This window comes from Streptomyces sp. NPDC059534, assembly GCF_042743475.1.
GTDB lineage: Bacteria > Actinomycetota > Actinomycetes > Streptomycetales > Streptomycetaceae > Streptomyces.
Genome location: NZ_JBHWAQ010000012.1, coordinates 1 through 49525, shown reverse-complemented (window position 1 = coordinate 49525; position 49525 = coordinate 1). Strand labels below are relative to the sequence as shown.

40 protein-coding genes, 1 tRNA gene and 1 pseudogene are annotated in these 49525 nt (G+C 71.5%); 17 read left to right on the top strand and 25 right to left on the bottom strand.

Features of this window, described 5'->3' with window-relative positions:
- Positions 1 to 148: 148 nt before the first annotated feature.
- From ACFVZH_RS16630 to ACFVZH_RS16620, 3 genes are all read right to left on the bottom strand, one after another.
- On the bottom strand, positions 149 to 1468 hold the full coding sequence (locus tag ACFVZH_RS16630) for a UDP-glucose dehydrogenase family protein (protein ID WP_384897833.1): 1320 nt from the start codon (positions 1466 to 1468) through the stop codon (positions 149 to 151).
- Between the two features lie 73 nt (positions 1469 to 1541).
- A complete protein-coding gene (locus ACFVZH_RS16625) occupies positions 1542 to 1979 on the bottom strand; it encodes an NUDIX domain-containing protein (protein WP_384897831.1) in 438 nt (145 codons plus the stop codon).
- 28 nt (positions 1980 to 2007) lie between these two features.
- Positions 2008 to 3774: an asparagine synthetase B family protein gene (locus ACFVZH_RS16620; protein ID WP_384897829.1), complete on the bottom strand. Its 1767-nt coding sequence runs from the start codon at positions 3772 to 3774 to the stop codon at positions 2008 to 2010.
- A gap of 331 nt (positions 3775 to 4105) precedes the next feature.
- Here ACFVZH_RS16620 and ACFVZH_RS16615 point away from each other — a divergent pair, with 331 nt between their 5' ends.
- Positions 4106 to 5500: a sporulation protein gene (locus tag ACFVZH_RS16615; RefSeq protein WP_384897827.1), complete on the top strand. Its 1395-nt coding sequence runs from the start codon at positions 4106 to 4108 to the stop codon at positions 5498 to 5500.
- Positions 5501 to 5604: 104 nt separating this feature from the next.
- Here ACFVZH_RS16615 and ACFVZH_RS16610 read toward each other — a convergent pair whose 3' ends face one another.
- From ACFVZH_RS16610 to ssd, 6 genes and pseudogenes are all read right to left on the bottom strand, one after another.
- Positions 5605 to 6033: a hypothetical protein gene (locus tag ACFVZH_RS16610; RefSeq protein WP_384897826.1), complete on the bottom strand. Its 429-nt coding sequence runs from the start codon at positions 6031 to 6033 to the stop codon at positions 5605 to 5607.
- On the bottom strand, positions 6033 to 8390 hold the full coding sequence (locus tag ACFVZH_RS16605) for a hypothetical protein (RefSeq protein WP_384897824.1): 2358 nt from the start codon (positions 8388 to 8390) through the stop codon (positions 6033 to 6035). Before ACFVZH_RS16605 ends, ACFVZH_RS16610 begins: the two co-directional genes overlap by 1 nt.
- Positions 8387 to 10345 (bottom strand): hypothetical protein, encoded by a 1959-nt coding sequence (locus tag ACFVZH_RS16600; protein ID WP_384897822.1) that lies wholly within the window; start codon positions 10343 to 10345, stop codon positions 8387 to 8389. The genes ACFVZH_RS16605 and ACFVZH_RS16600 overlap by 4 nt, the downstream gene beginning before the upstream one ends.
- Positions 10345 to 11802, bottom strand: coding sequence for a tyrosine-type recombinase/integrase (locus ACFVZH_RS16595; RefSeq protein ID WP_384897820.1), 1458 nt, complete (start codon positions 11800 to 11802; stop codon positions 10345 to 10347). The genes ACFVZH_RS16600 and ACFVZH_RS16595 overlap by 1 nt, the downstream gene beginning before the upstream one ends.
- Before the next feature lie 108 nt (positions 11803 to 11910).
- Positions 11911 to 12669: pseudogene (locus ACFVZH_RS16590) on the bottom strand (CpaF family protein); the annotation flags it as partial.
- Positions 12666 to 13787, bottom strand: a complete 1122-nt coding sequence (gene ssd / locus ACFVZH_RS16585; RefSeq protein ID WP_384897818.1) for a septum site-determining protein Ssd — start codon at positions 13785 to 13787, stop codon at positions 12666 to 12668. The pseudogene ACFVZH_RS16590 and the gene ssd, both read right to left, overlap by 4 nt.
- A 449-nt stretch (positions 13788 to 14236) precedes the next feature.
- On the opposite strand from ssd, the gene ACFVZH_RS16580 reads away from it, so the two are divergent.
- Positions 14237 to 15103, top strand: a complete 867-nt coding sequence (locus tag ACFVZH_RS16580) for an HAD family hydrolase (RefSeq protein WP_384897816.1) — start codon at positions 14237 to 14239, stop codon at positions 15101 to 15103.
- Between the two features lie 436 nt (positions 15104 to 15539).
- Here the strand turns inward: ACFVZH_RS16580 and ACFVZH_RS16575 are convergent, their stop codons facing one another.
- Entirely contained in the window at positions 15540 to 16358 is an 819-nt protein-coding gene (locus tag ACFVZH_RS16575) for an oxidoreductase (protein WP_384897814.1), read from the bottom strand.
- A 102-nt stretch (positions 16359 to 16460) separates the two neighbouring features.
- Here ACFVZH_RS16575 and ACFVZH_RS16570 point away from each other — a divergent pair, with 102 nt between their 5' ends.
- Positions 16461 to 17447 (top strand): ATP-binding protein, encoded by a 987-nt coding sequence (locus tag ACFVZH_RS16570; protein ID WP_384897812.1) that lies wholly within the window; start codon positions 16461 to 16463, stop codon positions 17445 to 17447.
- On the opposite strand, the gene ACFVZH_RS16565 is transcribed toward ACFVZH_RS16570, so the two are convergent.
- Positions 17425 to 18756 carry a hypothetical protein gene (locus ACFVZH_RS16565; RefSeq protein ID WP_384897810.1) on the bottom strand — a complete coding sequence of 444 codons (1332 nt, stop codon included), beginning with the start codon at positions 18754 to 18756 and terminating at the stop codon, positions 17425 to 17427. The two genes, ACFVZH_RS16570 and ACFVZH_RS16565, sit on opposite strands and share 23 nt — an antisense overlap.
- A gap of 304 nt (positions 18757 to 19060) precedes the next feature.
- Here ACFVZH_RS16565 and ACFVZH_RS16560 point away from each other — a divergent pair, with 304 nt between their 5' ends.
- The 6 genes from ACFVZH_RS16560 (at position 19061) to ACFVZH_RS16535 (ending at position 27067) form a co-directional block, all read left to right on the top strand.
- The gene (locus tag ACFVZH_RS16560) at positions 19061 to 21415 is read left to right on the top strand and encodes a SulP family inorganic anion transporter (RefSeq protein ID WP_384897808.1); all 2355 of its coding nucleotides are present in this window, start codon (positions 19061 to 19063) and stop codon (positions 21413 to 21415) included.
- A gap of 263 nt (positions 21416 to 21678) precedes the next feature.
- The gene (gene acs, locus ACFVZH_RS16555) at positions 21679 to 23634 is read left to right on the top strand and encodes an acetate--CoA ligase (protein WP_384897806.1); all 1956 of its coding nucleotides are present in this window, start codon (positions 21679 to 21681) and stop codon (positions 23632 to 23634) included.
- Between the two features lie 237 nt (positions 23635 to 23871).
- The gene (nhaA, locus tag ACFVZH_RS16550) at positions 23872 to 25269 is read left to right on the top strand and encodes a Na+/H+ antiporter NhaA (protein ID WP_384897804.1); all 1398 of its coding nucleotides are present in this window, start codon (positions 23872 to 23874) and stop codon (positions 25267 to 25269) included.
- Between the two features lie 57 nt (positions 25270 to 25326).
- The gene (locus ACFVZH_RS16545) at positions 25327 to 25824 is read left to right on the top strand and encodes a phage holin family protein (protein WP_384897802.1); all 498 of its coding nucleotides are present in this window, start codon (positions 25327 to 25329) and stop codon (positions 25822 to 25824) included.
- Complete coding sequence (locus tag ACFVZH_RS16540) at positions 25821 to 26756, top strand: alpha/beta fold hydrolase (protein ID WP_384897800.1); 936 nt, start codon at positions 25821 to 25823, stop codon at positions 26754 to 26756. Before ACFVZH_RS16545 ends, ACFVZH_RS16540 begins: the two co-directional genes overlap by 4 nt.
- A 122-nt stretch (positions 26757 to 26878) precedes the next feature.
- Positions 26879 to 27067, top strand: coding sequence for a hypothetical protein (locus ACFVZH_RS16535; protein ID WP_384897798.1), 189 nt, complete (start codon positions 26879 to 26881; stop codon positions 27065 to 27067).
- A 12-nt stretch (positions 27068 to 27079) separates the two neighbouring features.
- On the opposite strand, the gene ACFVZH_RS16530 is transcribed toward ACFVZH_RS16535, so the two are convergent.
- From ACFVZH_RS16530 to nth, 3 genes are all read right to left on the bottom strand, one after another.
- Positions 27080 to 28279, bottom strand: coding sequence for a MarP family serine protease (locus tag ACFVZH_RS16530; RefSeq protein WP_384897796.1), 1200 nt, complete (start codon positions 28277 to 28279; stop codon positions 27080 to 27082).
- An 80-nt stretch (positions 28280 to 28359) separates the two neighbouring features.
- On the bottom strand, positions 28360 to 29064 hold the full coding sequence (locus ACFVZH_RS16525; RefSeq protein ID WP_384897794.1) for an NUDIX hydrolase: 705 nt from the start codon (positions 29062 to 29064) through the stop codon (positions 28360 to 28362).
- Positions 29065 to 29214: 150 nt separating this feature from the next.
- Complete coding sequence (gene nth, locus ACFVZH_RS16520) at positions 29215 to 30039, bottom strand: endonuclease III (RefSeq protein ID WP_384897792.1); 825 nt, start codon at positions 30037 to 30039, stop codon at positions 29215 to 29217.
- Positions 30040 to 30293: 254 nt separating this feature from the next.
- Here nth and ACFVZH_RS16515 point away from each other — a divergent pair, with 254 nt between their 5' ends.
- Positions 30294 to 30968, top strand: coding sequence for a Crp/Fnr family transcriptional regulator (locus ACFVZH_RS16515; protein ID WP_015034542.1), 675 nt, complete (start codon positions 30294 to 30296; stop codon positions 30966 to 30968).
- A 28-nt stretch (positions 30969 to 30996) separates the two neighbouring features.
- Here ACFVZH_RS16515 and ACFVZH_RS16510 read toward each other — a convergent pair whose 3' ends face one another.
- From ACFVZH_RS16510 to ACFVZH_RS16490, 5 genes are all read right to left on the bottom strand, one after another.
- On the bottom strand, positions 30997 to 31881 hold the full coding sequence (locus ACFVZH_RS16510; protein ID WP_384897790.1) for a prohibitin family protein: 885 nt from the start codon (positions 31879 to 31881) through the stop codon (positions 30997 to 30999).
- Between the two features lie 234 nt (positions 31882 to 32115).
- Positions 32116 to 32946, bottom strand: coding sequence for an MBL fold metallo-hydrolase (locus ACFVZH_RS16505; RefSeq protein WP_384897788.1), 831 nt, complete (start codon positions 32944 to 32946; stop codon positions 32116 to 32118).
- A complete protein-coding gene (locus ACFVZH_RS16500) occupies positions 32943 to 33830 on the bottom strand; it encodes an NUDIX hydrolase (RefSeq protein ID WP_384897786.1) in 888 nt (295 codons plus the stop codon). The genes ACFVZH_RS16505 and ACFVZH_RS16500 overlap by 4 nt, the downstream gene beginning before the upstream one ends.
- An 85-nt stretch (positions 33831 to 33915) precedes the next feature.
- The gene (locus ACFVZH_RS16495) at positions 33916 to 34386 is read right to left on the bottom strand and encodes a RidA family protein (protein WP_384897784.1); all 471 of its coding nucleotides are present in this window, start codon (positions 34384 to 34386) and stop codon (positions 33916 to 33918) included.
- Positions 34383 to 34541, bottom strand: a complete 159-nt coding sequence (locus ACFVZH_RS16490; RefSeq protein ID WP_384897782.1) for a DUF4177 domain-containing protein — start codon at positions 34539 to 34541, stop codon at positions 34383 to 34385. The genes ACFVZH_RS16495 and ACFVZH_RS16490 overlap by 4 nt, the downstream gene beginning before the upstream one ends.
- Before the next feature lie 123 nt (positions 34542 to 34664).
- Here ACFVZH_RS16490 and ACFVZH_RS16485 point away from each other — a divergent pair, with 123 nt between their 5' ends.
- A complete protein-coding gene (locus tag ACFVZH_RS16485) occupies positions 34665 to 35627 on the top strand; it encodes an ArsA family ATPase (RefSeq protein ID WP_384897780.1) in 963 nt (320 codons plus the stop codon).
- Between the two features lie 86 nt (positions 35628 to 35713).
- Complete coding sequence (locus tag ACFVZH_RS16480) at positions 35714 to 37069, top strand: ArsA family ATPase (RefSeq protein ID WP_384898071.1); 1356 nt, start codon at positions 35714 to 35716, stop codon at positions 37067 to 37069.
- 44 nt (positions 37070 to 37113) lie between these two features.
- Here the strand turns inward: ACFVZH_RS16480 and ACFVZH_RS16475 are convergent, their stop codons facing one another.
- Positions 37114 to 37458, bottom strand: coding sequence for a WhiB family transcriptional regulator (locus ACFVZH_RS16475; RefSeq protein WP_026058363.1), 345 nt, complete (start codon positions 37456 to 37458; stop codon positions 37114 to 37116).
- 561 nt (positions 37459 to 38019) lie between these two features.
- Here ACFVZH_RS16475 and ACFVZH_RS16470 point away from each other — a divergent pair.
- Positions 38020 to 40257 carry a transglycosylase domain-containing protein gene (locus ACFVZH_RS16470; protein ID WP_384897778.1) on the top strand — a complete coding sequence of 746 codons (2238 nt, stop codon included), beginning with the start codon at positions 38020 to 38022 and terminating at the stop codon, positions 40255 to 40257.
- A 119-nt stretch (positions 40258 to 40376) separates the two neighbouring features.
- On the opposite strand, the gene ACFVZH_RS16465 is transcribed toward ACFVZH_RS16470, so the two are convergent.
- On the bottom strand, positions 40377 to 40841 hold the full coding sequence (locus tag ACFVZH_RS16465) for a GatB/YqeY domain-containing protein (RefSeq protein WP_384897776.1): 465 nt from the start codon (positions 40839 to 40841) through the stop codon (positions 40377 to 40379).
- 74 nt (positions 40842 to 40915) lie between these two features.
- On the opposite strand from ACFVZH_RS16465, the gene ACFVZH_RS16460 reads away from it, so the two are divergent.
- Both ACFVZH_RS16460 and ACFVZH_RS16455 read left to right on the top strand, forming a co-directional pair.
- The gene (locus tag ACFVZH_RS16460; protein ID WP_384897774.1) at positions 40916 to 41854 is read left to right on the top strand and encodes a metallophosphoesterase; all 939 of its coding nucleotides are present in this window, start codon (positions 40916 to 40918) and stop codon (positions 41852 to 41854) included.
- A 181-nt stretch (positions 41855 to 42035) separates the two neighbouring features.
- Positions 42036 to 42109: transfer RNA gene (locus tag ACFVZH_RS16455), tRNA-Pro, on the top strand.
- Positions 42110 to 42211: 102 nt separating this feature from the next.
- Here ACFVZH_RS16455 and ACFVZH_RS16450 read toward each other — a convergent pair.
- Complete coding sequence (locus ACFVZH_RS16450; protein ID WP_384897772.1) at positions 42212 to 43090, bottom strand: glycosyltransferase family 2 protein; 879 nt, start codon at positions 43088 to 43090, stop codon at positions 42212 to 42214.
- Positions 43091 to 43357: 267 nt separating this feature from the next.
- On the opposite strand from ACFVZH_RS16450, the gene ACFVZH_RS16445 reads away from it, so the two are divergent.
- Positions 43358 to 44542: a protein kinase gene (locus ACFVZH_RS16445; RefSeq protein ID WP_384897769.1), complete on the top strand. Its 1185-nt coding sequence runs from the start codon at positions 43358 to 43360 to the stop codon at positions 44540 to 44542.
- Positions 44543 to 44597: 55 nt separating this feature from the next.
- Here ACFVZH_RS16445 and ACFVZH_RS16440 read toward each other — a convergent pair whose 3' ends face one another.
- A complete protein-coding gene (locus ACFVZH_RS16440; RefSeq protein WP_384897767.1) occupies positions 44598 to 44879 on the bottom strand; it encodes a hypothetical protein in 282 nt (93 codons plus the stop codon).
- 150 nt (positions 44880 to 45029) lie between these two features.
- On the opposite strand from ACFVZH_RS16440, the gene ACFVZH_RS16435 reads away from it, so the two are divergent.
- Positions 45030 to 46868, top strand: coding sequence for an alkyl/aryl-sulfatase (locus ACFVZH_RS16435; protein ID WP_384897765.1), 1839 nt, complete (start codon positions 45030 to 45032; stop codon positions 46866 to 46868).
- Between the two features lie 30 nt (positions 46869 to 46898).
- On the opposite strand, the gene ACFVZH_RS16430 is transcribed toward ACFVZH_RS16435, so the two are convergent.
- Together ACFVZH_RS16430 and ACFVZH_RS16425 are read right to left on the bottom strand one after the other, a co-directional pair.
- Complete coding sequence (locus ACFVZH_RS16430; RefSeq protein ID WP_384897763.1) at positions 46899 to 47906, bottom strand: YdcF family protein; 1008 nt, start codon at positions 47904 to 47906, stop codon at positions 46899 to 46901.
- Between the two features lie 88 nt (positions 47907 to 47994).
- Positions 47995 to 49386, bottom strand: a complete 1392-nt coding sequence (locus tag ACFVZH_RS16425; RefSeq protein WP_384897761.1) for a tetratricopeptide repeat protein — start codon at positions 49384 to 49386, stop codon at positions 47995 to 47997.
- Positions 49387 to 49525: the final 139 nt, after the last annotated feature.

The following is a 49525-nucleotide window of genomic DNA, read 5'->3' as shown; positions in this document are numbered from 1 at the left end:
CCCAAACACCCCCCCGCGCCCCCGGGGGGGCGGCGGCGGGGGGGGTGGGGTCGCGGGGGGGGCTCCCCCGCGGTTGCTTGCGGCCCCGCCGGGGGGGCCCCCCCCCGCCGGGGGGGGCGCCCCACCCGCATTTCCAGGGACTTCCTGGTCAGTCGCGTCCGAGAGCCCGGACGATCCAGCCGGCTTCGCGCCACTGGTCGGTGTTGAGGGTGCCGCGGGCGTCGATGACCTTGGGGCTGGTGGTGCGGGTCGCGAGCCGCTTGGGGTCGATGGTGGAGAACTGGTGCCACTCGGTGAGGTGCAGCAGCAGGTCCGCGTCATCGACGGCGGCGATCGAGTCTTCGACGTAGTCGAGTTCGGGGTGGAGCTTGCGGGCGTTGTCGAGGGCCTTGGGGTCGGTGACGGTGACGGTGGCGCCGAGGTCGTGGAGGGCCTGGGCGACGGCCAGGGCGGGCGAGTCGCGAATGTCGTCGGTCTCGGGCTTGAAGGCGGCGCCCCAGACGGTGATCCGCTTGCCCCGCAGGTCGGGGCCGAGTTCCTCGCGGGCGAGGTCGATGACGCGCTGGCGGCGGCGGGCGTTGACGGCGGCGGCTTCGCGGAGCATGCCGACGGCCTCGCCGGCTTCGAGTTCGTCGGCGCGGGTGATGAAGCCGCCGAGGTCCTTGGGCAGGCAGCCGCCGCCGAACCCGAGGCCGGGCCGCATGCCGTGGCGGCCGATGCGGTGGTCGTGGCCGAGGATGTCGGCGAGCTCGGCGACGTTCGCGCCGGACTTCTCGCAGACCTCCGCCATCGCGTTGACGAAGGAGATCTTGGTGGCAAGGTAGGAGTTCGCGGCGCCCTTGGCGAGCTCGGCGGTGGCCCAGTCGGTGACGATCGTCGGCGTCCCCGATTCGATGATCTTGGCGAACGCCTGCCGCAGCAGGGCCTCGCCCCAGGAGTGGCCGGTGTTGAAGCCGAGGACGAGCCGGTCGGGCCGGAGGGTGTCATCGACCGCGAAGGACTCGCGGAGGAACTCGGGGTTCCAGGCCACCTCGATGAGGTCCCCGGCCGGTGCCATGCCGCGGAGGAGTTCGGCGATGCGGGGTGCGGTGCCGACCGGGACGGTCGACTTGACCGCGACGACGGCCGGGGTGGTGAGGCCGGGGGCCAGGCGGGTGACGGCGTCGAAGAGGTGGGTGAGGTCGTAGGCGTCGGTGCCGGGCTGAGGCGGGGTGCCGACCCCGATGAAGTGCAGGTCGGCGAACTCGGTGGCCTCGCCGTAGGAGGCGGTGAAGCGGAGCCGGCCGGAGGCCGTGTGCTTCGCGAGGAGGTCGTCGAGGTCGCGTTCGAAGAACGGGGCCTTGCCGCTGTTGAGGGTGTGGACCTTGTCGATGTCGGAGTCCATGCCCAGGACCTCGTGGCCGAGCTCGGCCATGCAGGCAGCGTGGGTAGCGCCGAGGTAGCCGCATCCGATGACGGTCATCTTCATGCTCGGGGTCGTCCCTTCGGGTGGGGCCGCCGTGGGCGGCCCCACCCTTGCCCCGCCCGGAAGGGCGGGGTGATCAGGAGGGCCTGGCGGCCAGATAGCGGTTGATCCCGTCCCGGATGAACGGCGGGATCGTGAGGATGTCGAGGTGCTCGGGCGCGAAGAACTGGAGCTTGACGCCCTCGGAGAGCGGGAGGCGGGTCTCGTCGCCGTCCCAGCGGGCGGCGAAGAAGGTGATGATCTGCCCGGATCCGTGCTCGTCGCGGATCTCGCCCAGCTCGGTCAGCGAGGCGGCTGTGAGACCGGCCTCTTCATCGAGTTCGCGGACGATCGCGGTGGCCGGGTCCTCGCCGGGGTCGCAGCCGCCTCCCAAGAGGCTCCAGTGGGCGGGCCAGGCGATGGCGGGGAGGTCGTCGCGGAGGTGGAGGAGGAGTTCGCCGCGGCGGTTGGTAATGATCGCGACGGCTCCGCGGGCGGCGGCCGGCTCCTCGGTGGCGGTGGTATCGGAGTGCATCCCCTCACCGTAGTAACGGAGTTGGGGATCATGCGGCAGCCCTCACCGTCTGGTCCGAAAACCAGGCGGCTGCCATGAGGGCCTGCATGCGGGTCCGGTCGAACCGTCCGCCGGGCTTCAAACCCCCCTCGAGGAGGGGACGGAACGGAGACGGGGCATCGGTGAGGGCCATGCGGATCTGGGTGTCGGCCCAGTCCGCGAGGTCGCCGTTGAGCCAGGACGGGACCGGGGAGGCGAACCCGAGCTTGTCCCGGCTGGCCCAGACCTCCTTCGGCAGGCCGAGGGCCCTGGCCGCGTCCCGCAGGATCCGCTTGCCCTGGGCCGGGTCGGTGATCTTGTGCTCGACCGGCAGCCGGTAGGAGAACTCGACCAGGTCACGTGCGAGGTAGGGGGACCGGCGTTCGAGCGCGTAGGCGGAGGCGAGCTTGTCGCTGGTCATCACCAGCGGCCTCCAGGCCGTCGCCAGGTCCGCCAGGGTCAGGCCGCGGGCGAGATCCCCGCCCGCGCGGGCCATCGCGTCCGCGACGAGCTCGCGGAGACGGCCGTCCGGGTCCGGTCCCCGAAGGATCAGCCGGGTGACCGCCTCAGCCGGGTCCAGGGGCTCACCGGCGGCGTGCAGGAGCTTGGCGGCCAGCGGCCGGTATGCCTCCAGGCCGGCGTTCAGAACGGCGTCGGGGCCGAAGAGGACCAGGGCCTGGCGGACGTAGCCCATCAGGAACTCGTCCGGCCCGAGCCCGCCGATCACGACCCGCAGGCCGAGGTCGGAGATCTTCCGGTAGGCCATGTGCTCGGAGAACGTGGACGCGTTCCCCATCGGGTAGTCCAGGGCCCGCATCATGTGCGGCAGAGCGGTGGTGAAGTCGACGTGGTCGGGCTCGACCACCACCAGCTCGGCCTTGATGTCCCGGGCGATGACCGCCGCCGTGGAGGACTCGTCCAGGCGGTCCTGGCCGGGGTAGCGGACGGTGACGCAGACCGGCGGCCGCATCAGGTAAGCCAGCACCGCCGAGTCCAGCCCGCCGGAGAGGAGGAGGGCGAAGTCGCAGGCCGGGGACCTGAGCGGGATCTGGTCGGCCAGGATCGTGGAGAACTTCGCCAGGGCTTCGTCGTAGGTGCCGGTGAACGGGGCCCGGTCCTCCAGGTGCCACCAGGTCATCTGGTCGATCGAGCCGGTGGTGACGTCGAAGGACAGCAACGTGGCCGGCGCCAGCAGCTGGATCCCCTGGAACGGCGTGTCGACCCCCACGGGGGTTTCGATCGCGGTGACCTCCGGCCGTAAGACCAGCGGGGCCGGTCCGTAGCCGGTCAGGGAGGTCACCTCGGAGGCGAACGCGAGCCGGCCGCCGTCCAGCCGCCAGTAGAGCGGCTTCTCCCCGAGCCGGTCGCGGGCCAGGAACAGCTTCGCGACCCGCGGGTCATAGACGGCGAGGGCGAACATGCCGTCCAGTCCGTCCAGGCAGGACGGGCCGATCTTGACCCAAGCCCGCAGCAGGAAGTGGGCGTCCGACTCCCGCTCGCCGATCTCGATGCCCCAGGCGGCGGCCTGCTGACGCCAGTTGTAGATCTCTCCGTTGAAGGCCAGCAGCACCCCCGTGGTCCGGTCGAGGTAGGGGCCGGGCATGGCCTGCGGGTCGACGATCAGCAGCGTGTTCATGGCCAGCACCGCCCGGCGGTCGCTGCTGGCGGCGTGCATGGTGCCGTCCGGGCCGCGGTAGTGCTGTGAGGCACCCATCGCGGCGACGGTCTTCTCGTGCCGGACGGCGTCGCCTCCGGCCAGTCCTGCAATTCCGCACATCTGGTTCACCCCCGAGCGTGAAGTCGTGGTGCCTTGGCGGCGGCCACCACCGGGAGCCCTTCCTGGCGTCCCGGCGGTGGCCTGCGTCCTCATCACACCCGCCCGCGGCCCATGCCAGGGAGGGCTCGCAGGGGGGCTCACAACTCGCAAAGCAGGTTCACCCAGGGTCCGCAGGGCAATACCCTCAGTGCCTCAAGACGCGGGAAGAGCGTGCGGCTTCCCGTGCCCAGCCGGAATGCGTACGACTGAAAATGCCATGTCGACGCAGGCCGGCCCCGTGGCGTTTCCTCGTCAGCACCATGTTGCTGACCTGGTGGAAAAGGGGATTCGGGTGGCGTCGACCAGCCGCCGGAAGCGTCCGCCCAACGCGGACCTGGACCGGCTCATCGAGACCTGCGGTGCGAGCCACAAGGCTCTGGCCCTGCGGGTCAACCAGCTCGCCCAGCAGGCCGGCCTGGAGACTGACTACTCGCATACCTCCATCGCGAACTGGTGCCAGCGGGGCATGATCCCCAAGTGGCCGGTGCCCACGTTCCTCGCTCAGGCGATCGCCGAACGGCTGGGCCGTCCGGTGTCACTTGGCGAAATCGGTATGGGCGAGGCCGAGACACCGGACGCGGATGTGGGGTTGGATTTCCCGCGGGACCGTGCTGACGCGGTCCGAGTGGCCACGTCGTTCTGGAGTTTCGTGAACCGCCGCGACTTCTTAACCGGATCCGGCTTCGCCGTGTCCGCGTTCACCACCCCCGTGACCCGCTGGCTGGTCACCCCCGCCGACGAGGCCGCCGACCTCGCCGGCGGCAAGAAGCAGGTCGGCCGGGCCGACCTGGAAGAACTCCGGGACGCGGCCGACGAGGCCCGCCGCTGGGACTCCAAATACGGCGGCGGGAACTGGAAGGCCAACTCCGTCACCGTCTGTCTCCAGGAGCGGGCCGCCCCACTGCTGCGGGGCTCCTTCACCGACGAAGTGGGCCGTGACCTGTTCTCCGTCACCTCGGAGCTGTCGAGGCTGGCCGGCTGGACCGCCTTCGACGTCGGCCAGCACGATGTCGCCCAGCGGCACTTCATCCAGGCCCTCCGCCTGGCCCGCGCGGGCGGAGACGTCCAGCTCGGCTGCTATGTCCTGACCACGATGGCGATGCAGTCGCTGCTGCGGGGCTTCGGCTCCGAGGCCGTCGATATGGCCCAGGGCGCCTTCGAACGCGCGAAGGGCCAGGCCGCCCCGCGTGTCCTGGCATTCACCAAGCTGATCGAGGCCCGTGCCCATGCCCGCGAGAGGGACGCCAGGGCCGCCTCACGGGCCCTCGCGGCCTCCGAGGACCTCCTGGTCCAGGCAGACGCTGCCAGCGGCTCAGAGCCCGCCTGGATCGACTTCTATCACCATGCCCGGCTCTCCGCGGACGCCGCCGAGGTCTTCCGCGACCTGAAGAACCCCAAAGCGGCCCTCGCCTGGAACCAGCGGGCCGCCGCGATGCCGTCCGGGGTCTTCACCCGATCGGTCGGGATGCGGCTGGCCATCGTCGGAACCGCCCACCTTCAGGCCCGCAACCTCGACCAGGGCCTGGACCTCGGCAACCGGTCCGTCGACATCCTCGCCCGCGTCCAGTCCTCCCGGGCCAAGGACTACGTCCGCGAGTTCAACACCGCCCTCGGCCCCTGGCGGCGCGAGCCGGCCGTCCGCGAGTTCATCCACCGCACCCGCACCGAACTCGGCATCGCCGCCTAAGCACGTTCGCCCGTATTTCCTCACCTCCTCGAGGGGGAAGTACGGGCGAACGTCACAGACAGCGTACGGCTTCCTCGTGCACCATCGCGTACGGACTTGCGTGCTCAGCCGTCGGTTCGAACGGTGTCAAAGTCCGTGGCGGGGACCGGGACAGATGCCAGGCGCCGGCTGTTGCCGAGCTTCTTCTTCAGCGCGATGTTCTCGTGGTAGAGGTTCGCGGTCACCGCCGCGAGGGCATCGAGCTTGCCCTGGACCGCGGTGGTCTGGGCCTTCGCCTCCCGCAGCTGCCTGCGGAGCTCGGCGATCGTCTCGTCCCGCTGGACTTCGCCCGGGGTGCGGAGAACCGGGCGGGCGACCTTGGCATCCCACTCGGCCAGGACCGCCTCGGCCCGGTGGACGGTCGCGTGGCTGACCTTCGCCTCCCGGGCGAGGTTCTCCTTGGTCAGGGCGCCGTCGGTGTGCTGGGGCTCGCCGGCCAGCAGCCGGGCCATGGCCTCCCGCAGCTTCGTCTCAGTGGCAGCAGACACCGGCATCAGATGCTGACCTCCTGGTCCTTGAAGCGGTTCGTGACCGACTGGACTTCGGCGAGCCTGGCGCGGATCAGCTCACGCCGGGGCGGCGAGAGCTTCTCCCGCTTGAGGGTCTCCATCAAGTCGCCTTCCTCTGCGATCCAATAGGGAGCGTGCTTGCGGGTCAGCACCGAGTTGCGGCACTTGGCGGGCTGGCAGGCCCCGATCAACGGCGCCTGCCCTCGTTGCTCGGGCGGGAGTTGGTTCTGGCACTCGGCCGTGGACGCCTTCCACAGACAGTGGTTGATGGTGCCGAGGTGGAGATCAGCGAACGCGTCCCGCAGGAGGCTGACCTCCAGACGCTCGTCAGCGACCTGGCCCTGGAACTGCGGGGCGTCCAGGTCCGTAATGACCTTGTCCAGCCCTGCATGGAACCGGGAAGCCCCGGGGCCGATGGCCACCTGTTCGCCTCGGCGCCGGGCCTTGAGGACGTCCACCAGCTGCTTGGCGGCGGCCAGCTCCAGCTGGTTGTCGAACTCCTTGGCCCATTGCGCATCGATCGCCCCGTAGGCGGCAGTGACGCGGTTGGCCAGGGCCCGCCGGGCGGCGTGCTTGAGCTGGATACCGATCGCGATCTCCCCGTCGGGCTGCTGGCTGGCGATGATCGCCATGGTCCTGCGGAACATGTGCGGGCGGACGACCTGGGCCGGGATCTCCTCAAGCCCCGTCACGTGCCGTCGCCGGTTGACGTTCTCGATGAAGAAGTCGATGTCCCTGGCGGCGTCGATGCCGGGCCCGCCCCGGCTGTCCGCGGAGGACAGCGAGGCGAAGACGTGGGTGTCATGCCACGACAGCCGCTCGGCGACGGCGATGGCCTTCGCCACCGGCTCGGTGATCCACCAGCGGAACTCGGACTGGGACGCGTTCCGCTTGATCTTGCGCGACGTCACGGCCGGGCTGCCGTAGTGCTGAGCGAGGCCGCCCCGTTCGATCTCCTGGATCTCACTGTCGCGCATCATCGTCAGGGCCGCGGTGAAGATGTAGCAGGCCGCGCGGACCATCCTCAGCTGTCGCCCGAGCTCGCCGTGGTCCTCCTCCTGGAAGCGACCGGCGGCCACCGCCTCCCTGGCCCATTCCCGTCGTCGCAGGCAGGCCCGCGTGTGACCGTTGAAGACGCTGACGACGGCGTCGGGGCCGAAGACGGACCGGGCCAGGGAGGTCCAGGCCGGCTCACCGGGACCGTCCGCGGGGGCCTTCGGCGAACGGACGGGGACGAGGTGGGAGGGGTCGTCGAACCAGGCGCGGAGCACGGCGTCGATTTCCTCCTGCGAGCGCGGGGTGTAGCGGCGCGGTGCCGCCTTGACCCCGAGGGCGCTGGCCCCGCGACTGCCGAGGACGGCAACGGTCCGTCCGCTCTCCACCACGCGAAACACCATCTCCCGGCGGATCGCTGACCTTGAACGATTCCCGGCGCTGGTCGCGTTGAACAGGTGGGCCGTGCGGCCGTCTGTCACGGCAAGGCTCAGCGTCGCCCAGATCGGGGTGCCCGCCGCCTGTCCCCGGTAGGACGCCTGGTGGACGGGGACCAGGTTCCTGGAGTCGGCCAGCCACTCCTCCAGCAAGGCGTCATTGCCCTGGCCGGTGGGCCTTTCCGACCGGGTTGCGCGTGCTTCGCTCTCCGCCCATTCATCCCGGCGGTCCAGAATCTGCGGAGCGAACTGGTCGATGTAGGCCCAGGCGGCCCGGAGCAGGGGCCACCAGGTCGCCGGTGCGACGGCCGGTGTTTTCACGATCTCCGAGGGCGACCACTCGGCAACCTCGCTGTCGCTCTTGCCCGGCCAGGGGTCTTCCGCCAGCCCGCCGCCGGTCATCAGCGCGGCGAACTGGTGCAGGCGCCGGATCACCGAGACGTACTTCACGGCCGTCGACGCCTCGACCTCCTCCAACTGGTCGTCGAGGAATCCCTGCCAGTCGTCGGTGGACCACGCGTTGAGATCGTGCGGCATGCCTTCCTTGGCCGCCCACCGGCCCAGGACGTTGATGCTGTCGGAGACGATCCGGACGGTGCCCAGCTGCCATTGCTCGGCCGGGAGGAAGATCCCGGCCTTCCGCAGAGCGGAGTGGGTGGTGTTCATCATGGCGAAGGACACTTCGCGGGCCCGCAGATTCCAGACCGGACTCGCCGGGAACACGAGCTTCCACTGGCTCCTGGCGCGGTTGACCGGCCGCCGCAGGCAGTCACCGGGCCAGGCGTCCCGCTGTCCGAAGACCGGGACCGGGACGTCGGGGATCAGCGTCCGCCGCCCGGCGAAGACCGGCTCGTCGGCCGCGAAGAAGGCGGACTCCTCAAACGCGGGAGAGGCCGCGGTCCGTCGCATCATCGCTCGTACTCCGTTCGCATCCCCAAGGGGAGGTCCAGCCGCAGCTTGTTGTCCTCGATCTCCTGCCGGGCGGCGGGGATCTGTTCGGCGCACTCGTCGAAGACCTCGGCGAGGGCGGCGGCCTGACGTCCCCAGGCCGCCTGCCAGCGGTCGGGTGCGAGCACCAGCCGCATCTGCTCGATGTGGTCGGAGAGCATCAGCAGCCGGGGCAGCTGCGAGGTGAACACGATCGCGTTCCGGCAGAGCATGCACATCGCTGGAGCAACGTGGCAGAGCTTGCCCTCCGGGGTGTGGGGCGAGTCGTAAGGGTTGCGGCAGCCGGTCAGGCCCATGTCCAGGTCGCCGGTGGCCAGAGCCTCGGCCTGGTCCTCGGTGAGGTCCAGGGCCTGGGCGGTTTCGGGCTCGGTGAGGGACTCCTCGGCCTCCGCGGTGATCAGGACCGGCTTGGCGGTGACCTTCGCAAAGACCTGCTTCTGAGCCCGGTTGATGGCCTGGCCAGCAAGAACGTGGGCAGTGGTCCCGTGGGCGTAGTGCCCGCGGAAGACCTCGATGTGGTGGTCGTCCCCCGCCAGATCCGTGAGGGTCCCGCCGAGCGCGGTCACCTTGCTGGTCTTGGCCGTCTTGCGCAGGCGCCGGACGTCGTGTGGGCGCGAGATATCCAGGGCTGGCGTGGCGTCGGCGCCGTCGTGTGCGGCGATCCAGTCGCCGAAGCGTCGGCCGGTGCGCGTGAACAGGCCGAGGCCGGCCTGCATCGCGGCCCGGTGCTTGTCACCTTCCACCGCCGTGAACAGCCAAGGCTGTTCGAACACGTCCCGGCTCAGAGCCGTCGCCGCGTGCAGGCGACGCATCAGGCCAGGAATGTCCCAGTTGCCTGCCCCGGCGTAGGCCCATTCGCCCGGTGCTTCGCCTTCTTCCAGGGCGACGTCGTTCCGGGGGTGGAAGTCCGCGCGGACGCGTGCGGCCCTCTTCTTCCGCTGGACCACCCGGACGCCTTCGCCGCTGAAGGCCACGTCGTCCTCGCAGATGACGTGCAGTTCTTCCGGGGTGCAGTCGGTCAGCTCCAGCAGCAGCAAGATCCGGAACGGGTGCAGGTCGATCTCCGTGGGGAACAGCAGTCCATGCACCGCCCTCAGCAGCCTGTATCGGTAGCGGGAGAAATCCCCGGGCCCGCGGATGAGCTCTTTGAGTGGCTGGGGCCACGATTCGCCGCGTGCGGCGAGATGCTCCTTGAAGTCCGCCGTGGTCAAGATCCGGTGCCGGGCCGCCCAGACCAGGTTCGGCAGCTCATGCCAGCCGGCGACACGAGGATCTTCACCCGCTTCCAGCAGATCCCGCCCCCGGGCGAGACGTTTCTCCAGAGCGCGAACACCGTCCTGTGCGGCCTGCCGCATCGCCAGCCGTTCATGGTTGGCGAACTCGTCGAACGGCTCAGCCTTCGGGCGGCGGAACGAGGGCAGCTTCTCCGCCCGCCGACGCAGCCGCTCTGGCACGTCCGGATCACGGGTGGCCCGGTGGCTGATCAAGGTAAGCAGTCGCCCGGCCAGCACATTCGGCCGGGTCGATGATGCCGCGTACTCCCCCTGGAGGGACTCCTCCCACTCGTAGATGACCTCGACCAGGTCGATGTCCCCGCCGTCCAGCCGGGCAGCGGCCGGGTCCAGGCCCTGGGCCGCCAGGTGCCGGTCGGCGAACTCGGCGAGCGAACGCACCGCGCCTGCGTAGTCGTCGCTGCTGGTCAGAGCCGCAGCCCGGTGGTAGTCGATCCACGCGTCCGCCAGCTGGGCCGCCAGTGTCGAGCAGCGATAGGCCCGCGGGTCAACACGGTGGCGCAGTGTGCGGCCCTTCGGCGTCACGTAGCTCAGCTCGCGAACCCCGACGCGGTCCTGCCGGGCCGGAACCTGGATCTTGCTCTCGGTAGGCCGCGGGCGCGGGCGCCGCTCTCCCCGGCGAGCCATCAGGCCACCGTCCGATCAGTCAGTCGGGAGGCGTACTCCGCGTAGGTCTTGTTCTGGTCGTTCCAGTCGGCAATAGCCCGCGCGACCAGCAAGTTCGTCCTGCGGATGTAGCGCAGATACCGCATCGTCGAGCTCACGCGCTTATGTCCCAGGAGGCGCTGGACCATCAGCAGGGCGTTCAGGTTGATGTGCTCGGCCAGGTAGGCGTCGTGGCCGGCCCGGCGTCGCTCGGCCTCCATCTCCAGTACCAGCCTGGTCAGGAGTTCGAGCATGATCACTGCGAACGTGTGTCGGAGATCGTGGATCCGGAACCTGGCCGGCATCTCCAGCTCGAGCCCCTCGTCCTCGCAGATCCGCCGGGTCCGGGCGTGGGCGTCGTCGAAAATCTGGTTCCAGCGCTGCTTGCTCAGCATCCGTCCGCCGCGGCCCACGAACAGTGCCATCGGTTCCAGGCCGTGATCGCCCTCGATGACGGCGAGTCGCCTGACCTCCGCGGTCATCGCCGAGACTCGGAAGGTCCGCCGACGGCCGTGCAGAATGCCGCTGACCTTCATCTTCCGCAGGTCGATGTCATCCACGACGAATAACTCGGCGCGGTGGCTGTGCAGCGTCTTCGCTGCCTTCCTCACCGTCCACTCGCGCTCGGTGCGTCGGTAGAGGTCGATCTCGCGCAGCGTCGCGTACTGGATCTCCACAACCCGCTTCAGGCTGTACTTCGCCGTCGCCTGCAGTTCGACCGGCGACGGGAGCCCGTCCCGGCGCGGCTGGCCGACTTCGATGTCCAGCAGCGTGCTGAACTCGCGCAGCCGCATCCCCGTCGTGACCGCCAGTTCGCCGGCCGCACTGTTCCGCAACGGCGCCGACACCCGGAAATTCCGGTCGGCACGATCACCCGGGAGCAGGCCACGCAGGCCCACCTGCTTCAGGAACCGCCACTGCTCGTAGCTCAGATGGCGCACGTCCAGTTCGCTGGTGTCTCCCCAGGCCAGGACGTCCTTGCCGTTCTTGCGGCGGTAGTACGGGCGCTTGTCGAGCAGCCTTGCTTCCTCAACCGCCCAGTCGTAGAAGTTGTTGATCAGAGCCCGGCGACGCTGCCACGTGGCCGCCGATATGGGCGATTCCTGGTTCACCGTCCGGTCCTCGCGGTAGGCCACGAGGTCGTCCTCCGTCGCCGACAGCAGATCCGTCGGAAGATCCAGGTCCTCGAGGAAGTCCACAAGATCCAGGGCGTCGTAGGTGTAGTCGGACAGCGACTTGGCCTTGAGGGACTTGGCCAGCTCCTGGAAGAACGAGCACAGCGGCTCCGCAGGGCGCATGTCCGGGCCCAGGAAGAACGGCGTACCCGTCTTCAGGGCGCCCTTGCGCGTCACGTAGGCCGACGCGTCCAGGTCCTCCAGCCCGGGAGGTGCCTCGTAGAACTGACGGACCTTGTCCGGCGAGACGAAGAAGTAGTCCACCTATCCCCCAACTCATGTGACATCGACGAAACTTGAACCTAACAACGTGGCGAGGCCGTCCCAGGCCCCTCAAAGCCCCCTCTGAGACAGCTCTAGATACTTGTCCTAACCGGCGCCCTCCTGGTTGGCGGGCCGTGCCTCCAGACGCACCACGTGCGGGTGGTCGGGACGCAGCTCCGCCGAGTCCTCGGCGAGCACGATCCGTTCCCGCTCCCCCACCAGCCCGAGCAGGGAGGCGAGCAGCGTGGTCTTCCCCGTCCCCGTTCCGCCGCTGACGAGGTACGACACCCGGGCGTCGATCAGGGCCCGGAGGATCGCCGCGCCGTCCGGTGGCACCGTGCCCGCCGCGGCGAGTTCCTCCAGGGAGAAGGCGCGCGGGCGCACCACCCGCAGCGACAGACAGGTCGAGCCGACCGCCACCGGCGGCAGCACGGCGTGCATGCGGGTGCCGTCGGGCAGCCGTGCGTCCACCCAGGGGCGGGCGTCGTCGAGCCGGCGCCCGGCCACCGCCGCGAGCCGCTGCGCGAGCCTGCGGACGGCGGAGGCGTCGGGGAAGGACACCGGGACCCGTTCGAGACCGGCGCCCCGGTCGACCCAGACCCGGTCGGGCGCCGAGACCAGGACGTCGGTGACCGCCGGGTCGGCGAGCAGCGGCTCCAGCGGCCCGGTGCCGATCAGTTCGCACCTCAACTCCTCGGCCGCGCCGAGGACTTCCGTGTCGCCGAGCAGCCGCCCCTGGGCCCGCAGCGCCGCCGCGACCCGCGCGGGGGTGGGCTCGGCCCCGCTCGCCGCGAGCCGCTGCCGCACGGCGTCGAGGAGCCCCGCGCCGCCGACCGCGCCGGCGGTCCGCGTCCCGGGCCCGGTCATGCCGCACCGCCCGGGGCGAGGGCGCGCTCCCAGAAGGCGGCACAGAACCGGCCCAGCGGCCCGCGGGGTTCGGCGCCCGGCGGGACGCCCGCGTCCTGGTCGGCCACGATGCCCGGGTCGTAGGGGAGTTCGCCGGCCAGCGGCAGCCCCAGGGCGTCGGCGACCCACCGCTCGTCGAGTCCCGCCGCGTACGGTCCGCGGACCACGGCCCGCACGTCGCGGACGACGGTGCCGAGGGTCAGGGCCACCCGGTGGGCGGCCGCGACGGCCCGCAGCTCGCCCGGTACGACGAGCAGCGCGAGGTCGAGCTGAGCCAGGGCCTCGGCGGCCGCGTCGTCGGTGCCGCGCGGAAGATCGACCACGACGACCCCGCCCCGGCGGCGCGCCGCGCCGAGCACGGACCGCACCGCCGTCGGCGGCACCGGCGCGGCGGGCTCCCGGCCCCAGCTGAGCACCCGGACTCCCCGCACGGACGGCAGGGACTCCTCCAGGGCGCCGCCGGCCAGGCGGCCCTTCGAGGCGGCGAAGTCGGGCCAGCGTCTGCCCTCCTCCCGCTCGCCGCCGAGCAGCACGTCGAGCCCCCCGCCCAGCGGGTCGCCGTCGACGAGCAGGGTGCGGCGCCCGGTCCGCGCGGCACCCAGGGCGAGGGCGCACGCCAGAGTGGAGGCGCCGGCGCCTCCACGGCCGCCGACGACCCCGATGGTGAGGGCGGACCGGCCGGCCCCTTCGGCGGCGTCGGCGATGCGGTCGACGAGGAGGCCCTCGGCGTCCGGCAGCCGCAGCACGCACTCGGCCCCGATCTCGACGGCCAGCCGCCACACCTCCGGGTCGTCGCGGTCGCGGCCGACGAGGACGGTCCCCGGCCGGCGCGCCGCTCCCCGGCAGCGGGCCGCGGCGTCGTCGCCCACCAGCACGAGCGGCGGGTCGGTCCAGCCGGTGCGCCGCTCCGGCACCCGGTGGTGGACCTCCGGTTCGACCCCGGCCGCGGCGCACAGCCGGAGGAGGTCGTCGAGCAGCCCGAGGTCCTCGGTGACGATCAGCGGCCCGGTCCGGCGGGGCTCGTCCGGAGCCCTCGACTCCGGCCGGCGCGATTCCGTGCCCGTCCTGGTTGCCCCCATGGCACACCCCTCTCGTGAATCCTGCGGTCCGCGAACTTCGCGACAGGAATCACCGTGGAGGCGTCCGGGAAATCGTGGGGAATCCGCCTAAAAACCGGGGATAACCGAAGCCCTGTGAATAACTTCGCCATCCCTCCGGGGACTGTCCGGAGCGCATCCTGCCGGTTACTTTGAGTGATGAATCAGGAGCCCGGTGGCCCGTGGACCAGCACACGGCCGACGGCCGGAAGGAAGGGAGCAGGCGATGTCATCAAGGACCGAAAACGGCTCCGGACATGCGACGACCCCAGCCGGGGGGGAGAGCTGGGGTCGTCTCTCCGGCCGACTCGGGGGGGGAGGAGCCGGACCGGGTTAGCACGGTCGCGAACGATCCGTGACTTCCATGGTGTACCCGAGAGCCTTCTCAGGCAAACCCACGCGCCCGAGCGTACGCCGAATGGCGGGCACCTATGCTCAGGCTTGTGGAAAACCACTCCTTGCCGCGCACAGCCGCCTTCTTTGACCTGGACAAGACGGTCATTGCGAAGTCCTCGACGCTGACCTTCAGCAAGTCCTTCTACCGGGGCGGACTGATCAGCCGCCGCGCCGCCCTGCGGACGGCCTACATCCAGTTCGTCTTCCTCGTGGGCGGGGCCGATCACGACCAGATGGAGCGGATGCGCGAATACCTTTCCGCGCTCTGCAAAGGCTGGAACGTCGCCCAGGTGAAGGAGCTCGTCGCCGAGACCCTTCACGACCTGATCGACCCGATCATCTACGACGAAGCGGCCTCCCTCATCGAGGAGCATCACGCCGCGGGCCGCGATGTCGTCATCGTCTCGACCTCCGGAGCCGAGGTGGTCGAGCCGATCGGCGAGATGCTCGGGGCCGACCGTGTCGTCGCCACCCGGATGGTGGTCGGCGAGGACGGCTGCTTCACCGGCGAGGTCGAGTACTACGCCTACGGCCCGACGAAGGCCGAGGCGGTGCGGGAGCTCGCGGAGTCCGAGGGCTACGACCTCTCGCGCTGCTACGCGTACAGCGACTCGGCGACCGACATCCCGATGCTGGAGGCCGTCGGCCACCCGTACGCGGTCAACCCGGACCGGACGCTGCGCCGCGAGGCCACGGCCCGGGAATGGCCGGTCCTCGCCTTCGAGAAGCCGGTACGGCTCAAGCAGCGGCTGCCCGAGTTCCGGATGCCTCCCCGGCCCACCCTCGTCGCCGCGGCGGCCGTGGGCGCGGCGGCGGTGGGTGCCGGACTCGTCTGGTACGCCGCCCGGCGCCGGCAGGCCGCGCTCGCCCATCGACTGGCGGATGACTTTGCCCGAATTTGAGTGATGCGCCAGAGAAGTGGAGCCAGCACTTTCGCTTCCACCCGGACAGGAGTAGAAAGGAATCAGGCCCGCGAGACCGAGGACATCCGAGAGGATCACCTGTTGAGCATGAAGGCCCCACGGACCTAGCACCGAAACCGGGCACCCACGCGACGTCGACCCGTCGATTACGGGCCAGCCGCACCAGGCCAAGGGCAAAGCACCCGGCCTGATGGGCACATATCGAGGACGCTTGGTAACTGGGTGGACGTGCCAGCGGCGGTACCAGAACTGGTGCCGCCGCAACCCATTCCGGGCCCCGCGCGGGGCCCGGAATTCTTTCTTCCCCGGCCGCCTCGGGCGTCAGTCCTCGGCGTCAGCCCTCAGACGTCAGCCCTCAGGCATCGGCCCTCAGGCGGCAGACGTCGGGCTCAAGCCTCGGGCGAAGGCGTCGGCCTCAGGCGGCGCCGCGCTGAAGCGCCTCGCAGACGGCCGTCGACTCCCGGACCCCCAGCTCGACCGAGCGCCCGCAATGGGCGATCCAGGCGCCGACGCCCTCCCGGGTCCCCGACAGATACCCGTCGAAGGCCGCGACATAGGCGGCGCGCCCCTGCTCCGCGTGGCCGACCTCGGCCGGGCAGATCGCCTTGGGGTCGAGGCCGCTGCCGATCAGCACGATCCGCTCCGCGGCCCGCGCGACCAGCCCGTTGTACGAGGTGAAGGGCCGCAGTGCGAGCAGTTCGCCGTGCACCACGGCGGCGGTCACCAGGGCCGGGGCCTCGCCGCCCGCGACGATCAGTTCCGCGAGCCCGTCGAGGCGTCCGGCGACCTCGGAGGGCGCCGGGGCCGGGGCCTCGATCAGCGGCTCGTCGACGGTCTCGCCGTCCAGCCGGGGCCGCCCCACGGACGTGCCGGGGTCGCCCGCGGCGACCAGGTGGAGCCGGGCGAGGACCCGCAGCGGCGACTGGCGCCAGATGGAGAGCAGCTGCCCGGCCTCGGCGCCGAGGCGCAGGGCGGCGCCGACGGTGCGGGCCTCGGGGTCGGCGCTGAAGTCGCTGCGGCGGCGGACCTCTTCCAGGGCCCAGTCGGCGCCGGCGAGGGCGGCCGAGCCGCGCGCCCCGCGCAGAGCCGCCTCGGAGGAGATCTCGTTGCTGCGGCGACGCATCACGCGGTGGCCGTAGACCCGGTCGACGGCCTTGCGTACGGAGTCCACCGCGTCGGCGACGCCCGGCAGGGAGCCGAGGGCGGCCAAGGGGTCAGAGGCGTGCGTACTCATAGGTAGGGAGGCTACGCGCCCGGGGGGCCCGCCCCACGAAGGAGTGGTCTTCTTCACGCTCCTTGACCACTGCCCGCGATCGTGCCACTACGCTAGGTGAACATGAAGATCGCTTTCGTGGGGAAGGGCGGCAGCGGCAAGACCACGCTGTCCTCGCTCTTCATCCGCCACCTCGCCGCCAACGAAGCCCCGGTCGTCGCCGTCGACGCCGACATCAACCAGCACCTCGGCACCGCGCTCGGCCTGCCCGACGCGGAGGCCGCCGCGCTGCCCGCGATGGGGGCGCACCTGCCGCTCATCAAGGAGTACCTGCGGGGCTCCAACCCGCGGATCGACTCCGCCGACACGATGATCAAGACGACGCCGCCCGGGGAGGGCTCGCGGCTGCTGCGGGTCCGCGAGGACAACCCGGTGTACGAGGCGTGCGCGCGGCCGGTCCCGCTCGACGACGGGGACGTCCGGCTGATGGCGACCGGCCCGTTCACGGAGTCGGACCTCGGGGTCTCCTGCTACCACTCGAAGGTCGGGGCGGTCGAGCTCTGCCTCAACCACCTGGTCGACGGCGCCGACGAGTACGTGGTCGTCGACATGACGGCGGGTTCGGACTCCTTCGCGTCCGGCCTCTTCACGCGCTTCGACATGACCTTCCTGGTCGCCGAACCGACCCGCAAGGGCGTCTCGGTCTACCGCCAGTACAAGGAGTACGCGCGGGACTTCGGGGTCGTGCTCAAGGTCGTCGGCAACAAGGTGCAGGGCCGGGACGACCTCGACTTCCTCCGCGAGGAGGTCGGCGAGGACCTGCTCGTGACGGTCGGCCATTCCGACTGGGTCCGCGCGATGGAGAAGGGCCGCCCGCCCCGCTTCGAGCTTCTGGAGGCGGAGAACCGCATGTCGCTCCAGGCCCTCCAGGACGCGGCGGACGACTCGTACGCCCACCGGGACTGGGAGCGCTACACCCGCCAGATGGTCCACTTCCACCTGCGGAACGCGGAGAGCTGGGGCAACGCCAAGACCGGGGCCGACCTGGCCGCGCAGGTCGACCCCGGGTTCGTGCTATCCGAAGGGCTCAGCGCCGTTCAGCCTGCTTGACGGCTGGGGTGGTGACCGCCGGGACGGCCGCCGCCGGAGCGCCGGCGGGGGCCGCCGGCCGGGGGGCGAGGAAGCCCTTCCAGCCGCCGGTCGGGGCCTCGCCGACCTTCAGGGTGCGCATCTTGGCGATGACGTCGGGGTCCTGGGCGTCCAGCCAGTCGGCGAGCTGGCGGAAGGAGACGCACTTGACGTCCTTCTGCACGCAGACCGTGGCGATGGTCTCCTCGATGGCCCGCATGTACGTGCCGCCGTTCCAGGACTCGAAGTGGTTGCCGATGATCAGCGGCGCCCGGTTGCCCCGGTAGGAGCGCTCGAACGCCTGGACCAGGCCGTCGCGCATCTGGTCGCCCCAGTAGGCGTGCCGGGAGGAGTCGCCCTGGGTCGTGCCGGGCGACTGGTTCACCAGGAAGTTGTAGTCCATGGAGAGCGTCTGGAAGGCGCGGCCGGGGACCGGCACGAGCTGCATCGACAGGTCCCACAGGCCCAGGTCCTTCTTGGGCCAGATCTGGTCGTTGACGCCGCTGGTGTCGTAGCGGAAGCCCATCTGGGCCGCCGCCTGGACGAAGTTGTTCCGCCCTTCCAGGCAGGGGGTGCGGGCGCCCACCAGTTCCTTGTCGTAGTCGAAGGGCAGCGGCTGCTCCGCGCGCAGGCCGGCGTTCGTCTTCCAGTTCTTGACGAAGGACTTGGCCTGGTCGATCTCGCTCTTCCAGTCCTCGACGGACCAGTTGCCGACGCCGCCGTCGGCGCCGCAGAAGTGCCCGTTGAAGTGGGTGCCGACCTCGTTGCCCTCCAGCCAGGCGCCGCGCAGTTCGCGGACGGTGGCGCGGATGCCCTCGGTGTCGTTGAAGCCGATGTCGGAGCGGCCGGCGCTGTGCTGCGGCGGGTCGTAGAGGTTCCGCTTCTCCTCGGGCAGCAGGTACACGCCGCTGAGGAAGTACGTCATCTTGGCGTCGTACTTCTTGCCGACCGTGCGGAAGTGGGAGAAGAGCTTCTGGCTGTCCTCGCCGGCGCCGTCCCAGGAGAAGACGACGAACTGCGGCGGGGTCTCCCCCGGCTTGAGGCGCTGCCAGACCGGCTGGTGGGGCTGGGCGCCGGTGAAGGCCGTGGAGCCGTCGCCGATCAGACGGGGCACGGCCTTGGGTGCGGCGGCGGGGCCCTTCTTGGGTCCGGCGGCGCCGCCGGACGTGCCCTTCGTGGCCGCGCCGTCGGAACCCGAGCAGCCGGCGAGGCCGGTGATCAGGGCGACGGCGAGGGCTCCGGCGGCGAGCGCCTTCTTGTGGACTGCGGTCCTTCTCCCGGCGGCTGTCATCCGCCCACCTCTCCTCGGTTCCGTACGAGCGGCGTCAACGTCGCACCGCGACGGCCGGGACGATGAAACGACAAGCGGTAATCCGTTCGGCTATCACCGGAACCGGTGAATCATTGCCCTGTTTGCCCCGAAAACAATGCCGCAGTCTTTACTCTCCATTACGATCCATTTACTGAGCGTTGATCCTTGCCTTGACGGGGGTCCCGCCGCGAATCCCGCCGCTGCACGCCGTGACCCACGGCCGCGAGCCCCCACGTTCGTCCCGCACGAGCCGCGACCGCGCTGCCCCGGAGGAGACGGGAACATGACTCTCTGCACCCCTGACCGCACCACCACCCGACCCCGGGCCCAGCGGCCCCACAGCCCGCCGGACGGACCGCGCCGCTTCCGCGTCGCCGGCGCCGACCTGTCCGCCTCGGTCGCCGTCTTCCTGATCGCGCTGCCCCTCTCGCTGGGCATCGCACTCGCCACCGGAGCCCCGCTCCAGGCCGGACTGGTCGCGGCCGCCGTCGGCGGCATCGTGGCCGGCCGGTTCGGCGGCTCCCCGCTCCAGGTCAGCGGGCCCGCCGCCGGCCTCACCGTCGTGACGGCCGAGCTCATCCAGCTGTACGGCTGGCGCACCACCTGCGCCATCACCGTCCTCGCGGGCCTGGCCCAGCTCGCGCTCTCCGCCCTGCGGGTGGCCCGCTCCGCCCTCGCCGTCTCGCCCGCGATCGTGCACGGCATGCTGGCCGGCATCGGCGTCACCATCGCCCTCGCGCAGCTCCACATCGTGCTCGGCGGCACCCCGCAGAGCTCCACCGTGGACAACGCCCTGGGCCTGCCCGCCCAGTTGGCGCGCGCCCACCCGGCGGCGCTCGGCGTCAGCGCCCTCACCGTGGCCGTACTGCTCTGCTGGCCGCGGCTGCCGGGCCGGGCCGGGCGGCTCGCCGGGAAGGTCCCGGCCGCGCTCGTCGCGGTGGCCGGGGCGACGGCGGTGGCGGCGCTCGCCGGACTCGCCGTCCCCCGGGTCGACCTGCCGTCCTGGAGCAGCCACGCCCTGCCGGGGCTGCCCGAGGGCCCCGTCCTCGGCATCGCGGCCGGCGTGCTCACGATCACCCTGGTGACCAGTGTGCAGTCGCTGCTGTCGGCCGTGGCGGTCGACAAGCTCGTCGCCGCCCGCCGGGACGGCGGCCGGGGCGTCCCCCGGTCCGCCCTCGACCGCGAACTCGCCGGTCAGGGCGCGGCGAACGTGATCTCCGGCGCGCTCGGCGGACTGCCGGTCGCCGGGGTCGCGGTCCGCAGCGTCGCCAACGTCTCGGCGGGCGCGGTGAGCCGGGCCTCCACCATGCTGCACGGCCTGTGGATCGTCCTCGCGGCCCTGCTGCTGGTGCCCGTGCTCGACCTGATCCCGCTGCCCGCGCTCGCCGCCCTCGTCATGGTGGTCGGCATCCAGATGGTCAGCATCACCCACATCCGCACGGTCACCCGGCACCGCGAGGTCGTCGTCTACGCGGTGACGCTGACGGGGGTCGTCCTCGTCGGCATCCTGGAGGGCGTCGCCCTCGGCGTCGGCGTGGCCGTCGCGGTGGCCCTGCATCGGCTCGCCCGCACCCGGATCACCCTCGAGGTGCGCGACGGTCGCCAGGTGCTGCACGTGCGCGGCCAGTTGACGTTCCTCGCCGTCCCCCGGCTGAGCCGGGCGCTGCACCAGCTGCCGCACGGGTCCGACGTGGTGGTCGCGCTGGACGGGTCCTTCATGGACCACGCGGCCTACGAGACGCTGAGCGACTGGACCGCCGGACACCTCGCGCACGGCGGCACGGTGGAGACCACCGGCCCCTCCGGCGTCCGGATCGCCGAGCCGGAGCCCGCCGCCGCCTCCGCCCCGCACTCCTGCTGCCGCCCGTGGAACCCCTGGCACAACCACCAGTGCGGGGAGCGGCCGGAGGAGCGGGCCGCGAGCGACGCCCCCGAGCGCACGACGGCGCTTCACCTGGCGAGCGGCATCGGCAAGTTCCAGCGGAACACCGCCCCGCTCGTGCGGGACGAGCTCGCGCGCCTCGCCCGGGAGGGGCAGCGGCCCTCGCAGCTCTTCCTGACCTGCGCCGACTCCCGCCTCGTGACGAGCATGATCACGTCGAGCGGGCCCGGCGACCTCTTCACCGTGCGCAACGTCGGCAACCTCGTCCCGCTCCCCGGTGAGGAGAGCGGGGACGACTCGGTGGCGGCGGCGATCGAGTACGCCGTGGAGGTGCTCCGGGTCGATTCGATCACCGTCTGCGGCCACTCCGGCTGCGGCGCGATGCAGGCCCTGCTGAACGCCGGGCCGGACGACCCGCCGACGCCGCTCCGCCGCTGGCTGCGCCACGGCCGGCCCAGTCTGGAGCGGATGGCGAGCCGGCGGCACGCCTGGGCCCGGATCTCCGGGCGGCTGCCCGCCGACGCGGTCGAGCAGCTCTGCCTGACCAACGTGGTGCAGCAGCTGGAGCACCTGAGGGCGTACGAGCCGGTGGCCCGCCGACTGGCCGAGGGGACGCTCACGCTGAACGGCGTGTACTTCCATGTGGGCGAGGCGCAGGCGTATCTGCTCTCCGGGGCGGACGAGGTGCACAGCTACGACGACGTCTTCACCCAGGTCATGCCGACGGATCATTTCGAGACGGCGTGCGCGTCCTGATCCGGACAGAGTGTTTCGGCCCCCGCGCGCCCTGATCCGGACGGAGCGTTTCGGCCCCCGCGCGTCCTGAACCATCGGCTCCGGCCGTCCGTGAGACTGTGTGGCCCCTTCTCCCACCGCTCGGGAAGAAGGGGCCACCGTACGTCTGACCGCTCACAGGTCTAAACCAATTGCCTGGAGGCTCTTGTCACCCGGGCATCTGACTGGTGAGCTATGACACGGGACACATAAGTACAGAGGACGCCCTGGGAAAGGGAGATGTCGTGAGCAACGAAAGCCTGGCCAATCTGCTCCGGGAAGAGCGCCGCTTCGCGCCGCCCGCCGAGCTGGCCGCGCACGCCAACGTGACGGCGGAGGCGTACGAGCAGGCCAAGGCGGACAGGCTGGGCTTCTGGGCCGAGCAGGCCAAGCGTCTGACCTGGGCCACCGAGCCGACCGAGACGCTCGACTGGTCGAACCCGCCGTTCGCCAAGTGGTTCGCGGACGGCGAGCTGAACGTGGCGTACAACTGCGTCGACCGGCACGTCGAGGCCGGCCACGGCGACCGGGTCGCCATCCACTTCGAGGGCGAGCCGGGCGACAGCCGCGCGATCACCTACGCCGAGCTCAAGGACGAGGTCTCGAAGGCGGCCAACGCCCTGACCGAGCTGGGCGTCCGCAAGGGCGACCGGGTCGCCGTCTACCTGCCGATGATCCCCGAGGCGGCCATCACGATGCTGGCCTGCGCCCGCGTCGGCGCCGCCCACTCGGTGGTCTTCGGCGGCTTCTCGGCCGACGCCGTGGCCTCCCGCATCCAGGACGCGGACGCCAAGCTGGTCGTCACCGCCGACGGCGGCTACCGCCGCGGCAAGCCGAGCGCACTCAAGCCGGCCATCGACGAGGCCGTCGCCAAGTGTCCGCAGGTCGAGCACGTCCTCGTGGTCCGCCGCACGGGCCAGGACACCGCCTTCACCGAGGGCCGCGACGTGTGGTGGGACGACATCGTCGCCCGCCAGTCCGCGGAGCACACCCCCGAGGCGTTCGATGCGGAGCACCCGCTCTTCATCCTCTACACCTCCGGCACCACGGGGAAGCCGAAGGGCATCCTGCACACCTCCGGCGGCTACCTGACCCAGGCCGCCTACACCCACCACGCCGTCTTCGACCTCAAGCCGGAGACCGACGTCTACTGGTGCACCGCCGACATCGGCTGGGTCACCGGGCACTCGTACATCGTCTACGGCCCGCTGGCCAACGGCGCGACGCAGGTCATGTACGAGGGCACCCCGGACACCCCGCACCAGGGGCGGTTCTGGGAGATCGTGCAGAAGTACGGCGTCACGATCCTCTACACGGCGCCGACCGCGATCCGCACGTTCATGAAGTGGGGCGACGACATCCCCGCGAAGTTCGACCTGTCCAGCCTCCGCGTGCTGGGCTCGGTCGGCGAGCCGATCAACCCCGAGGCGTGGGTCTGGTACCGCGAGCACATCGGCGCGAACAAGACGCCGATCGTGGACACCTGGTGGCAGACCGAGACCGGCGCGATGATGATCTCGCCGCTGCCGGGCGTCACCGAGACCAAGCCGGGCTCCGCCCAGCGCCCGCTGCCGGGCATCGCCGCGACCGTCGTCGACGACGAGGCCAACGAGGTCCCGAACGGCGGCGGCGGCTACCTGGTCCTGACCGAGCCGTGGCCGTCGATGCTCCGCACCATCTGGGGCGACGACCAGCGCTACATCGACACCTACTGGTCCCGCTTCCCGGGCAAGTACTTCGCCGGCGACGGTGCGAAGAAGGACGAGGACGGCGACATCTGGCTGCTCGGCCGGGTCGACGACGTCATGCTCGTCTCGGGCCACAACATCTCGACGACCGAGGTCGAGTCGGCCCTGGTCTCCCACCCGTCCGTCGCCGAGGCGGCCGTCGTCGGCGCCGCCGACGAGACGACCGGCCAGGCCATCGTCGCCTTCGTCATCCTGCGCGGCACGGCCAGCGAGGACGAGAACCTCGTCGCCGACCTGCGCAACCACGTCGGCGCGACCCTCGGCCCGATCGCCAAGCCGAAGCGGATCCTGCCGGTGGCGGAGCTGCCGAAGACCCGCTCGGGCAAGATCATGCGCCGCCTGCTCCGCGACGTCGCGGAGAACCGGGAGCTGGGAGACGTCACCACGCTGACCGACTCCTCGGTCATGTCGCTCATCCAGACGCAGCTGCCGGCCACCTCCAGCGAGGACTGAGCAGCGGCTCGTACGCCCCTGACGCCCGCCCCGGTCCACTCGGGGCGGGCGTTTCCCGTTCCGCGCACCCGGAGGGACGAAACGTGCATTTCTCCCTAAAGTAAATCTCGCCGGACACAACCCACGCTCGTTAGGTAAAGTAAGGACCGCGTCAGTGACGCGACAAGAAAACCTAGGTGCGCCGGGAAGTCTGGTCGGCATGTGCTCTGCCCTGCCCACCGACCGGAGGTTTTCCCCGTGGCCGCGCCCGCACCGACCGACCGCAAGTTCCTCGGCCGACTCTCCCTGCCCGAGCGGCGGCACCTCACCGACGCCCTGCGCACCGAGACCGTGGGCGGCGTCCTGCTCCTCATCGCCGCCGTCACCGCCCTCGTCTGGGCCAACACGCCACTGAGCGACAGCTACGAGTCCGTCAGCGACTTCCACATAGGCCCCGCCGCCCTCGGCCTCGACCTGTCGATCCAGCACTGGGCCGCCGACGGCCTCCTCGCGATCTTCTTCTTCGTCGCCGGCATCGAGCTCAAGCGCGAACTCGTCGCGGGCGAACTGCGCGACCGCCGGGCCGCCGCGCTCCCCGTCATCGCCGCGCTCTGCGGCATGGCCGCGCCCGCCCTCGTCTACGCCCTGGTCAACACCCTCGGCAACGGCTCCATGGACGGCTGGGCCGTCCCCACCGCGACCGACATCGCCTTCGCGCTCGCCGTCCTCGCCGTCATCGGCACCTCGCTGCCCTCCGCGCTCCGTGCCTTCCTGCTCACCCTCGCCGTCGTCGACGACCTCTTCGCGATCCTGATCATCGCGATCTTCTTCACCGCCGACCTGAACTTCGCCGCGCTCGGCGGCGCCGTCGCCGGACTCGTCCTCTTCTGGGTGCTGCTCCGCGCGGGCGTCCGCGGCTGGTACGTGTACGTCCCGCTGGCCCTGGTCGTCTGGGGCCTGATGTACAACAGCGGCGTCCACGCCACCATCGCCGGCGTCGCCATGGGCCTGATGCTGCGCTGCACCACCCGGGAGGGCGAGGAGCACTCCCCCGGCGAGCGCGTCGAGCACCTCGTCCGCCCGATCTCGGCCGGCCTCGCCGTACCGCTGTTCGCGCTCTTCTCCGCCGGGGTGAGCGTCTCCGGCGGCGCGATCCACGACGTGTTCACCCAGCCCGTCACCCTCGGCGTCGTCCTGGGTCTCGTCGTCGGCAAGGCCGTCGGGATCTTCGGCGGCACCTGGCTCGCCGCCCGCTTCACCAAGGCGGAGCTCAACCCCGACCTGGCCTGGCCGGACGTCTTCGCCGTCGCCACACTCGCCGGCATCGGCTTCACCGTCTCGCTGCTCATCGGCGAACTCGCCTTCGCCGACGACCCCGTCCTCACCGACGAGGTGAAGGCCGCCGTCCTCATCGGCTCGCTCATCGCGGCCGTCCTCGCCTCCGTCCTGCTGAAGCTGCGGGTACGCAAGTACCAGGCGCTCGTCACCGAGGAGGAGCGCGACGACGACGAGGACGGCATCCCCGACATCTACGAGCAGGACAACCCGGCGTACCACCTGCGGATGGCCGAGATCTACGAGCGCAAGGCCGCCGAACACCGAGAGCGCGCCCAACTGGCGGGGGCACCGCGCGACGGGGCCGACCGTCCGGCATGATCTGAGTCGGACCGCGTAGAAGAGAACTCGGACCGCAGAAGAGAAGAGGGAGCAGCGATGAGCGACCCGTACGACGGCACCGAGCGCAGCCTCGGTCAGCTGGTCGCCTCGGCGACCGCCGAGATGTCCGCACTGGTGCACGACGAGCTCGCCCTGGCCAAGGCCGAGATCAGGCAGGACGTCAAGCGCGGCGTGATCGGGAGCGCGGCCGGTATCGCGGCCGCGGTCGTGCTGTTGTTCTCGCTGCCGATGCTGAGCTTCGCGCTCGCGTACGCCATCAACACCTGGACCGGCGGGCACAACGGCAACGGGGGCTGGAACCTCGTCTGGTGCTTCCTGCTGTCCTTCGCCTTCAACGTGCTGGTCGCGGCGCTGCTCGGCCTGATCGCGTACGCCAAGTTCAAGAAGGTCAAGCCGCCGGAGAAGTCCATCGCCTCGGCCAAGCAGACCGCCGCCATGCTCTCCACGGTCAAGCCGCACCCCCGCCCCGAGCCGGCCAAGGCCCTCGACGCGGCGCTGGAGAAGTCCTCCGCTGTGGCACGCTCGTCGGTATGACCCTCCCCGAGAGCAGCAACGGCAACGCCGGGCCCGTACGGCTCGACGGGCCGTGGACCCATCGCGACGTGGCCGCCAACGGCGCCCGCTTCCACATCGCCGAGATGGGTGACGGCCCGCTGGTACTGCTCCTGCACGGCTTCCCGCAGTTCTGGTGGACCTGGCGCCACCAGCTGCCCGTCCTGGCCGAGGCCGGGTTCCGGGCCGTCGCGATGGACCTGCGCGGGGTGGGCGGCAGCGACCGCACGCCCCGGGGTTACGACCCCGCCAACCTGGCCCTCGACGTCACCGGCGTCATCCGCTCCCTCGGCGAGCCGGACGCGGCGCTCGTCGGGCACGACCTGGGCGGCTATCTCGCCTGGACGGCGGCCGTGATGCGGCCCAAGCTGGTGCGCCGCCTGGCGGTCTCCTCGATGCCGCACCCGCGCCGCTGGCGTTCGGCGATGCTGTCCGACTTCGCCCAGTCGCGGGCCGGTTCGCACATCTGGGGCTTCCAGCGGCCGTGGCTGCCGGAGCGTCAGCTCGTCGCGGACGACGCGGCGCTGGTCGGGGACCTGATCCGGGACTGGTCGGGGCCGAAGCCGGCCGACGACGAGGCGATCGAGGTGTACCGGCGGGCGATGCGCGTCCCGTCGACGGCGCACTGCTCGATCGAGCCGTACCGCTGGATGGTGCGGTCCCTGGCCCGCCCGGACGGCATCCAGTTCAACCGGCGCATGAAGCGGCCCGTACGGGTGCCCACGCTGCACCTGCACGGCTCCATGGACCCAGTGATGCGGACCCGCAGCGCGGCCGGTTCGGGCGAGTACGTGGAGGCGCCGTACCGCTGGCGGCTCTTCGACGGCCTCGGGCACTACCCGCACGAGGAGGACCCGGTGGCCTTCTCCACGGAGCTCGTCAACTGGCTGAAGGACCCCGAACCCGACCGGTGACGTGCCGTCACCACCCCTGAAAGGGCACAGGCGTCCGTCGAACGGCCATGTGCCCGGCGCATACTCCGATTGGCGGGCCCCCGGGCGGTTACCGACCTTGGGCCCCGGGCAGACGTCGAAGTATGGGCTGGACGCACGACTACAGTGACACAGCACGCGACCGCCGCTCGGCCACGGGGCCGGCCTCCCGGGAGAGGGGTGGCCCGCAGGACCAGGGCCGCGCGCACGCCGTGCCAGAGGTGGGGATCTCGCGCATTCTGCGCCGCCGGGCCCGCTGGGTCTCGGCCCGGCTCCGGCATCCCCGCGACTGACCGACCGGCCTCCTACAGGGCGCACGCCTGGGTGTCGACCTGCTGGTCGGCGGTCCGGCCGCGCTCGATGTCCTCGCGGATCTCGTCGACCGTCAGGGCGTAGCCGGTGTTCGCGTCGTCGAGGGAGCGGGCGAAGATCACGCCGTACACCTCGCCGTCCTCGGTGAGGAGCGGGCCGCCGGAGTTGCCCTGCCGGACCGTCGTGTACAGCGAGTAGACCTCCCTGCGCACCTGGTCGCGGTGGTAGATGTCGGGGCCGGTGGGGCTGATACGGCCCCGGACACGCGCCGACCTGACGTCGTACGAGCCGTTCTCCGGGAAGCCGGCGACGATCGCGCCGTCGCCGCTGCGGGCGGCCTCGTCGGTGAAGGACAGCGGCGTGGCCTTGAGGTCCGGCACGTCCAGGACGGCGATGTCGCGCTGCCAGTCGTAGAGGACGACCTTGGCGTCGTAGAGCCTGCCCTCGCCGCCTATCTGGACGGTCGGCTCGTCGACGCCGCCGACGACGTGGGCGTTGGTCATGATCCGGCGGTCGGCGAAGACGAAGCCGGTGCCTTCGAGGACCTTGCCGCAGCTCTGGGCGGTGCCGACGACCTTGACGATGGAGCGCTGGGCGCGGTCGGCGACGGGGCTGTCGGCGAGCGCCGGATCCGGGGGCAGCACCTCGGTGATGGGCTCGTTGGCGAAGGGGCTGAAGACCTGGGGGAAGCCGCTGCGGGCCAGCGTCGAGCTGAAGTTGGCGAACCAGGTGGAGGTCTGGTCCGGCATCACCCGGGACACGCCGAGCAGCACCTTGGAGTTCCGGACCTCCTTGCCCAGTGTGGGCAGCGTGGTGCCGGCCAGGGCGGAGCCGATCAGCCAGGCCACGAGCAGCATCGCGACCACGTTGACCAGGGCGCCGCCGGTGGCGTCGAGGGCGCGCGCGGGCGACCAGGTGATGAAGCGGCGCAGCTTGTTGCCGAGGTGGGTGGTGAACGCCTGGCCGACGGAGGCGCAGATGATGACGACCATCACGAAGACGACCGTGGCCGAGGTCGACACCTCGCTGTTGTCGGTCAGCTGGTCCCAGAGGATCGGGAGCAGCAGGACGGCGACGAGGCCGCCGCCGAGGAACCCGATCACCGAGAGGATGCCGACCACGAATCCCTGGCGGTAGCCGATGATCGCGAACCAGACGGCGGCGACCAGCAACAGGATGTCCAGCACGTTCACCGTCAGTAGCCTCGCAGATTCGTTTCCGGTCGCCCGGGGCGAGCTCGACCGAGGCCGGACCCGCACCGAAGGTCAGCCTGTCATGAGCGCCAGTCGAGCGGCACCTGTCTGGCACGGTCCCAGGGACGCTCCCAGCCGGCGAAGTGGAGCAGCCGGTCGATCACTCCGGCGGTAAAACCCCAGACCAGGGCGGATTCGACGAGGAACGCGGGGCCTTTGTGGCCGCTCGGGTGGACGGTCGTCGCGCGGTTCGCGGGATCCGTGAGATCCGCCACGGGCACGGTGAAGACCCGGGCGGTCTCGCCGGGGTCGACGACCCCGACCGGGCTGGGGGTGCGCCACCAGCCGAGGACGGGGGTGACGACGAAGCTGCTGACCGGGATGTACAGCCGGGGGAGCACGCCGAAGAGCTGGACGCCGGCGGGGTCGAGGCCGGTCTCCTCCTCGGCCTCGCGCAGGGCGGCGCGCAGCAGCCCGCCGTCGGCCGGGTCGCCGTCCTCGGGGTCGAGGGCGCCGCCGGGGAAGGAGGGCTGCCCGGCGTGCGAGCGCAGGCTGCCGGACCGCTCCATGAGCAGCAGCTCGGGCCCGTGCTCGCCCTCGCCGAAGAGGACGAGCACGGCGGACTGGCGGCCGGCTCCGCTCGCGGGCGGCAGGAAGCGGCTCAGCTGCTCGGGCTCGACCGTGCGGGCGGCCCGGTCGACGGGGCCCAGCCAGGCGGGCAGTCCGTCCCGGCTGAGCAGGCCGCCGGTACCGGGTCCGTGCAGGTCTTCGTCAGTGCGCGTCATAGGCACCCCCGTGGTTCACAACGCGATCGGTGGACGGGTTCGTTCCCGCGGCCCCGGCGAGGCGGCGGGACCGGGGCCTGGGCGGGCTCGGGGCCGAGGGCCGGGGCGGGGCGGGCTCGGGGCCAGGGCGGGCTCGGGGCCGGGGCGGGTTCAGTCGCTCGCGCCGAGGGGTGGCGCCGGGCGGCCGGGGTAGCCGGGCGGCGGGTTCAGCCGCTGTCCCGGGAGGCCGCCCATCTCGTACTTGAGCAGCTTCCTCGCCTTCTCGGGGTCGGTCTCGCCCTCCCCGTACGAGGGGCAGAGGTGGGTGATCGGGCAGGCGCCGCAGGCGGGCTTGCGGGCGTGGCAGATGCGGCGGCCGTGGAAGATCACCCGGTGCGAGAGCATCGTCCACTCGCTCTTCGGGAAGATCTCGGCGATCTCCGCCTCGATCTTGACCGGGTCCTCCTGCTCGGTCCACCGCCAGCGCCTGACCAGCCGCATGAAGTGCGTGTCGACGGTGATGCCGGGGACCCCGAAGGCGTTGCCCAGGACGACGAAGGCGGTCTTGCGGCCGACGCCGGGGAGCTTGACGAGGTCGTCGAGGCGGCCGGGGACCTCGCCGCCGAAGTCGTCCCTGAGGGCCGCGGCGAGCCCCATGATCGACCTGGTCTTCGCGCGGAAGAAGCCGGTGGGGCGGATGAGCTCCTCGACCTCCTCGGGCACGGCGGCGGCCAGGTCCTCGGGCGTGGGGTACTTCGCGAAGAGGGCGGGGGTCGTCTGGTTCACCCGCAGGTCGGTGGTCTGCGCCGAGAGGACCGTGGCGACGAGCAGCTCGAAGGGGTTGCGGAAGTCGAGCTCCGGATGGGCGTACGGGAAGACCTCGGCCAGCTCCCGGTTGATCTTGCGGGCCCTGCGGACCATCGCGAGCCGCGACTCGGGCTTCGCCGCCTTCCGATTTGCGGCTTTCACCCGTTTCGACACGCCGTGTTCGCCCACGGCGGAATTACCTTCGGCCGACACTCTTCCATCCCCCTTGGCCTGCGCTCTCACCGGCGAGTTGGACACCCGGCCAGCCTAGGGGCCACCACCGACATCCGCCCCGGGCGTGGCCGATCAGCCCCCAATCGGGCCCCTGGCGTACGGACGGGTAGCTCCGTGGGTCAAACTTGTTGTGATTGATCGCACTGTTTTGTGCGTCCGGCATCATGGGACCCAGGTCCTTTGAGCAGGTCGACAGTAGGAGAGAACTCGTGGACGACGTTCTGCGGCGCGCCCCGCTCTTCGCGGCGCTCGATGACGAGCAGGCAGCCGAGCTGCGCGCCTCGATGAGTGAGGCGACGCTGGCCCGTGGCGACGCGCTGTTCCACGAGGGCGACCCCGGTGACCGCCTGTACGTGGTCACCGAGGGCAAGGTGAAGCTGCACCGCACCTCCCCCGACGGCCGCGAGAACATGCTGGCCGTCCTCGGCCCCGGCGAACTCATCGGCGAGCTGTCGCTCTTCGACCCGGGCCCGCGCACCGCCACCGCGACCGCACTGACCGAGGTCAAGCTGCTCGGCCTCGGCCACGGCGACCTCCAGCCCTGGCTGAACGCCCGCCCCGAGGTCGCCACCGCGCTGCTGCGCGCGGTCGCCCGCCGGCTGCGCAAGACCAATGACCAGATGTCCGACCTGGTCTTCTCCGACGTCCCGGGCCGTGTCGCCCGCGCGCTCCTCGACCTGTCGCGCCGCTTCGGCGTGCAGTCGGAGGAGGGCATCCACGTCGTCCACGACCTCACCCAGGAAGAGCTGGCCCAGCTGGTCGGCGCCTCCCGCGAGACGGTCAACAAGGCGCTCGCCGACTTCGCCCAGCGCGGCTGGCTGCGCCTGGAGGCCCGCGCGGTGATCCTGCTCGACGTGGAGCGCCTCGCGAAGCGCTCGCGCTGAGCACCGCCCGCCGTACGCGGGCGTGCGGTCAGCGCTTCGAGCCGTCCACGATCACCGGGGTGGAGGTGCCGCCCCCACACGGCACGGTGTAGATCGCGTTCTTCGCCGCGGCCTCCCTGAACGCGTCGATGCACTGGTTCATCAGGACCTTGTCCGTCAGCGAGTCGTTGAGGATCTTGTTGGCGCGGGCGATGCCCTCCGCCTCGATCCGGCGCCGGTCGGCCTCGGCCTTGGCGGTACGGGACGCCTCGATGGCCCGCTCGGTGGCCTGCTGCTGCTGGATCTTGCGGTCGATCTGGCCCTGGAGGGCGTCCGAGGGCTTCACGTTGCGCAGGTTGACCGTGGTCACGACGATGCCGCGCGGGGCCAGGCGCTGCTCGATCAGGTCACCGATCTCGGCGTTGATCTTCTCGCGGTCGGTGGCGTACCCCTGCTCGCTGGAGTAGCGGGCGAAGACGTTGCGGACGATCTCCCGGCTGTCGGGGTAGACGAGCCGCTGCTGGATGGCGTCCTCGGTGCCCGCGAGCTTGTACAGCTCGACGGACTTGGACGGGACGACGGCCCACTTCACCGTCACCTCGACGTACATGACACCGCCCTGCGAGGAGCGGACCTCGACCACGTCCTTGTCGGAGAGGTTGAGGTCGACGGGGCGGGTCGAGAAGGTCGTGACGTTCGTGAACGGCGACTTCACGTGCAGGCCCGAGGTCATGGGCGAGCCCACCTTGCCGAACGCGACCGGCACACCGACCTCGTACGCGCTGATCACGTACGTCATGCTCGCGACCAGCGAGAAGGCGCCCGCCAGGAGCGCGCCGAGGGCGCCGAACCTCAGCCCCTTGGAGTCATTGGCGCGGCCTACGAAAAAGAGCACCACTGCGGCTATGACCAACAGAATGGCGACGACGAACACGGGCGTTCCCCCCGAAAGCTACGGTCAGAAGTAAGCGGAGCGTAAAACAGGGGTCAGGAACACCAAAAGACCGGGGGTGTCCTCGGGACAGGATCGTGACGACCACCCCCGGCCCGCCGGACCGGACCGCCCCGAGGGCCGCGCACCGCGCCCTGATCCGGCCGATCGACAGGACGACCCCCTGGATCGCGCGCGCCGGGCGTCGTGGGGAAGACGGGAAGGTGCCGACAGGCCCTAGACCCCTCCGCGCTCCCCCAGGTACTCCAGCTGCGCCCGGACGGACAGCTCCGCCGCCGGCCACAGCGAGCGGTCCACGTCCGCGTAGACGTGGGCGACGACCCCGGCGGCCGTCCGGTGGCCGTCCGCCACCGCCTTCTCCACCTGGGCGAGCCGGCTCGCCCGGTGCGCGAGGTAGAACTCCACGGCCCCCTGCGCGTCCTCCAGGACCGGCCCGTGCCCCGGCAGGACCGTGTGGACCCCGTCGTCGACGGTCAGCGAGCGCAGCCGCCGCAGCGAGTCCAGGTAGTCGCCGAGCCGCCCGTCCGGATGCGCGACCATCGTCGTGCCGCGCCCCAGGATCGTGTCGCCCGTCAGCACCGCCCGGTCGGCGGGCAGGTGGAAGGAGAGCGAGTCCGAGGTGTGCCCGGGCGTCGGGACGACCCGCAGCTCCAGGCCGCCGACGGTCACCACGTCCCCCGCGCCGAGACCCTCGTCGCCGAGCCGCAGCGCCGGATCGAGGGCCCGCACGGCCGTCCCGGTCAGCTCGGCGAAGCGCCCGGCGCCCTCCGCGTGGTCGGGATGGCCGTGGGTCAGCAGGGTCAGCGCGACCCGCTTGCCGAGCGCCGCGGCGGTCTCGACCACCCGGCCGAGGTGCGCCTCGTCGAGCGGGCCCGGGTCGACGACGACCGCGAGCTCCGAGCCGGGCTCGGAGAGCAGCCAGGTGTTGGTGCCGTCCAGGGTCATGGCGGACGGGTTGGGCGCCAGGACGTTCGCGGCGCGGGCGGTCGCCGGTCCGGAGACCACGAGTCCGCGCGGCTGCCCGGGGAGGGCCGCGGCGTCGCTCACCGCTCACCCCCGGCCGGGATGATCTTGGTGAACTCCTCGTGGCCCGGCCAGCTCAGGACCAGCTCCTCGCCCTCCAGACGGGCCTGGGCGAGGACCGGGGTCATGTCCTGGCCGTCCGCCGCCGCCAGCGCCTCCGCGGCCGTTCCGTACGGCTCCAGGGTGCGCAGGGTCGAGATCGTCGGCGGCATCATCGTCAGCTCGCCCCGGTCGTAGCCCGCCGCGGCCTCCGCCGGGCGGATCCAGACCGTGCGGTCCGCCTCCGTGGAGGCGTTGCGGGTGCGCTGCCCGGCCGGCAGCGCCGCCACGAAGAACCAGGTGTCGTACCGGCGCTGCTCGAACTCGGGCGTGATCCAGCGCGCCCAGGCGCCCAGCAGGTCCGAGCGCAGGACGAGCCCCCGCCGGTCGAGGAAGTCGGCGAAGGACAGCTCGCGGGCGACCAGCGCCTCCCGGTCCCGCTCCCACTCCTCGCCGGTCGTGTCGCCGACCACCGTGTCCGCGGCCTCGCCGGCGAGCAGGACGCCCGCCTCCTCGTACGTCTCGCGGACGGCGGCGCAGACCACGGCCTGGGCCTGCGCGGGGTCGTCGAGCCCGAGCCGCGCGGCCCAGGTCTCCAGGGTGGGGCCCGCCCAGCGGACCGGCTGCTCGTCGCGCGGGTCGACACCGCCGCCGGGGTAGGCGTACGCGCCGCCCGCGAAGGCCATCGAGGCGCGGCGGCGCAGCATGTGGACGTCCGGTCCGGCCGCCCCGTCGCGCAGGAGCAGGACGGTGGCGGCACGCCGGGGGGTCACCGGGGTGAGCTCACCGGCGGCGAGGGCGCGGATGCGGTCCGGCCACTCCGGCGGGTACCACTGACCGTTCGACTGATTCGGCTGACCATTCGGCATGGCCGGATGCTATGCGCAAGCATCGGAATGCACGAGGGCCGGTTTCCCCAGAGCGGGAAAACCGGCCCTGCGTCACGCGTGCGGGTCAGGCGTCGACGAGCTCGACCTGGACCTCGACCTCGACGGGGGCGTCGAGCGGCAGCACGGCCACGCCGACGGCGCTGCGCGCGTGCACGCCCTTCTCGCCGAGCACGGCGCCGAGCAGCTCGCTGGCGCCGTTGATGACGCCAGGCTGCCCGGTGAAGTCGGCGGCGGAGGCGACGAAGCCGACGACCTTCACGACGCGCTTGATGCGGTCGAGGTCACCGGCGACCGACTTCACGGCCGCGAGGGCGTTCAGCGCGCACGTGGCGGCGAGCTTCTTGGCCTCCTCGGCCGTGACCTCCTCGCCGACCTTGCCGGTCACCGAGAGCTTGCCGGCCACCATCGGGAGCTGGCCCGAGGTGTAGACGTACACGCCCGACTGCACGGCCGGCTGGTACGCAGCCAGCGGCGGCACGACCTCCGGCAGGGTCAGGCCGAGCTCGGCGAGCTTCGCCTCGACGGCCCCGCTCACGCCTTGGCCCGCTTCATGTAGGCCACGAGCTGCTCGGGGTTGTTCGGCCCGGGCACGACCTGGACGAGCTCCCAGCCGTCCTCGCCCCAGTTGTCCAGAATCTGCTTGGTCGCGTGCACCAGAAGCGGCACCGTGACGTACTCCCACTTGGTCATGGGGCCGACTGTATCCGCTGTCGCCGGGCCGTCCTCCGAGGCTGCCCCCGAAGCTGCCCCTAGGGGGCTTCTCCGGGGCGGCCACCTGATTGGGCGGGGCCGCCAGTGGTTAGGCTCGACAGCGTGAGCAGGCTCCAGGTCGTCAGCGGCAAGGGCGGTACCGGTAAGACGACGGTCGCCGCCGCCCTCGCCCTCGCCCTCGCGACGGAGGGGAAGCGGACCCTCCTCGTCGAGGTCGAAGGCAGGCAGGGCATCGGACAGCTCTTCGAGACGGAGGCGCTTCCGTACGAGGAGCGCAAGATCGCCGTCGCGCCGGGCGGCGGCGAGGTGTACGCGCTGGCGATCGACGCCGAGCGCGCGCTCCTCGACTACCTCCAGATGTTCTACAAACTGGGCAGCGCGGGGCGGGCCCTGAAGAAACTCGGCGCGATCGACTTCGCGACGACGATAGCCCCGGGCGTCCGGGACGTCCTGCTGACCGGCAAGGCGTGCGAGGCGGTCCGGCGGCGCGAGAAGCACGGCGGCCACACCTATGACCACGTGGTCATGGACGCCCCGCCCACCGGCCGCATCACCCGCTTCCTCAACGTCAACGACGAGGTCGCGGGCCTGGCCAGGATCGGCCCGATACACAACCAGGCGCAGGCCGTCATGCGGGTCCTCAAGTCGCCCGAGACGGCCGTCCACCTGGTGACCCTCCTGGAGGAGATGCCGGTCCAGGAGACCGCGGACGGCGTGGCGGAGCTCCGCGCCGCCGAACTGCCGGTGGGCCGGGTCGTGGTGAACATGGTCCGCCCGCACGTCCTGGACGGCGCGGCGGTACGGGCCGCCTCCGGCGACCACCGGGAGGCGATCGCACGGACCCTGGCCTCCGTCGGCGTCGCCGGCGGCACACGGCTGGTCGATCCGCTCCTCGACGAAGCGGTCGAGCACGCCCGCCGCGTGGAGCTGGAGCGGGAGCAGCGCGCCGTCCTGGACGGCATCGGCGTCCCCTCGTACGAACTCCCCTTCCTGGGGGACGGGGCGGACATCGCGGGGCTGTACCGGCTGGCGAAGGAACTGCGGAAGCAAGGGGTGGGCGCGTGACGGAGCAGGCTGCCGGCGGTCTCGACACCGGGACCGCCGCGGAGGAGCCCGACCCGGCCGCCCACGGGCTCGACTCCGTCCCCGTCCTGGAGCTCGATCCGCTGATCGACGACCCGGGCACCCGCATCATCGTCTGCTGCGGCGCGGGCGGGGTCGGCAAGACGACCACGGCGGCGGCCCTGGGCGTCCGGGCGGCGGAGCGGGGCCGGCGCGTCGTCGTCCTCACCATCGACCCGGCCCGGCGGCTCGCGCAGTCGATGGGCATCGACTCCCTCGACAACACGCCCCGCGAGGTCGACGGGATCAAGGGCTCCGACGGCGGGCGTCTGCACGCGATGATGCTCGACATGAAGCGGACCTTCGACGAGATCGTCGAGGCGCACGCGGACCCCGACCGGGCGCGGGCGATCCTGGAGAACCCCTTCTACCAGTCCCTGTCGGCCGGGTTCGCCGGTACGCAGGAGTACATGGCGATGGAGAAGCTCGGCCAGCTCCGGGCGCGCGACGAGTGGGACCTGATCGTCGTCGACACCCCGCCGTCCCGGTCCGCGCTGGACTTCCTGGACGCGCCGAAGCGACTCGGGTCCTTCCTCGACGGGAAGTTCATCAAGCTGCTCATGGCCCCGGCGAAGGTGGGCGGCCGGGCCGGGATGAAGTTCCTCAACGTCGGCATGTCGATGATGACGGGCACGCTCGGAAAGCTGCTGGGGGGTCAGTTCCTCAAGGACGTGCAGACGTTCGTGGCGGCGATGGACACGATGTTCGGCGGTTTCCGGACCCGCGCCGACGCCACGTACAAGCTGCTCCAGGCCCCGGGCACGGCCTTCCTCGTGGTCGCCACGCCGGAGCGGGACGCGCTGCGCGAGGCCGCGTACTTCGTGGAGCGGCTGGCGGCCGAGGACATGCCGCTGGCGGGTCTCGTCCTCAACCGCGTCCACGGCAGCGGCGCCGCCCGGCTGTCGGCCGAGCGGGCGCGGGCCGCCGCGGAAAATCTTGACGAGGGGCGCATTGTGGATCAGAGGGGCGGGAAAGCTGAACTGCGTGGCTCCCCGGCCACCGAGCCCGAGCCGTCCGATCTCGCCACCGCCGCCGCACCCCCCGTATCCGAGGCTGCCCCCACAGCCGAACCGGCCGCACAGCACGACGACGAAGACGCACACACGGACACACGGTCGGACGCGGCCGCACGATCGGTCGTGGCCGCACGACCGGACGTGGACGCGGAGACCGACGTACGCCATCTCACCGCGGGACTTCTGCGCCTGCATGCCGAACGCATGCGGGTGCTCGCGCGTGAGCAGCGCACACGCGACCGCTTCACCGCACTCCACCCGGAGGTGGCGGTGACGGAGGTGGCCGCCCTGCCCGGCGATGTGCACGATCTCGCCGGGCTGCGGGCCATCGGTGACCGGCTCACGGCCGGGCGCATGCCCTCGGCCTGAGCGGTGTCCCCGTCTCCGTACCGGTGTCGCGTACGGGTCGGGGTCTAGCCGACCGCCGCGTACGCCTCGTACGTCGCGTCGTCCTCCATCGCGACGGGCAGCAGGCCCGCGCCACGCTCGTACTCCGTGCGCGCGGTCTCCAGGAGCCGGCGCCACGAGGTGACGGTGGGCCTGCGGCGCAGCAGGGCACGGCGCTCGCGCTCCGTCATGCCGCCCCACACGCCGAACTCCACGCGGTTGTCGAGGGCGTCGGCGAGGCACTCGGTCCGCACCGGGCATCCGGTGCACACCGCCTTGGCCCTGTTCTGCGCCGCTCCCTGCACGAATAGTTCATCCGGATCGGTAGTGCGGCAGGCCGCCTGCGCACTCCAGTCAGCTACCCAGCCCATACCGGCGCCGTCCTCTCCCGAATCGAGGCTCCCCCACGGCGACAGCGGCATATTCACCGCTGCCAGTTGGGACGTTACGGAAGGCGGGCACAGCGCAACACCCCCTTCGGGCCCAATCTTGGATGGCCCGAACGGACTATGTGTGCGCGTCAGATCACCCAGGGGAGTGATCGAAGGACATGCGCGTGATAGCGGACATACCGTACAGATACGCCCTTCCTCGACCGGGCCACTCCGGGCACCGTGTGACGCATGAGCCGGAATCGGACACGAAGTTCCCGTGTTTCGGGGTCACGGGAATTCATACCGATGTCACGCATGGGTCTTGATGCGCGACCACACTGCTGTGACAGTTGTGAGCAGCTTAGGCCAAGGCATATACGCGTGTCCGGCGAATGAGAACGTCCGCGGCCGCCGCTCATCGGTGCCTGATCCGGGGGCCGGCGGCCAGGACGGGTTCCGACGGTTCCGCCGCACCCGGATGTCACGGTCTGGTACGCGAACGCTCCGAGAGGCCCCCGCTCCTGCGGAACGCTCATCACTACGGATTAGGCTGCCCCCATGGCAAAGAAGCGCTCGGGCGGTGGTCTGACCGGGACCCAGCAGGCCGCCAAGTTCCTCGGTGTCAGTGTGCTCTCCGGAGCCGTGCTGGCGGGCATCGCCCTGCCCGCGGCCGGGGCACTCGGACTGGCCGCGAAGGGCACGGTCGAGGGGTTCGACGAGATCCCGTCCAACCTGAAGACCCCACCGCTGAGTCAGCGCACCACGATCCTCGACGCCAAGGGCGGACTCATCGCCACGGTGTACTCCCGGGACCGGAAGGTCGTCCCGCTGGAGCGGATCTCCCCGTACATGCAGAAGGCGATCGTCGCGATCGAGGACGGCCGCTTCTACGAGCACGGGGCGATCGACCTCAAGGGCGTGCTGCGCGCGATCAACCGCAACGCGCAGTCGGGCGGTGTCGCGCAGGGCGCGTCCACCCTCACCCAGCAGTACGTGAAGAACGTCTTCGTCGAGGAGGCCGGTGACGACCCCGAGAAGGTCGCCCAGGCCACCCAGCAGACCATCGGCCGCAAGGTCCGCGAGCTGAAGTTCGCGATCCAGGTCGAGGAGGAGCTGGGCAAGAAGAAGATCCTGGAGAACTACCTCAACATCACGTTCTTCGGGCAGCAGGCGTACGGCATCGAGGCCGCCTCCCAGCGGTACTTCTCCAAGCCGGCCGCCAACCTGACCCTGGGCGAGGCGGCGATGATGGCCGGTCTCGTCCAGTCGCCGAGCCGCTACGACCCGATCAACGACATCCAGGAAGCCACCAAGCGCCGCAACGTGGTCCTCCAGCGGATGGCCGACGTGAAGGACATCAGCCAGGCCGAGGCGGACAAGGCGAAGGCGTCCCCGCTCAAGCTCAAGGTCAAGACGCCGAAGAACGGCTGCATCACCGCCGTCGACGGCGCCGGCTTCTTCTGCGACTACGTCCGCAAGACGATCCTCGGCGACCCGGTCTTCGGCAAGACGGCCGAGGAGCGGCAGAAGCTGTGGAACCTGGGCGGTCTCACCGTCAGGACCACGCTCGACCCGCGCGCCCAGGCCGCGGCCAACGAGGCCGCCATCGCGAAGATCAACAAGGACGACCCGGTGGCCGCCTCGGTCGTGCAGGTCCAGCCCGGGACCGGCAAGATCGTCTCGATGGGCCAGTCCCGCCCGTACGGCCTGGACCAGAAGCAGCACCAGACCACGCTCAACCTCGCCGTCGGCAGCAGGATGGGCGGCACGACGTACGGCTTCCAGGTCGGCTCGACCTTCAAGCCGATCACGGCCGCGGCGGCGCTGGAGAAGGGCCTGAGCCCGGCGCAGAGCTTCGACACCCCGGCGCAGATCAACATCCCGGAGAGCGACTACACCCGCTGCGACGGCAAGCCCGCGGGTTACGCGAACTGGGAGGTGAACAACGAGGTCAAGTCGGAGAAGGGCGTCTACGACATGACCAGCGCGCTCGGCAAGTCCATCAACACCTATTTCGCCAAGCTGGAGCAGATGGCCGGCCTGTGCGAGACGCTCACGATGGCGAAGAACGTCGGCTACGAGCGCGAGCTGGGCAAGCCGGTCAAGCAGAGCCCCTCCATCACCCTCGGCAGCATCGAGAGCACCCCGCTCGACATGGCGTCCGTCTACGCGACCTTCGCCAACCGCGGCATGTACTGCACCCCCGTCGCCATCGAGTCGATCAAGGCCGCCAACGGCGACAAGCTGAACGTGCCGCAGACCAAGTGCTCGCGGGCGATGAGCGGCCGGACCGCCGACACCATCAACCAGATGCTGAAGGGCGTCGTCGAGGACGGCACCGGTACGAGGGCCGGTCTCAGCGACCGCGACAACGCGGGCAAGACCGGTACGACCAACGATCGCAAGGACGCCTGGTTCGTCGGCTACACGCCGAACCTGTCCACCGCCGTCTGGGTCGGTGACGACGTCGGCGAGAAGAAGTCGATGTACGACATCACCATCGGCGGCGAGTACTACGACAAGGTCTGCGGTGGCTGCCTCCCCGGCCCGATCTGGAAGATCGCGATGACCGGCGCCCTGGAGGCCGGCGAGACGCCGGGCTTCACCCCCATCGCCGTACCGCGGGCCGAGAAGCCCAAGGACCCGGAGAAGGAGGGCGACGAGGGCCCGAACAAGCCCCGGAAGCCGGGTGACGCCAAGCCGGGCGACACCAACCCGTTCCCCGGCATCACGATCCCGCCGGACATGCTGGGCGGCGGGGACGGGCGCGGCAACGGCCGCGGCGCGAACCGCTGACGCTCCGACACGAGTGAGGGCGCCCCCACCTGGTGGGGGCGCCCTCTCGCGTATCGGCCGGCGGCGCGGCGCGGATCAGCCCGCGGCCTCTCGCGTATCGGCCGGCGGTGTGTCGCGGATCAGCCCGCGAGCAGCTTCTTCACGGAGGCGGCGACCCGGCCGCCGTCCGCCTGACCGGCCACCTTCGGGTTCACGATCTTCATGACGGCGCCCATGGCACGCGGCCCCTCGGCGCCCGCCGCCTTCGCCTCCTCGACGGCCGCCGCGACGATGCCGTCGAGCTCCTCGTCGCTGAGCTGCTTCGGCAGGTACGCGTCCAGGAGGACGCCCTCCGCCCGCTCCCGCTCGGCGGACTCGGGACGGCCGCCCTGGGCGAACGCCTCCGCGGCCTCGCGGCGCTTCTTCGCCTCCTTGGCGATCACCTTCTGCACCTCGTCGTCGGAGAGTTCGCGCTTGGTCTTGCCCGCGACCTCCTCCTTGGTGATGGCGGTGATGGTCAGCCGCAGGGTCGAGGAACGCAGTTCGTCGCGCTCCCTGATCGCGACGTTGAGGTCGGCCTTGAGCTTCTCCTTGAGCGTGGTCATGGGGTCAAGTGTGGCAGGTGCGGCGCCCCACCCGCCCGCGCATTTCCACCGCGCCGGTCTGCGACGATGGGAGGATGCGCGCACGGTACGGGATGCCCCTCAAGGTCACGGCAGGTCTCACGGCGACGGCCGCGGCCGGAATCGTCTACGCGGCCGGCATCGAGGCCCGCTCGTTCCGGCTCCGCCGTGTGACGGTCCCGGTCCTCCCGCCCGGCATGCGCGACCTGCGGGTCCTCCAGGTCTCCGACATCCACATGGTCTGCGGCCAGCGCAAGAAGCGGGCCTGGCTCCAGTCGCTCGCGGGGCTCCGCCCGGACTTCGTCGTCAACACCGGCGACAACCTCTCCGACACGAACGCCGTGCCGGAGGTCCTGGACGCGCTCGGCCCGCTGATGGAGTTCCCCGGCGTGTACGTCTTCGGCTCCAACGACTACTACGGGCCGCGGCTGCGCAACCCCGCGCTCTACCTGAAGGAGAAGGTCCAGGGCCGCCACGGCCTCAACGGCAACAAGCCCGTCGTCGGCGCCGTCCACAACCCGTGGGAACCCATGCGGGACGCCTTCGACGACGCGGGCTGGGTGAACCTCACCAACACCCGGGGCCGGCTGAAGCTGCCCGGAGTGGAACTCGCCTTCACCGGTCTCGACGACCCCCACATCAAGCGCGACCGCTACGAGCGGGTGGCCGGCGGCCCCGACGAGTCGGCCGACTTCTCGGTGGGCGTGGTCCACGCCCCGTACCTGCGCTCCCTCGACGCCTTCACCGCCGACGGATACGAGCTGATCCTCGCCGGACACACCCACGGCGGGCAGCTGTGCATCCCCTTCTACGGGGCGCTCGTCACCAACTGCGACCTCGACACGGACCGGGTGAAGGGGCTCTCCACCCACACCGTCGCCGACCGGACCTCGTACCTCCACGTCTCCGCGGGTTGCGGCACCAACCGGTTCACCCCGGTCCGCTTCGCCTGCCCGCCCGAGGTCACCCTGCTCACCCTGACGGCGCGCCGCTGACGACCCCGGCCGGGGCGCCGTCGTCCTCGGCGCGGCCTTCTTCCTCCTCGGCCTCGCCATCGTCGGCCTCGACCGCATCCGACCCGCCCCGCCGTCCCCCGAATACCGGATTTCGCCTCAGCGCGCGCGTGGGCTAAAGTAATCGATGTCGCCGCGACGTGAAGAACAAAGCAGCGACAATCGGGGTGTAGCGCAGCTTGGCAGCGCGCTTCGTTCGGGACGAAGAGGTCGTGGGTTCAAATCCCGCCACCCCGACAGCCGTAACACCAGGTGAGGCCGGTACTGATCTCAGTACCGGCCTCACCTGTTTGCGTTTCGGGGGGCTTCCCGGCCGGGAAGCCCCCCGAAACCGGTGGGCTAGATGATCGGGGGGCGGCCGAGGCGGGTCATGTGGCGGACGGTGGACCAGCGCATGGGGCGGCGGGGGCCGCAGGGGCGGCGGACGCCTTCGGCGAAGCCGGCGAACCAGGCGGCGAGGCCGGGCAGGGAGCGGGTGCGGGCCAGGGTGAGCAGGGTCCAGACGCCGAGGTAGACGGGGACGAGGAGGGCCGGGAGGTTGCGCTTGGCCAGCCAGACGCGGTTGCGGGCGGTCATCCGGTAGTAGACGGCGTGCCGGGCCGGGCTGGTCTTGGGGTGCTGGAGCAGCAGCTCGGGGGCGTAGACGACCTTCCAGCCCGCGTCGAGGGCGCGCCAGGCGAGGTCGGTCTCCTCGTGGGTGAAGAAGAAGTCCTCCGGCCAGCCGCCGATCCGGTCGAGCATCCGCATCGACAGGCCGTGGCCGCCGCCGAGGAAGGTCGTCACCTCGCCACCGCGCAGCGGGTCCTTCGCCCCGAGGCGGGGGACGTGCCGGCGCTGTGTCTCACCGGTCTCGTCGGCGATGCGGAAGGAGACGACGCCGAGGTCGGGGTCGGCCGCGTACAGGTCGGCGAGGCGGCGGAGGACGTCCTGGTCGACGAGGAGGCCGTCGTCGTCGAGGTCGACCACGACGTCCACGTCACCGAAGGCGCGCAGCGTGTCGACGGCCACGTTCCGGCCACCCGACACGCCCCTGTTCTCGGGCAGTTCCACGCCGGTCACGCCTTCGGGGAGCTCCGGGAGCGAACCGGTGCCGTTGCCCACCACGACGATCCGGGCGGCCGGCTCGTCCTGCCCGGCCACGGCGTCGAGCAGCGCCCGCAGCTCGGCGGGGCGCGTGCCCATCGTCAGTACCGCCACACCCATACGCGGTCGTGTCACGACCCACTCCGTCCCACACAGCCGAACATCCAGGGGCGCGATGCTAGCCGCCGTCGCCACCCGCCGTTCACCCGGTGTGAACCAGGACGCCGGGCAGCCGTCACGGCGTCTGTCGTCGTAGGGGGTGTCCTTTCGATCGGGCCGCGAGGCCGGCCTGACCGAAAGGACACCCCCTGGGGAGGGGAGCGCGGCGAGAGCGGCCGGCCGGCGGCTCTACGCTGGTCCCCTTCCGTCAGATTGATCGATCGTCGAAAGGGTGGGCTCCAGGTGCTGGTCGCGGACCGATATCGGCTTCACGTGTGTATCGGCCGGGGCGGCATGGGCGAGGTGTGGCAGGCCACCGACGAGGTGCTGGGCCGGGCCGTGGCCGTGAAGCTGATGCTGGCGCAGGGGACCGATCCCTCCGCCGCCGACCGGTTCCGCCTGGAGGCGCAGACCGCCGCACGGCTGAGCCATCCGCATGTGGTGGGCGTCTTCGACTTCGGCACATGGGACGGAAAGCTGTTCCTGGTCATGGAGTTGGTCGAGGGGGACAGCCTCGCGGGGAGTCCTTCCGACCCGCTGGTGCTGCCCGCCGAGCGGGTCGCCGTGGTCGCCGCGCACGCCGCCGCGGGGCTCGCGGCGGCGCACCGGCAGGGCGTGGTGCACCGGGACATCAAGCCGGGGAACCTGCTCGTCGACGCCGAGGGCACGGTGAAGCTGGCCGACTTCGGCATCGCGCGGTTCGTCGACGATCCCTCGGCGGCGCTCACGACGACGGGTCAGATCGTGGGCACGGGCCTCTATCTGGCGCCCGAGCGGGCCCTCGGGCAGCCCGCCTCGTCCGCCTCCGACGTGTACTCGCTGGGCTGCGTGCTCTACCAACTGCTCACCGGCCGCCCGCCGTTCCGGGCCGACACGGCGACGGCCCTGCTGTACCAGCACATCGACACCCCGCCGGTGCCGCCGAGCCGGCTCGGCGCGGCGCTGCCGCCCGAGTTCGAGACGTACCTGCTGAGCCTGCTGGCCAAGCAGCCGGAGCAGCGGCCCTCGGCGCAGGCGATCGCGGACTGGTTCTCCTCCGGCGCCTGGCGGGCCTACCCGCAGCCCGCGCAGGGCCGGGCGCGGCCGCCGCACGCCCCGCACCACGCCACCGGGCCCGCGCCCGCCGTTCCCGCGCGGCCCGCGCCGATGCACGGAGCGGCGCCCCTGCCGGGAGCCGCTCCGATGCCGGGCGCGGCGCCGATGCCGGGGACCGGGCCGATGCGCGGAGGTGCGCCCCGGCCCACGACCGGGACCGTCGCCGCGCGTGTCCCCGCGTCCGCTCCCTCCTCGCGGCGGCGCGAGCGTTCCGGCGGCGCCGGTGGCGGGCTCGCCGAGCTCTCCCGCCGGCGGCCGCGCAAGACGGCGGCCGTCGCCGGGGCCATCGCCTTCGTCGTCTTCCTGATCATCGGCATGGCCTGGCTCTCCTGAGCCGGGGCAGGGCCTGACCGGGCCCGGCCTGGCGGAAGTACCCCGCACGCGCCCCTCAGTACAGGCGAGGGGGCATGACCTGGCTTTCGCCGTCGGCGCCGGCGAGCAGCAGGCAGCGTGGAACGCCGGGCCCCGGCGTCGCCCTGATCGACACCGGGGTCGGCGGGTCGGTGGGCAGTTCGACGGGGACGGTGACCGGCCGGTCGTCCTTGGTCGTGGCGTGGCCGGTCTCCTTGCCGTCGACGAGGACCTCGACGACGGGGGTGTGACCGGTCTGGACGGTCGCGGAGACCGAGTGCCCGAGGTAGTCGATGTGGAAGTGGTGGCGTGCCCTCATGGGCCACCTCCGTGCCGCCGGAGTGGGACGCGTATCTCCAGAGTAGACAGAGTGCGCGGGCTCCGCCGCTCCGAAGTGCGGTCGTAGGAGGCCGGTGTTCAGATGGACCGGAACGCCGACCGGCGCCCTCGTGGAACGGAGCCCCCGCACATGAGCGACACCCTGCCGCCCTTCGACGACGCGACCGACTTCGGCAACGCGGACCGCGGTTTCCTCGGCGCCCTCGTCCCCGGTGTGGTGAGGGCCGACGACGGCCGTGTCGTCTGGGACAACGACGCCTACGACTTCCTGAAGTCGGAGTGCCCGGACACCGCCCACCCGAGCCTGTGGCGGCAGGGCCGGCTCTGCGCGCGCCAGGGCCTGTACGAGGTCACCGAGGGCATCTACCAGGTGCGCGGCCTGGACCTGTCGAACATGACGATCGTCGAGGGCGAGCGCGGGATCGTCGTCGTCGACCCGCTGATCTCCGTGGAGACGGCGGCCGCCGCTCTCGCGCTCTACCGGGAGCACCGCGGTGACCGGCCGGTCACCGCGGTGATCTACACGCACTCGCACGGCGACCACTTCGGCGGGGTCCGGGGCGTCCTCCCGCACGGCACGGAGGAGGGTGTCCCGATCCTCGCCCCCGCCGGATTCCTGGAGCACGCGGTCAGCGAGAACGTGTACGCGGGCACCGCGATGACCCGGCGGGCGAGCTACATGTACGGCGTCGGCCTGCCGACGGGCCCGGAGGGCCAGATCGGCGTCGGTCTCGGCCAGGGCGCCTCCACCGGCACCATCAGCCTCATCCCGCCGACCGTGGACATCACGGAGACCGGGCAGGAGGAGACGGTCGACGGCGTGCGGATCGTCTTCCAGCTCACGCCGGGCACCGAGGCGCCGGCCGAGATGAACTTCCTCTTCCCCGACCACCGCGCGCTGTGCCTGGCGGAGAACGCCACGCACAACATGCACAACGTGCTCACCCTGCGCGGCGCGGTCGTCCGCGACTCCCGGATCTGGGCCCACTACCTGGACGAGGCGATCGAGTGCTTCCACGGGCGCTACGACGTCGCCTTCGCCTCGCACCACTGGCCCACCTGGGGCCACGACAAGGTGGTGGAGTTCCTGGCCGAGCAGCGCGACCTCTACGCGTACATGCACGACCAGACCCTGCGGCTGCTGAACGCGGGGCACACGGGCGCCGAGATCGCCGAGCTGATCGAGCTGCCGCCGGCCCTGGAGCGGGCCTGGCACGGCCGCGGCTACTACGGCTCGCTCAGCCACAACACCAAGGCGATCTACCAGCGCTACCTCGGCTGGTACGACGGCAACCCCGCCCACCTCTGGGAGCAGCCGCCGGTGGAGCTGGCGCGGCGGTACGTGGAGGTGGCCGGCGGCGCCGCCGACGCGCTCGCCAAGGCGCGGGGGTACGTCGAGGACGGCGACCTGCGCTTCGCCGCGACCCTCCTCAACCACCTGGTCTTCGCCGACCCGGGGAACGAGGAGGCGAAGGCGGTCCTCGCCGGGGTGTACGAGCGCCTCGGGTACGGCGCCGAGAACGCCACCTGGCGCAACTTCTACCTGCGCGGCGCCCAAGAGCTCCGCGAGGGCGTCACGGGCGAGATGGTCGACGTGACCAACCCCGAGATGTCGATGGCCCTCACCGTCCCCATGCTGATCGACTCGGTCGCCATCGCGATCGACGGCCCGCGGGCCTGGGACGACGACCTGACGATCGACCTGCTCCTCCTCGACGGCCTCACGGACGCGGGCGAGCGGCGGCGTCTGACCCTGCACAACGGAGCCCTCACCCACCGGGTGGTCGCCGAACCCCGGACGCCCGCCGGGCTCACCCTCACCCTCGGGAAGGCCCAGCTCCTCGGCCTCCTCGCCGGGAAGAGCCTCCAGGAGCTCGGGATCGGGGTGGAGGGCGATCCGGCGCTGCTCGGCCGCCTCTTCTCGTACGTGACGAAGGCCGATCCCCGGTTCCCGATCGTCACCCCGTGAGGAGGCCGTGATGCACCGGACGCACCGCGCTCAGCGCACCGCCCACGCCAGGACCCCGAGCAGGACCAGCGTCAGGCAGATCCCGATGTTGACCACCTTGTACTGGAGGAAGACCGCGGCGAACTCGCGGATGGTGGCCGACGGCCAGAAGTAGGCGGCGGTCGGCGAGCCGACGACCTGGCCGTCGACACCGGCCCGGCGGGCCATCAGGGCCGCCCGGAAGGCGTGGAAGTTGTTGGTGACGATCACGCAGGAGGAGCCCGGCCGGTCCCGCTCCATCAGCTCCTTGCTGAAGAGCATGTTCTCCTCGGTCGTGCGCGAGCGGTCCTCGCGCACGACCGCCCCGGCCGGGAAGCCGCGCTCGACGAGGTAGTCGGCCATGGCGTGGGACTCGGGCACCTCCTCGTCGGGGCCCTGGCCTCCGGAGGTGATGAGGACGGGTGCGTCCCCGCCCCACGCGGCCAGCTTCTCGTACACCTCCCTGCCCCGGTCGAGGCGGCTCGCGAGGAGCGGCGGCACGCGGCGGCCGCCGATCAGTCCGGAGCCGAGCACCACGACGTAGTCGGCGTCGCGGCGGAGCCGCATCCGGCCGTACAGGAAGGCGTACCCGACGAAGCAGAGGAAGAGGAACGAGACGTAGCCGAGCACGAGCAGGGTGGTGCCGACGAGGATGCCGAGGACCGGCGAGCGGGTGACGGCCGCCGCGACCGCGAGGCCCATCACCGCGAACATGCCCACTCCGGCGAGGAGCGCGAGCAGGTTGGCGGGGCGTCTGCCCTCCTTGCGGACCATCTTCACCCCGTTCGCGCAGAGCAGTCCGGCGAGGACGACCGGGCCGAGGCCGAGCGCGAGCAGCACGACGATCATCACGGTCTCGGCGACGCCGGGCGGGGCGTCGTCGATCCCCGCGAGGAGCCCGATGCCGAGGAAGGTGACGGCGAGGCCGAGGTACACGGCGTTGCCGAAGCGACGCCGGTCGCGCAGCACACCGGCCCCGAAGAGCAGCAGGAAGACGGCGGCCACGACGAAGGCGAACATTCCGTCATCGTAGACACCGGCTCCGACAACGGGCGGCCTCCCGCCGCGGACCCGGCCGCGAACCCCGCCGCGGACCCGGGGGGGGGTGTCAGACCTCGCCCGCCAGCGCGAACAGGCCGCGCCTCGCGCCCTCTTCGTACGCGCTCTTCAGCTCCGGGTCGTCGAACAGGGCCCGGAGGGCCGCCTCGCCGCGGTTGCGCGTCACCACGCAGTACTCCGCCGGCCGGTACGAGGAGTCGAAGACCGAGGAACGCAACAGGTCGACCGCGCCCAGGAGATGGGCGGCGACGTCGCGCTGCCCGCTCATCGCCCTTATCTGGGCGAGGAGTTCCGCCGCGCAGGCCGCCCCCACCGCCGAACCGAGCCGCAGGTGCTCGCGCAGGGCCCGCCGCGCGTACTCCGCGGCGCGCTCCTGGTCCCCGTCCCAGGCGACGAGTTCGGCCCGGACCTGGCACGCCCAGGCGTCGGCGAACAGATCGCGGCCCACCCAGGCCCGTCGGCTCTCGCGGTCCAGGTCGGCCTGGTCCAGGGCCTCCTGAGCGCCCTCCGGGTCGGTGCGGCACAGGGAGAGCGCGAGGCCGACCCAGCACGCCCGCCGGGTCGGCCCGAACTCCGGGTGCTCCTCCATCAGGGCCAGCGCCTCCCGGAACTCGGCCGCCGCCGCGCGCGCACGCCCCTGGTAGAGGGCGGTGGCGCCGCGCAGATGGGCCAGGAGCGCCAGGCAGTGGCCGTCCCGGTCGCGTACGGCCGCCGCCCACGCCTGGGCGAGGAGCGGGTCGGCGTCCTCGGGGCGGCCCGACTCCAGCTCCAGGAAGGCCGCCAGCCACAGGGCCCGGGCGGGCGCCGGGCCGGAGTGCAGGCTGAGGGCGTGCCGCAGCCGGGTGCGGCCCTCGGCGATCCGCCCGCAGGCCACCCACAGGAACCACAGGGAGACCGCGATCTCGACGGAGGTGTCGGCCTCGGCGCTCGGCGACAGCGGCGCGGTCGTCGGGTCCATCGCGGCGGCCAGGTCGGGGAGTTCCCGCAGGGCGAGGTCCCGGGCGTCGAGCTGGCGGCCCCGCTGCCACCAGTCGGCGGCCCGCCGGGCGAGCTTCACGCACCACCGGCGGTGGTGCAGGACGACGGCCCAGCGGTCCCCGCGGGCGGTGAGCCGGCGGGCGCCGACGGCCCGCATCGGGTGCGGCATCCAGTAGCGAGGCAGGCCGTCCTCACCGTCGAAGAGGTCGTCGACGGGGAGCAGCGCGAGGGGGGCGAGCCGGTCGAGGACCGCCTGGACCTCCCCGGCGGGCAGGGAGCCGGAGGCGCAGACCTCGCGGACGGCGTCCCTGCCGAAGGCGCCCTCGAAGACGGACAGCCTCTCCCACAGGAGCTGTTCGGCCGGTCCGCAGTTCGCGTAGCCGTGTTCGGCGGCGGCCAGCTGGTCGGCACCGACCGGTTCACCCCACAGGAATTCGGTTTCCGGTGATTCCCCTGCCCACATGTGCCCCAGCCCCCGTGTTCTCCTCCGCCCCTCTCCTATGACTTAGACCGTGTCCTATGTGGTGAGGCGGAGGAGTCGTTTGTAGCAGCAGATGGCTGCGGCGAGGCCGAGGAAGGCCAGGTAGTTGCGGGGGTGGCGC

Bases quoted from the DNA above. Each gene is read 5' to 3' on its own strand.
- ACFVZH_RS16460 (WP_384897774.1), top strand. From the start codon at position 40,916: ATGCGCGCACGGTACGGGATGCCCCTCAAGGTCACGGCAGGTCTCACG.
- ACFVZH_RS16525 (WP_384897794.1), bottom strand. From the start codon at position 29,064: ATGACGCGCACTGACGAAGACCTGCACGGACCCGGTACCGGCGGCCTG.
- ACFVZH_RS16435 (WP_384897765.1), top strand. From the start codon at position 45,030: ATGAGCGACACCCTGCCGCCCTTCGACGACGCGACCGACTTCGGCAAC.
- ACFVZH_RS16560 (WP_384897808.1), top strand. From the start codon at position 19,061: ATGACTCTCTGCACCCCTGACCGCACCACCACCCGACCCCGGGCCCAG.
- ssd (WP_384897818.1), bottom strand. From the start codon at position 13,787: ATGGGGGCAACCAGGACGGGCACGGAATCGCGCCGGCCGGAGTCGAGG.
- ACFVZH_RS16575 (WP_384897814.1), bottom strand. From the start codon at position 16,358: ATGAGTACGCACGCCTCTGACCCCTTGGCCGCCCTCGGCTCCCTGCCG.
- ACFVZH_RS16605 (WP_384897824.1), bottom strand. From the start codon at position 8,390: ATGATGCGACGGACCGCGGCCTCTCCCGCGTTTGAGGAGTCCGCCTTC.
- ACFVZH_RS16610 (WP_384897826.1), bottom strand. From the start codon at position 6,033: ATGCCGGTGTCTGCTGCCACTGAGACGAAGCTGCGGGAGGCCATGGCC.
- ACFVZH_RS16470 (WP_384897778.1), top strand. From the start codon at position 38,020: ATGGCAAAGAAGCGCTCGGGCGGTGGTCTGACCGGGACCCAGCAGGCC.
- ACFVZH_RS16430 (WP_384897763.1), bottom strand. From the start codon at position 47,906: ATGTTCGCCTTCGTCGTGGCCGCCGTCTTCCTGCTGCTCTTCGGGGCC.
- ACFVZH_RS16630 (WP_384897833.1), bottom strand. From the start codon at position 1,468: ATGAAGATGACCGTCATCGGATGCGGCTACCTCGGCGCTACCCACGCT.
- ACFVZH_RS16570 (WP_384897812.1), top strand. From the start codon at position 16,461: ATGAAGATCGCTTTCGTGGGGAAGGGCGGCAGCGGCAAGACCACGCTG.
- ACFVZH_RS16540 (WP_384897800.1), top strand. From the start codon at position 25,821: ATGACCCTCCCCGAGAGCAGCAACGGCAACGCCGGGCCCGTACGGCTC.
- ACFVZH_RS16535 (WP_384897798.1), top strand. From the start codon at position 26,879: ATGGGCTGGACGCACGACTACAGTGACACAGCACGCGACCGCCGCTCG.
- ACFVZH_RS16580 (WP_384897816.1), top strand. From the start codon at position 14,237: ATGCTCAGGCTTGTGGAAAACCACTCCTTGCCGCGCACAGCCGCCTTC.
- ACFVZH_RS16440 (WP_384897767.1), bottom strand. From the start codon at position 44,879: ATGAGGGCACGCCACCACTTCCACATCGACTACCTCGGGCACTCGGTC.
- ACFVZH_RS16500 (WP_384897786.1), bottom strand. From the start codon at position 33,830: ATGCCGAATGGTCAGCCGAATCAGTCGAACGGTCAGTGGTACCCGCCG.
- ACFVZH_RS16475 (WP_026058363.1), bottom strand. From the start codon at position 37,458: ATGGGCTGGGTAGCTGACTGGAGTGCGCAGGCGGCCTGCCGCACTACC.
- ACFVZH_RS16465 (WP_384897776.1), bottom strand. From the start codon at position 40,841: ATGACCACGCTCAAGGAGAAGCTCAAGGCCGACCTCAACGTCGCGATC.
- ACFVZH_RS16565 (WP_384897810.1), bottom strand. From the start codon at position 18,756: ATGACAGCCGCCGGGAGAAGGACCGCAGTCCACAAGAAGGCGCTCGCC.
- ACFVZH_RS16625 (WP_384897831.1), bottom strand. From the start codon at position 1,979: ATGCACTCCGATACCACCGCCACCGAGGAGCCGGCCGCCGCCCGCGGA.
- ACFVZH_RS16545 (WP_384897802.1), top strand. From the start codon at position 25,327: ATGAGCGACCCGTACGACGGCACCGAGCGCAGCCTCGGTCAGCTGGTC.
- ACFVZH_RS16425 (WP_384897761.1), bottom strand. From the start codon at position 49,386: ATGTGGGCAGGGGAATCACCGGAAACCGAATTCCTGTGGGGTGAACCG.
- ACFVZH_RS16490 (WP_384897782.1), bottom strand. From the start codon at position 34,541: ATGACCAAGTGGGAGTACGTCACGGTGCCGCTTCTGGTGCACGCGACC.
- ACFVZH_RS16600 (WP_384897822.1), bottom strand. From the start codon at position 10,345: ATGGCTCGCCGGGGAGAGCGGCGCCCGCGCCCGCGGCCTACCGAGAGC.
- ACFVZH_RS16620 (WP_384897829.1), bottom strand. From the start codon at position 3,774: ATGTGCGGAATTGCAGGACTGGCCGGAGGCGACGCCGTCCGGCACGAG.